Below are 47,210 nucleotides of genomic sequence, written 5' to 3'. Positions count from 1 at the left end.
GACCGCCAACATTCTTAGGGACCCCGCATGATCCAGGACCCGAGTATGAGGGCCGCTCAGCGGTCCGGTGAACTCGACTGGCTGCTGGACGACTTGGTGCTGCGCGTCGGCGAGGTACGGCACGCGGTCGTGCTGTCCAACGACGGCCTCGCCATCGGCGCCTCCACCGACCTCGACCGCGAGGACGCGGAACACCTCGCCGCGGTGGCCTCCGGATTCAACAGCCTCGCCAAGGGCGCCGGGAGGCACTTCGGCGCCGGCGGAGTGCGGCAGACCATGGTGGAGATGGACGACGGCTTCCTGTTCGTGGCAGCGGCCGGGGACGGCTCCTGCCTCGCGGTCCTCACCGCTGTGACCGCTGACATAGGCCTGGTGGCGTACGAGATGGCACGGCTGGTCAAGCGCGTCGGCGAGCACCTGTACACGCCGCCGCGCGTCGGTGCGCGGCCACCCGCCGCCGGATGAGGCGAGAAGGCGGTCCGTTCCGATGACCGAAGACATGACCGGTGTCCCGCACGAGCCGGGCAGCCAGTGGTACGACCAGGAGGCCGGGCCTCTCGTCCGCCCCTACGCCATGACGGGCGGACGTACCAAACCAGGCCCTACGGGAGTGAAGTTCGACCTCATCGCGCTGGTCACGCTGGACGCGGGCGCGCCCGGTTTCGACGACACCGGGCTCGGACCGGAACACCGGGCCCTCATCGACCTGTGCCGCGTGGAGACGCAGTCCGTCGCCGAACTGGCCGCCGGAGCCGACCTCCCCCTGGGGGTGGTCAGGGTGCTCCTGGGCGACCTCCTGGAGCTCGGCTGTGTCACCGTCAGCCGTCCGGTGCCGCCCGCGCAGCTTCCTGACGAACGGATTCTGCGCGAGGTGATCGAGGGACTCCGGGCACTGTGACGAAACTTCAGCACCACTCGAACGCGTACGACGACGACTTGTGCAGCCATCCGGACACCGAACAGGTGCGAGACGGTCACATCGGGCAAATAGCGGTCCAATCGCCCAGTGCGAGGCCGTACTTGTCAGGATGCACTCCTACGGACGTCGACCGTTGCCGGTACTCCCGAGAGAAGTGATCGATGGTCTCCGAGCACTCCGATGCCGAAGGCGGCGAGACGACCGCCCTGGCGTTGAAGATCCTGGTCGCCGGCGGATTCGGCGTGGGCAAGACCACCATGGTGGGCGCGGTCAGTGAGATCAGGCCGCTGCGCACCGAGGAACTGCTCAGCGAGGCCGGTCAGTTGGTGGACGACACCGACGGCGTGGACCAGAAGGTCACGACGACCGTCGCCATGGACTTCGGTCGCATCACCATCAGGTCCGGCCTCTCCCTCTACCTGTTCGGCACACCGGGCCAGGACCGCTTCTGGTTCCTGTGGGACGAACTGTCGCAGGGGGCGCTGGGAGCCGTGGTCCTCGCGGACACCCGGCGCCTTGAGGACTGCTTCCCCGCGGTCGACTACTTCGAGCACCGGCACATCCCGTTCGTGGTGGCCGTCAACTGCTTCACGGGCGCCCGCAGTTACGGCGCCCACGACGTCTCCCGCGCCCTCGATCTCGACCGGGGAACACCGGTGGTCCTGTGCGACGCCCGGGACCGAGACTCGGGGAAGGAGGTGCTGATCCGGCTCGTCGAGTACGCCGGACGGATGCACACCGCCCGGATGCTCGACTCGGTGGGCTGACCACCGGGGCTCTCATTCCGAAATCCCCTTCAGGGCCACCACCTTCTCGACCGTGACGCGGACGAGGAGTTCGCCCGGCACCCCATTGCGGGCGCCGAACTCCTCGGCACGCTCCTCGCCCATGTACCGGGCCCCGATCCGGGCGGCCCAGTACCGGAGTTCGCCCGGTTCCTCCGACAACGCGGCGCGCCCCTGCAGCACCACGAAGTCGAACGGCGGCCGATCGTCGTCCACGCAGAGGGCGACTCGCCCATCACGGGCCAGATTGCGCCCTTTTACCGTTCCTTTCGCGGTGTTGAACACCACGTCGTCCCCGTCGAGCAGGAACCAGATCGGCGCCACATGTGGGCTCCCATCGGCGCGAACGGTCGACAGCTTGCCCGTGCGCGTGCCGTGCGAGACGAACGCCCGCCATTCCTCGTCGGTCATGTTCTGTGCCATGCCCCTATCCTCCTTGCCCGGGCGACGGGCGTGGTGAAGGCTGACGGGAGATCCTCCGGCAGGGGGAGACGCGACACGGGGAGGCCGGAACATGGCGCAGAACCAGGGACTGAGCTGGCTGCTGGACGATCTGACCGAGCGCGTCGAGCACGTACGCCACGCTCTGGTCCTGTCCAACGACGGACTGGTGACCGGCGCCAGCACGGGACTTCGCCGCGAGGACGCCGAACACCTCGCCGCCGTCTCTTCCGGACTGCACAGCCTGGCCAAGGGCTCGGGACGCCACTTCGGCGCCGGCGGGGTACGGCAGACGATGATCGAGTTCGACGACGCCGTCCTGTTCGTCACCGCCGCGGGCAGCGGCAGCTGTCTGTGCGTCCTCAGCGGCGCGGACGCGGACATCGGCCAGATCGCCTACGAGATGACACTGCTCGTCAACCGCGTCGGCGAACACCTCGGCGTGGACGCCCGACAGCCCGAGCGAACTCCCGTCACAGACCTCTGACCTGCGAGTTCGCCAGCTCCCGCCAAGTTATCCACAGGCTCGCCACGAGATTCTTCGATCCGGCTACGGTTTGTCCATCGCGAACGCACACAGCGTGAGCAACGGACTCCGCGGGGGAGATCGACCATGGCAGGCAACACCATCACCACACCGCCGGAACTCTCGTGCGTGCCGAGTCGCGCGGCACGGGAACTCGGCCTCAAACGCGGCGAGTTCGACCTCGCCGTCCATCTCGGACGCATCCGCACCCTGCCCGACGAAGGGGGCGGCGGCCGACGCGTCGCCCGCACCGAGATCGACCGACTCCGCTCGGCCGAGGGGTTCCCGGAATCGCTCGCGGAGAGCGTCAGGACCGTGGGCACCACGGACGGTGCGGCCCTCATGGAAGTCACCTGCGCCCGGTTCACCCGCCTCGCCCGGCTGGGACTGGTGGTGCCGGTGAGGTTCTATCTGAACCGCTACCGGGCCGTGGTCTGGCTCTATCTCGCCGAAGAACTACGGCAGTTCGCCACCGACAAGAACCACACCTCACTGCTGAACGGCCGTACGCCCGAAGGTCTGCGCGACCAACTCCGAGAGGGTTTGGATCTACGGCCCCGCAACTGGCGTGGACGCCATCTGGGATTCCTGCTGCGGGAGACGGACGGCCCGTGGGAACGCGCGGGCGCCCTGTCCGCCCTGCTCGACCCCGTGCAGGTGGCGGAGATCGTCAAGGACCCCTACGAGCGTGTCCACTTGAACCGGTTCCGGCCCGACCTGCCCGCCCACGGCGCTCCGGGTTCGCCCTCCGCTCACCTCGCCGAGCGGATCATGACGGCGACAGACCCGGACGAGATCAGCTGGCTGCGGGCGGACCTGGCCCAGGTGCTGGACGAGGCACGCCGCCGGCGCCCCGCACCGCGACCTACCTCCGAATCGGCCGGAGCCCCGTTGTCCCTGAGCGAGCACTCGCCCGAGCCGGTGCCGGAACCCGAGCGATCACGCGGCATGTTGAGCTGGCTGCGCCGCAGAAACGCGTGAGCCGCAGAAACGGGTGAGTCGCAGCGCACGCACACCCACCGGTTACAGCGCTCTGAACAGCCCTTCCTGGACGACCGAGACGAGCAGGCGTCCCTCCAGGTCGTAGATGCGCCCGCGGGCCAGACCGCGTCCGCCCGTCGCGATCGGGGACTCCTGGTCGTACAGGAACCACTCGTCCGCGCGGAACGGCCGATGGAACCACATCGCGTGGTCCAGCGACGCCATGTCGAAGTTCCGCGGCCCCCACAGGGGTTCGACGGGGATCCGGACGGCGTCCAGGAGCGTCATGTCGCTGGCGTACGTCAACGCGCAGGTGTGCACCAGCGGATCGTCGCCGAGCGGCCCCACCGCGCGCATCCATACGGCGCTGCGCGGCTCGGCGTCCTTGATCTCCTCGGGGCTCCAGCGCAGCCCGTTCGCGTACCGGATGTCGAAGGGCTGACGGCGTGCCATCCGCTCCAACTGCTCGGGCAGCACGCCCAGATGTGCCCGGACCTCCTCCGACACCGTCGGCAGGGACTCCGGGTCCGGGACCTCGCGGGCCGGCAGCTGGTGCTCGAAAGGACCTTGCTCAGGCTTGTGGAAGGAGGCGGTGAGATTGAAGATCGTGCGGCCCTGCTGCACGGCGGTGACCCGACGGGTGGTGAACGACCGCCCGTCCCGCACCCGCTCGACCTGGTACACGATCGGCACGCCCGGCCGGCCCGGGCGCAGGAAGTACGCGTGCAGCGAGTGCACGGGGCGGTCGCCCTCCGTGGTGCGCCCCGCGGCGACCAACGCCTGGCCGGCGACCTGGCCGCCGAAGACCCGCTGGAGGGACTCGTGCGGACTGCGGCCACGGAAGATGTTGACCTCGATCTGCTCCAGGTCGAGCAGGTCGACGAGCCGCTCTGCCGGGTTCGTCATGGGTGGGATTCTCCTGTGCTCACAGCTGGCCGACGTCGGTGACACGGACGACCGCACGGCCCTCCGCGTCGGAGGCCGCGAGATCGATCTCCGCGCTGATGCCCCAGTCATGATCGCCGTTCGGGTCGGCGAAAATCTGCCGAACGCGCCACAGGTTGTGCTGCGGCTCCTCCTCGATGAGCAGCAGCTTGGGCCCGCGGGCGTCGGGACCGGTGCCGAGGTCCTCGTACTCGTCCCAGTACTTGTCCATCGCCTCACCCCACGCGTCCGCGTCCCAGCCGGACTCGGCGTCCATCTCGCCCAGTTCCGCGACATGGTCGAGGGCGGCCAGCTCGACCCGGCGGAACATCGCGTTGCGGACGAGGACCCGGAAGGCACGCGAGTTCGCGGTGACCGGCTTGACCTGGTCGGCCTTCTCCTGGGCCTCCTCGGCGGTCATCTCCTCCGGGTTGGCCAGCTGCTCCCACTCGTCCAGCAGGCTGGAGTCGACCTGGCGCACCATCTCGCCGAGCCAGGCGATGAGATCCTCCAGATCCTCGGACTTGAGGTCGTCCGGGACGGTGTGGTCGAGGGCCTTGAAGGCACCGGCGAGGTAGCGCAGCACGATGCCCTCGGTGCGCGCCAGCTCGTAGTACGAGGTCAACTCCGTGAAGGACATGGCCCGTTCGTACATGTCACGGATCACGGACTTGGGCGACAGCGGGTGGTCGCCGACCCACGGGTGGCTCTTGCGGTACGTGTTGTACGCGTGGAAGAGCAACTCCTCCAGCGGCTTGGGGTAGCTGACGTCCTGGAGGCGCTCCATGCGGTCCTCGTACTCGACGCCGTCCGCCTTCATGGCCGCCACGGCCTCGCCGCGCGCCTTGTTCTGCTGGGCCGCCAGGATCTGCCGCGGGTCGTCCAGTGTGGACTCGACGACGGACACCATGTCCAGCGCGTACGACGGCGATTCGGGGTCGAGCAGCTCGAACGCGGCGAGCGCGAAGGTCGACAGCGGCTGGTTGAGCGCGAAGTCCTGCTGCAGGTCGACCGTGAGGCGCACGATGCGGCCCTCGGCGTCCGGGGTGTCGAGCTTCTCGACGATGCCGCCGTCCAGGAGCGAGCGGTAGATCGCGATCGCGCGCCGGATGTGCCGCAACTGCTGCTTGCGCGGCTCGTGGTTGTCCTCCAGGAGATGCCGCATCGCCTCGAAGGCGTTGCCCGGACGGGCGATGACCGACAGCAGCATCGTGTGCGTGACCCGGAACCGGGACGTGAGCGGCTCGGGCTCGGAGGTGATGAGCTTCTCGAAGGTGCCTTCCGTCCACCCGACGAAACCCTCGGGCGCCTTCTTGCGGACGACCTTCCGGCGCTTCTTCGGATCGTCGCCCGCCTTGGCCAGTGCCTTCTCGTTCTCGACGACATGTTCCGGGGCCTGGGCGACCACGAGCCCCGCCGTGTCGAAACCGGCGCGGCCCGCGCGGCCCGCGATCTGGTGGAACTCACGGGCGCGCAGCGTGCGCACCCGAACGCCGTCGTACTTGGCCAGCGCCGTGAACAGCACTGTGCGGATGGGCACGTTGACGCCCACCCCGAGTGTGTCCGTACCGCAGATGACCTTCAACAGGCCTGCCTGCGCGAGCTTTTCCACCAGACGCCGGTACTTCGGCAGCATGCCGGCGTGGTGCACGCCGATGCCGTGCCGTACGTAACGGGAGAGATTGCGGCCGAACTTGGTGGTGAAGCGGAAGTTGCCGATCAGCTCGGCGATCTGGTCCTTCTCCTCGCGCGAGGACATGTTGATGCTCATCAGCGCCTGCGCCCGCTCCACGGCCTGCGCCTGCGTGAAGTGCACGATGTAGACCGGCGCCTGCCGGGTCTCCAGCAGCTCGGTCAGCGTCTCGGTGAGCGGGGTCAGCTTGTACTCGTAGGACAGCGGCACCGGACGGACCGCCGAGCGGACCACCGAAGTGGGGCGCCCGGTGCGGCGGGTGAGGTCCTTCTCGAACATCGCGACGTCGCCGAGCGTGGCCGACATCAGGATGAACTGCGCCTGCGGAAGCTCCAGGATCGGGATCTGCCAGGCCCAGCCGCGGTCCGCCTCCGCGTAGAAGTGGAACTCGTCCATGACGACCTGGCCGACGTCGGCGTGCTTGCCGTCGCGCAGCGCGATCGAGGCGAGGACTTCCGCGGTGCAGCAGATGATGGGCGCGTCCGAGTTCACGGACGCGTCGCCGGTCAGCATGCCGACGTTCTCGGTGCCGAACATCTTGCACAGCTCGAAGAACTTCTCCGAGACCAGCGCCTTGATCGGGGCGGTGTAGAAGGTGACCTCGTCCCGGGCCAGCGCGGCGAAGTGCGCACCGGCGGCGATCATGCTCTTGCCGGAGCCGGTGGGCGTCGACACGATCACGTTCGCACCGGAGACCACCTCGATCAGCGCCTCCTCCTGATGGGGGTAGAGCGTGAGACCGCGCTCCTTGGCCCACGACTCGAAGGCTTCGTAGAGGGCGTCGGGATCTGCGGTCGGCGGCAACTGGTCGATGAGGGTCACGACCCCATCTTGCCTGGCGTCCCGGTCGATGGGGGAATCGGCTGCGGAGATGAAGATCGCTACCGCTACGCTGTGTCGCCGACAGAGTGTCAGGGCGCCCGAGCAACTGACCGGCGGCGTAAGAGGAATGGGGCGGGGAACGGCCATGATGGGACCAGCACACTCACTGTCGGGAGCGGCGGCCTGGCTCGGCGTCGGAGCGGCGACGGCCGCGGCCGGTCATCCGATGCCGTGGCCGGTGATCCTGGTCGGCGCCCTGATCTGCGCCGGCGCCGCGCTCGCCCCGGACCTCGACCACAAGGCGGCGACCATCTCCCGGGCCTTCGGACCCGTCTCGCGGACCGTGTGCGAGGTTGTCGACAAGCTCTCGTACGCCGTCTACAAGGGGACCAGGAAGCAGGGCGACCCGCGCCGCAACGGCGGACACCGCACGCTCACCCACACGTGGCTGTGGGCGGTCCTGATCGGGGCGGGCAGCGCAGGCGTGGCGATCCTGGGCGGTCGCTGGGGAGTGCTGGCGATCCTCTTCGTGCACATGGTGCTGGCCATCGAGGGCCTGCTGTGGCGGGCGGCCCGCGGCTCCAGCAGCGACATCCTGGTGTGGCTGCTGGCGGCGACCAGCGCGTGGATCCTGGCCGGAGTACTGGACAAGCCGGGCAACGGTTCGGACTGGCTGTTCACGGACCAGCACCAGTACCTCTGGCTGGGCCTGCCGGTCGTGCTGGGCGCGCTGGTGCACGACATCGGGGACGCGCTGACCGTCTCCGGCTGCCCGATCCTGTGGCCGATCCCGCTGGGCCGCAAGCGCTGGTACCCGATCGGGCCGCCGAAGGTGATGCGGTTCCGCGCGGGCAGCTGGATCGAACTCAAGGTGCTGATGCCGGTGTTCATACTGCTCGGGGGAGTGGGCTGCGCGGCGGCGCTCAACGTGATCTGAGGCCAGGCCCCGACCCCGGTTCCGGCGTCGACGCGAGCAGCGGCTCACGCCCCGCCGGAACCCTGGCCCGCTTCGCCGGAGCCCTGGCCCGCGCCGCCGCCGTAGCGCCGCTCGAACTGGGCGATACGGCCCTCCGAGTCCACCGTCCGGGCCTTGCCGGTGTAGAAGGGGTGGCTCTCCGAGGAGATCTCCACGTCCACGACCGGGTAGGTCTCGCCGTCGTCCCAGTCGATGGTCCGGTCGCTGGTCGCGGTGGACCGGGTCAGGAACGCGTATCCGGCGGAGCGGTCGCGGAAGACCACGGGGTGGTAGTCGGGCTGCTTGTCCTGCTGCATGGCTGCTCCTCCTGCGGCGGGGGTGTGCGTGAGGGCCAGGGGACGGCGAGGTCAGCCGTAGAGCGAGTCCTCGTCCTCGTCGACGATGTGCATCGCGGCCTCCTCGGCGGAGGCCGCCGCGCCGTCGATGCCCACGTCGGTGGCGATCAGACCGCTCTCCTCGTCCTCGTGCGCCCCTTCATCGGGTGCCACGAGCCGGCCGGAGCGAAGGTCACCGACCTCGGTGTCCCGGAGTTCGCCGTCGGTGTCCTCGGAGTCGCCGAGACCGTCGCCGTCGGGCACCACGAGATCCGGGACCTCCTCGGCGAGGCGCTGGTCGAGCGTCTCACCGTGCTGACGCTCGGCGGCCGTGACATCGGCGCGCTCCACCGCCCAGGGGCGGTCCGGTGGGGACCAGCCGCGGTCGAGCGGGTCCTCTACACCGTCGGCCAGGAGCGTGTCCTCCGCGTCGAGCAGACCCGCGTCGTCCTGAACCTCGGATCCGTCGGGCTGGTAGACGTCGTCTCCCCATCCGTCGACGCTGTTCACGGGAACCTCCAGGTGGTGGGGACCGGCCCGTACTCACCGCGCTCGGCGGCGGGCCGCCGCTGTGCGGGGCACAGGCGGAGCCCGGCACGAACCACATGGTTCCCGGGCACTCCCCGAACCGGTGCCGCTCCCCAGACTTCCACCCCTTTTCCCCCGCGCGCAACGGCACGGGGCCGGACCGGGGGCGACGGCGCGCCGGGACCGTGCCCCGTCAGGGGCGCGGGGAGCTGCGCGACCGGCCCTCACCGGCCCGCAGGTAAACCACCGACCCGCAGACCAGTCACCGCCCCACCAGCGGAGCTACCCGTGCCACGACTGCCAGAGCGCCGCGTAAGCCCCCTCCGCCGCCACCAACTCGTCATGGCTGCCCAACTCGCTGATGCGGCCGTTCTCGACCACCGCGATGACGTCCGCGTCGTGGGCGGTGTGCAACCGGTGGGCGATCGCGACGACCGTACGGCCGTCGAGGACCCTGGCCAGGGAACGCTCCAGATGGCGGGCCGCACGCGGGTCGAGGAGCGAGGTCGCCTCGTCCAGGACCAGCGTGTGCGGATCGGCCAGCACCAGCCGGGCCAGCGCGATCTGCTGGGCCTGAGCCGGGGTGAGCGCCAGCCCGCCCGAACCCACCTCGGTGTCGAGGCCTTCGGCCAGCGCCCGCGCCCATCCGTCCGCGTCGACCGCGCCCAGCGCCGCCCACAGCTCCGCGTCCGGCGCGTCCGTCCGGGCGAGCAGGAGGTTGTCGCGCAGGGAGCCCACGAAGACGTGGTGCTCCTGGTTGACGAGGGCCACATGGGAGCGGACGTGTTCGGCGGTCATCCGGGAGAGTTCGGCGCCGCCGAGGGTGATCCGGCCGTCCCGGGGCGCGTAGATACCGGCGAGGAGCCTGCCCAGGGTGGACTTGCCCGCGCCCGAAGGGCCGACCAGGGCCAGCCGGGTGCCGGGCGCGACCTCCAGGGAGACCTTGCGCAGCACGTCGACGCCCTCGCGGTAGCCGAAGTGCACCCGGTCCGCGTGCACGTCCCGGCCCTCCGGGGACAGCGCGGTGTCCCCGGCATCGGGCTCGATGTCCCGGACGCCGACCAGCCGGGCCAGCGAGACCTGGGCGACCTGGAGCTCGTCGTACCAGCGCAGGATCAGGTTCACCGGGTCGACGAGCATCTGCGCGAGCAGGGCGCCCGTGGTCAGCTCGCCCACCCCGATCCAGCCGTGCAGGACGTACACCCCGCCGAGCATCAGGACCGAACAGAGCACCGTGACATGAGTGATGTTGATGACCGGGAACAGCACCGACCGCAGCCAGAGCGTGTAGTTCTCCCAGGCCGTCCACTCCTTGACGCGGCGCTCCGAGAGGGCGATGCGCCGGTCGCCGAGGCGGTGTGCCTCGACGGTGCGTCCCGCGTCCACGGTCTCGGCGAGGGCCGCTGCCACGGCGGCGTACCCGGCGGCCTCGGAGCGGTAGCCGGCGGGTGCGCGCCTGTAGTACCAGCGGCAGCCGACGACCAGCAGCGGCACCGCGATCAGTACGGCGGGCGCCAGCGCCGGCACGGTCACGACAAGGCCGCCGAGCAGCAGCAGCGCCCACACGACACCGATCGCCAGCTGCGGTACGGCCTCGCGCATCGCGTTGGCGAGCCGGTCGATGTCGGTGGTGATGCGGGACAGGAGGTCGCCGGTGCCCGCCCGTTCCAGGACACCCGGAGGGAGTCCGACCGACCGTACGAGGAAGTCCTCGCGCAGATCGGCCAGCATCCGTTCGCCGAGCATCGCGCCGCGCAGCCGTACCTGCCGGACGAAGAAGGCCTGGACGGCGAGCGCGATCCCGAACAGCCCGATGGCCAGGCCCAGATGAAGCTCACGCGCTCCGTCCGACACCCGCTCGACCAGGTCGCCGAGCAGATAGGGGCCCACCATCGACGCGACCACCGCGACCGTGTTCACCGTGACGAGGAGAAGGAAGGCTCGGCGATGGCGACGGAACAGTTCGGACACGTAGGCGCGTACGGTCGCGGGGGCGCCGACCGGCAGGGTGTTGGCCGTGGTCGGGGCCGCCGGGTCGTACGCCGGGGGCGCCACGCCGATCATGCGGTCTCCTCGATTTCTTCCAGTGCGCCACGCAGCGCGACATCGTGGTCGTCCAGGGTGCTCCGCAGAGCGGCCTCGTCGGCGACGGCGTTCCTCAGTGCCGTCTCGTCCTCCGTCTCGCGGGTCACCACGGCCCGGTACCGGGGCTCGCTGCGGAGCAGTTCGCGGTGGGTGCCGACCGCCACGACCTCGTCCTCGTGCACGAGGACCACCCGGTCCGCGTGGTCCAGGAGCAGGGGCGAGGAGGTGAACACCGCCGTGGTCCGGCCGGCCCGCAACTTCCGTACGCCGTCCGCGATCCGGGCCTCGGTGTGGGAGTCGACGGCGGAGGTCGGCTCGTCCAGGACGAGCACCTCGGGATCGGTGATCAGCGACCGGGCCAGGGCGAGCCGCTGGCGCTGGCCGCCGGAGAGGGAGCGCCCGCGTTCGGTGATGCGGGCGTCCATCGGGTCGTCGGTGTCGAGCGAACCCTGCGCCAGCGCCACCAGCACGTCACCGCACTGCGCGGCGGCCAGGGCCTCCTCCGGGCCGACCGCACCCGAGGAGGGCACATCGAGCAGTTCGCGCAGCGAGCCGGACAGCAGTACCGGGTCCTTGTCCTGGACGAGGACGGCGGTGCGTGCCGAGGCGAGGGGGAGTTCGTCGAGCGCCACGCCGTTCAGGAGCACCGAGGTGCTCGCCTCGGCGGGGTGTCCGCCGAGGCGTTCCGCCAGCCGCCCGGCCGCGTCGGGGTCACCGCACACCACGGCGGTGAACCGGCCGGACGGCACGAGCAGACCGGTGGCCGGGTCGTACAGATCCCCGGCCGGCACCTCGGCCGCGCGCGATCCCACGGTGTCGGTGACCCGCTCCAGGGACAGTACGCGCGCGGCGCGTTTGGCCGAGGGACGGGAGAAGGAGTACGCCATGGCGATCTCCTCGAAGTGCCGCAGCGGGTAGGACAGGACCATCACCGAGCTGTACACGGTGACCAGTTCGCCCACCGTGATCCGGCCCGCGCGGGCCAGGTGCACACCGTGCCAGACGACGACGATCAGCAGCAGACCCGGCAGCAGCACCTGGATCGCGGAGATCAGCGACCACATCCGGGCGCTGCGCACGGCCGCATGGCGCACCTCCTGGGAGGCACGGCGGTAGCGGTCGAGGAACAGTTCCTCACCGCCGATGCCACGCAGCACCCTGAGGCCGGCGACCGTGTCGGAGGCCAGCTCGGTGGCGCGTCCCGCCTTCTCGCGCTGCACGTCCGCGCGCCGGGTGGCACGGGGCAGCAGCGGCAGCACGGAGACCGCCAGCAGGGGCATGCCCACGGCGACGACGACACCGAGTGCAGGTTGGTACACGAAGAGGCCGACACACACGACGACTACGGTCAGCGCGGCGGCCAGGAAGCGGGAGAGCGCCTCCACGAACCAGCCGATCTTCTCGACGTCGCCCGTGGACACGGCCACGACCTCACCGGCCGCGACCCGCCGGGTCAGGGCCGAGCCGAGATGGGCGGCCTGACGGCCGAGCAACTGCTGGACGCGGGCGGCGGCCGTGATCCAGTTGGTGACGGCGGCCCGGTGCAGGAAGGTGTCGCCCACGGCGATGCCCGCTCCGCACAGCGCCATCAGCCCACCGGTCAGGGCGAGCCGGCTGCCGGAGCGGTCGACCACGGCCTGGACGGCGAGTCCCACGCAGAACGGCAGCGTGCAGACGGACACGAAGTGCAGCAGTCCCCAGGCGAGTGACTTGAACTGTCCGCCGAGCTGGTTACGGCCGAGCCACCACAGGAATCGGGGTCCCGAGCGGGCGTCCGGGACACCCGGGTCGGGATACGGAAGGTCTTGAATCTGCATGACGTCCCAGTGGCTCTGGTCGGGGCGGCGGAAGGAACCGCGGAGTGCGGCAACAAACCGTGAAAGGTTCGCCTCGCAGCGTGGTCGGAAGCAAGCGGTTTTCCCCGCCGGGGGCCAGAACCGGCGTTCACCCATCCGTGGTGAGATGTCCGTGACCTCACACAATGTCACCGAACGCGATGTGACCATGGGCCGATGCAGAGTGGCGGCACACGACGTGCGATGGTCGCGATGGCGGCTCTCGGTTCCCTCCTGACGATGACGACCCTGTCCGCGTGCGGAAGTACGGACACACGACGCACCAGCGGCTGGGAGGGGAGACCGGGACCGCAGGCGACCCACCCGAGAAAAGCGGTCGCCGCCCCGGCCCCGACCCGCATCCCGGACGTCGGCGACCGGCTCCACCGCGACATCCCGGCCGGCACGCGCCAAGTTCTGGCGGTCTACGGCGACGGCAAGGACTCCCCGACCTCCACCGCCGTCCTGTTCACGAAGCACGGCTCCACCTGGAACCGGACCCGCAGCTGGCCCGCGCACAACGGCAAGAAGGGCTGGACCCTCGACCACCGCCTCGGGGACGAACGCAGTCCCGTCGGCGTGTTCACCCTGACCGCCGCGGCCGGTGTGCTCGACGACCCGGGCACGGCACTGCCGTACACGCAGGACGAGGGATACGCGGCGCCCCGGGACTGGGACGAGTCGCACTGGCACGACTTCGACTACGTCATCGCCATCGACTACAACCGCGTCCCGGGCACCCCGCCCGACGACGCCGAACAGCCCGAGGGCGAGGACAAGGGCGGCGGGATCTGGCTGCATCTGGACCACGGCAGCGGCACGTCGGCCTGCGTCAGCCTGCCCAAGGAGGCGATGGAGTACCTGCTGCGCACGCTCGACCCGGAGCGGCATCCCGTGGTGCTGATGGGGGACAGGATGGACCTCAAGGGGTAGAACACCGCCCATGAGAAGCCGGATAGTCATGTCCATGCTCGCCGGGGCGACCCTCCTGGCGAGCACCCTTCTAGGCGTGAGCCCCGCCCAGGCAGCCGATACCAAGACCCAGACGGTCGATACCAAGGCGTCATCGGCCGACATCAAAGCCCAATCGGCCGATGTCCCCGCCGAGTTCGGCACCGACTGGCACGACCCCCTGACCGCCGCCCCACCCATCGCCAGGCCCGCCGGAAAGTCCTGCCAAGTCACCCTCGCCGAGGCCCAGTTCCGCGACTTCACCCCGTACCAGGGGACGTACACACCGCCCAAGGCCTGCGGCGACCACTGGAGCAAGGTCGTGCTCCGCCTCGACGGCACGGTCAAGGGCCGCCAGTACGACCGCCTCGGCTACCTGCATGTCGGCGGTGTCGAGATCCTGCGCACCTCGACACCGGAGCCCTCGCCCGACGGCATCGCATGGTCCGTCGAGAAGGACGTCACCCGCTACAGCGCCACCTTCCGCAGCGCACAGAACGTCGAGATGCTCATCGGCAACGTCGTCGACGACACCTACACCGGAGTCATCGACGTCAAGGCCACGCTGACGTTCTACGAGGGGAGACCGGCCGCGGCACAGACCCCCGACCGCGTCCTCACCCTGGGTACCGACTCGACCGTCACCACCCCGCGCAACAGCGAACGCATCGTCGCCGAGGTGTACGCCACCGGATCCGGCGGCGGCTGCGAGGAGTTCTGGTATCTCGCGGTGCCTGACTCGGCGCCGTACTCCTGCCAGGCCGACAAGGGCCCCTACCGCGAGGTGCAGATCAAGGTCGACGGCCAACTCGCCGGAATCGCCGCCCCGTTCCCGAACGTATGGACCGGTGGCTGGTCCGACCCCTTCCTCTGGTACGTCATTCCGGGCCCGCGCGCCTTCGACGTCAAGCCGATCGAATACGACCTCACCCCCTTCGCCGGACTGCTCAACGACGGTCGCCCGCACCACGTCGACGTCTCCGTCGTGGGCGTGCCCGAGGGGCAGAGCGGTTGGAGCGCGCCGGTGAACGTGCTCGTCTGGCAGGACGCGCATCGCGCCCACGTCACCGGAAAGCTCACCCTCGACCGGGCGGGCGAGCTCGCCAACTCCTCGACGTACACGCCCGGTTCGGAGGAACGCGTGGACACGAACGCGGGCCATCGGCTCACCGTCGCCGGTTACGTCGACACCTCGCACGGGCGGTTGGCGACCACCGTCGACCGGAAGCTCACGAACACCTCCGTGCACCGCTGGATCGACGGCGAGAACATGGACGGGCTGGACGCGACCTGGACGGACGACGAGTCGGTGACCGTCGACGGACGGGGGCCGGCCCGGACGACCGCCACGCATCGGACGTACACGATGAACGGTGCGACGACGATCGGGACGGACGACCGGCTGCGTACCGTTCTCACGCTGGGCGACCGGGCGGCGGTCGTCGACACGCGGGACGGACGGCGGACCGGGTGGTCGCGGCTCGACGACACCTACAGCGGGGACGCGACGTACACCCTCAATGTGCCCCGTGATCAGCGGCACGCGGTGGGGACGTCGAGCGAGCGCTACCGGCTCTACGGCTCGGGCGGCTGCTACGACCGTTCGCTGGCGACCGCACAGGGGGTGCTGACCGAGGACCGCAGCGGCTGTTGAGCCGTCGTGCGTGCGACGCGTCACTCGGGTATGTGATTTACACGGCTGTCACACGGAGGTTTTCCGGGGGATCAACAACGGCTCCAAAGTGTCCACTTGGAAGCCGCTTTCCGTATCGCAGAAGTCACCCCACTCGACTTCCGCGAACGACCGTCCCCCCAAGGAGTGCCCGTGCCGCCGTCCGTCCCGTCCCTGCCGCGACGCGTCGCACGCATATTGCGTACCTCTCTCTTCGCGCAGGTCGCCTGCGCGCTCGTCCTCGGAATCCTCGTCGGGAAGCTGTGGCCCGACGTGGCCACCGACCTTCAGCCTCTCGGCGACGGATTCACCCGGCTCATCAAGACGATCATCTCGCCGCTCGTGTTCTGTGTGGTCGTCGTGGGCATCGCCAAGGCCGGTGACCTCAAGGCCTTCGGCCGGATCGGCCTCAAGGCGCTGATCTGGTTCGAGGTCGCGAGCACCGCGGCGCTGATCATCGGCCTGGTCCTCGCCAACGTTGTCCAGCCCGGCTCCGGGATGCATGTCGACCCGTCCAGCCTCAACACCTCGGCGGTGGACGCGAAGACGGGCGGTGCTGCGCTGCCCTCGACGACCGAGTTCATCGTCAACGCGCTGCCCACCAGTTTCATCGGCGCCTTCGCCGAGAACTCCCTGCTCCAAGTCCTCATCCTGGCCTGCCTGGTGGGTGCCGCGCTGCTCCACCTCGGCAACACCAAGGTCCCGCAGGTGCTGCCCGCCATCGAGCAGGCCCAGGAGATCATCTTCGCGGTCGTCGGCTTCGTCATGCGCCTCGCCCCGCTCGCCGTGTTCGGCGCGATGGCGGTCCTCGTCGGCCAGTACGGGCTCGGCGTGATCAAGACCTACGCCAAGCTGATCATCCTCTGCTACGTCGCCGCCGCGCTCTTCGTCGCACTGCTCGCCGTCGCGCTACGGCTGGTCACCGGGCTCAGCCTCTGGAAGTTCCTCCGCTACATCCGTGAGGAGATGCTGCTCGCGCTCGGCACCGCCTCCACCGAATCCGTCATGCCGCGTGTGATGCAGAAGCTGCGCAAGGCCGGCGCCCGTGACGACGCGGTCGGCCTGGTGCTGCCCACCGGCTACTCCTTCAACCTCGACGGCGCCTCCCTCTACCTGTCCATCGGCACTCTGTTCATCGCCCAGGCCGTCGGTGTCGACCTCAGCCTCGGCCAGCAGATCACCGTGATCCTGGTGCTCATGCTCACCAGCAAGGGCATGGCCGGCATCCCCGGTTCTGCCTTCCTCGCCCTGTCCGCGACCGCGTCCTCGCTGGGCGCGATCCCGGCCGGCGCGGTCGCCCTCCTCCTCGGCGTGGACCGCATCATGGACTCGATGCGCGTCGTCACCAACCTCCTCGGCAACTGCGTCGCCGTCTTCGCGGTCTCCCGCTGGGAGGGCGCGCTGGACATCGAGCGCGCGAAGAAGGTTCTCGACGGCGAGATCACGGCCGTAGAAGACGACGTCGTGGAGAACGATGTTGCCAAGGACGACGCGGAGGCGGACGCGGAGCTTCCCGCGCGGCTAGTCAAGGAGTCGGCTACCGAGGCCGGTTGAGCCCTGTCATGACGGGTCGCGGCTCCTGATCCACCTGGACGGTGGGGAGTCGCGGCCCGTTCCTCTATGCGTGGTCGACGAGGTCTGCCGGGTAGGGCTGGTCGAAGTCCGCCGACTGGCTCACCCGCTCCCATGCCTCCGCCTGCGCGATCTGGTCGCGCGAGTAGTTCTGCGCGAGCTCCACGGCGTAGGCGCCCAGGAGGAGGTGGGAGGGCAGCGTCGGCTGCTTGACGACCCGGACCAGGATCTCTCCGGCACGCTTCGGGTCGCCCGCGGCAACCGCCGGGCCGTCGAAGTGGCGGATCAGCGCGCCGACGGTCTCGTCGTACTCCGGCGGTACCTCCGGGATCTGCATCGACGAACCGGCCCAGTCGGTCGCGAAGCCGCCCGGCTCCACGACGAGATACCTGATGCCGAACGGCGTGGTCTCGGCCGCGAGCACGCGGGTGAAGCCGTCGACCGCGAACTTCGCGGCCTGGTACGACCCGAGGCCGGGCGTGCCGCCGACCCGGCCGCCGATGGACGAGAACTGCACGATCGTGCCCGCGCCCTGTGCCTTGAGGATCGGGAGCGCCGCCGTCGAGACGTTGTAGACCCCCCAGAAGTTGGTGTCGAACTGGCGGCGGAAGTCGTCCTCGGGGGTCGTCTCGACCGGGGAGAGGTTGGCGTACCCGGCGTTGTTCACGACCACGTCGATCCCTCCGAAGCGGTCGACTCCCGCCCGCAGAGCTGCCGTTGCCGCCGCTCGGTCGGTTACGTCGAGTGCGACGGGCAGGGCGCGGTCGCCGTACTCCTTCACGAGATCGTCCAACTGCTCCGGCTTGCGTGCCGTGGCGACGACCTGGTCGCCGGCCTCCAGGGCGGCGACGGTGAGGTTGCGGCCGAAGCCGCGGGATGAACCGGTGATGAACCATGTCTGCGTCATGGCTCTAGCAAAACACTGTTTCGTTATTAGTGCAACAGGGTTGCGCTATGCTCTGCGTCATGAGTACGCCCAGCCCGCAACGCGCCCGCAGCGCCGCGGCCAAGCAGCAGCGCGAACGGGCGATTCTCGACGCCGCCCGGTCCCTCGGCGCCGAACGCAGCGTGCGCGAGGTCACGCTCACCGACATCGCCGCGGCCGTGGGCATGCACAAGTCCGCCATGCTGAGGTACTTCGAGACGCGGGAGCAGATCTTCCTGGCGCTCACCGCCGAGGGCTGGGAGGACTGGTCGGGAGCGCTCCGCGCGCGGCTGCGCGAGTTCACCGAAGCGGATCCCCGCGCGGTCGCCGCCGTCCTCGCGCAGTCACTTGTCGCGCGGCCGTTCTTCTGCGACCTGTTGGCTCAGGCGCCGTTGAACCTGGAACGCAATGTCTCCATGGAGGCCGTCTACGAGTTCAAGACGGTCGTACTCGGTGAAGTCGCCGCGCTGGCGACCGAGTTGTGCCGGATATTCGCGATCACCGAACGTGCCGCCGTCGATGTGATCTCCACGGCCACGAGCATGGCCGGGGCGCTGTGGCAGATGGCGGCCCCCGGCACCGGCCTCCGCGCGCTCTACGAGGCCCGCCCCGAGTTGGCGCACGCCGTGGTCGACGTCGAACCCCAACTCGCCCGCATCCTGGGCGCGTTGCTGGAAGGGCTGCGGTCTACCACGGCGTGAGACAAGGGGCTCACAGTGCGGGCGTGCGACCGCGTGTGCTCGCGAAACGGCTGCGGTAGTGCGTCGGCGTGGTGTCCAGATGGCGGGCGAAGGCGCGGCGGAGTGTCTCGTCGGTGCCGAGCCCGCTGTGGTGTGCCGCCGAGGTGACGCTGTGGCCTTCGAGGAGGAGGTGTTGGGCGCGGTCGAGACGGACCCGTTCGACCCAACGAGCCGGTGTGGTCCCGAGTTCGGTGCGGAAGAGCCGTGTCAGGTGCCGGGTGCTGACGGCCGCGGTCGCCGCCATGGTGGGCAGGCTGTGGTCGGCGGCGGGGTCGGCCAGCACGGACGCGATCAGTGAGCGTAGGGGATCGGTGCGCGGTGGCGGGGTGGTGGTCGCCGCGGAGAACTGCGACTGGCCGCCCGGGCGTTGCATGAAGACGATCAGCTCGCGGGCGACGTCCCGGGCCACGGCCGCTCCGTGGTCGTCCTCGACGAGGGCGAGCGCCAGGTCGATCCCGGCAGTGATTCCCGCCGAGGTGATGAAGCGGCCGTCGCGGACATGGATGGCGTCCGGCTCGACGCGCACCAGGGGGTAGCGGCGGGCCAGTGTCCCGGCCTGCCGCCAGTGGGTCGTGGCCGAACGGCCGTCGAGCAGGCCGAGTTCGGCGAGGACGAAGGCGCCCGTGCAGACGGACGTGACCCGTGCCGCACGGTCGGTGAGGGCGCGGGTCGTACTCAACAGCCCTTCCTCGGCGGGGTGTTGGGCCAGCAGATCGCCCCCTGCGACCACCACCGTGTCGACCGGCCCGGCGTCGGCCGCGGTCACCGTGCCGGTCAGGACCAGTCCGTTGGCGGTGGTGACCGGGCCGCCGTGCGGAGAGACCAGTACCAGCTCGTAAGGATGGCCGAGTTTGCCCGACTGGTGCAGCACCTCGGCCGGGCCGCTGACGTCGAGCATGGTCACACCGTCGAAGACGATGAAGCCGACCCGAGGGGGCGAGGCCGTCGTCATGTCCGAATCCGTGGTTTTCGTGGCTCTGAGGACATGGTCCCAGCGTACGCCGCCGAAGATCCTGGAGACACAGGACATCGAGGCAGGTCATCGAGAAGAGGGCAGAACGATGAGTGAAGTGATCGCAGGCGTGGAGATCCCGGACTCCGCTCTGGCGCGGGAGGCGACCGAGCTGGTGCGCGAGGCCGCGTCGCCGCTGCTGTTCGACCACTCGCGGCGGGTGTTCCTGTGGGGCGCCCTGCGCGGCCGGGAGCAGGGGGTCCGTTACGACCCCGAACTGCTCTATGTCGCCGCGATGTTCCACGACCTCGGGCTCACCGAGAAGTTCCGCCGGACCGATCAGCGCTTCGAGATCGACGGCGCCGACGAGGCCCGCCGGTTCCTGCGCGCGCACGGCATCACCGGTGAGCCGGCCGACCGGGTCTGGACGAGCATCGCCCTGCACACCACCCAGGAGATCCCGCTGCACATGTCGGCCGAGATCGCCCTGGTGAACCGGGGTGTGTCGCTGGACGTCGTCGGCATCGGCTACGACGCCGTCTCCGACGAGCAGCGCGCGGCCGTCGTGGCGGCGCACCCCCGCCCGGACTTCAAGAACGGGATCCTCGCCGCCTTCACGGAGGGCATCAAGGACCGCCCCGAGACCACCTTCGGCAACATCAAGGCGGACGTACTGGCCCACTTCGTACCGGGCTTCGTGCGCGGCGACTTCGTCGAGAAGATCAAGGACTCGGACTGGCCGGAGTGACGCCGTAGTGACCGTCGGCCGTAGTGACCGTCGGCCGTGGCGACCGTCGGCCGTGGCGACCGTCGATGGTCAGCAGGACCGCCCGTGCTCCTCATGGGTGCCGGGCGCTCCGTCCACCAGCGTGTCCAGCAAGGTCCGCAACACCTCGCGCTCCACGTCCGTGAGCGGCGCGAGGATCTCGTCCGCGGCGCCCCGCCGGGCGCCGCGCAGCTCGCTGAGCGCCTTGCGGCCGTCGTCCGTGATCTCGATCCGGATGACCCGCCGATTGGACGGGTCGGGCACCCGCCGCACCTTGCCGCTCGCCTCCAGGCCGTCGACCAGTGTCGTCACGGCACGCGGCACCACCTCGAGGCGCTCGGCGAGGTCGGCCATGCGCGGCGGCGAGCCGAAGTGCGCGAGGGTGCGCAGCAGCCGGGACTGGGCCGGGGTGATGCCGAGGTCGCGCTGCTCCAGATGGCGCTTCTGGATGCGGTGCACCCGGCGGGTGAGCCGCAGCAGCTGCTCCGCGAGGAGGCCGTCGGAATCGGGGGTGGTCATGCGGGAACAATATCAGGACGTGGTTCATTGTGAGTATAGGTAACAATGAGCTATGCTCCACGAGTTCTCATCGCTCCACGAGCCCTGAGCGCCCGACCAGTCCTGATCGCCTCACCATCCCGTAGGAGACCATGCCCCGCGACGAAATCAACTGGACACCGTCCCCAGGCACCTCGACCGACCAGCCCCGGCAGGTGCGCCGCATCCTCAAGCTCTTCAAGCCCTACCGCGCCCGGCTCGCGGTCGTCGGCCTCTTGGTCGGTGCCGCGTCCCTGGTGACCGTGGCGACCCCGTTCCTGCTGAAGGAGACGCTGGACGTCGCCATCCCGCAGGGCCGCACCGGACTGCTGAGCCTGCTCGCGCTCGGCATGATCCTGAGCGCCGTCCTGACCAGCATCTTCGGCGTACTGCAGACCCTCATCTCCACGACGGTCGGCCAGCGCGTCATGCACGACCTGCGCACGGCCGTCTACGGCCGGCTGCAGCGCATGTCGCTCGCCTTCTTCACCCGGACCCGCACCGGCGAGGTCCAGTCCCGTATAGCCAACGACATCGGCGGCATGCAGGCCACCGTCACCTCCACGGCCACCTCCCTGGTGTCGAACCTGACCAGTGTGGTCGCCACGATCATCGCGATGATCGCCCTGGACTGGCGGCTCACCGTCGTCTCGCTGCTGCTGCTCCCGGTCTTCGTCTGGATCAGCCGGCGGGTCGGCAACGAACGCAAGAAGATCGCCACCCGGCGCCAGAAGCAGATGGCCGTGATGGCCGCCACGGTCACCGAGTCGCTGTCCGTCAGCGGCATCCTGCTCGGCCGCACCATGGGTCGCTCCGACTCCCTCACCCAGTCCTTCTCGGAGGAGTCCGAGGGCCTGGTCGACCTGGAGATCAGGTCGAACATGGCCGGGCGCTGGCGCATGGCCGTCATCTCGATCGTCATGGCCGCGATGCCCGCCGTCATCTACTGGACCGCCGGAATCGCCCTCCAGATGGGCGGCCCGGACGTCTCGATCGGCACCATCGTCGCCTTCGTCTCGCTCCAGCAGGGCCTGTTCCGCCCGGCCGTCAGCCTGCTGTCGACCGGCGTCCAGATCCAGACCTCGCTGGCGCTTTTCGCGCGCATCTTCGAGTACCTCGACCTCCCGATCGACATCACCGAACGCGAGAACCCGGTCCACCTGGACAGCATCAAGGGCGAAGTCGCCTTCGAGGGCGTCGAGTTCCACTACGACGACAAGAGCGGCGCGATCCTCGACGGCATCGACATCACCGTCCCGGCGGGCAACAGCCTCGCGATCGTCGGCCCGACCGGCGCCGGAAAGTCGACCCTCGGCTATCTCGCGCCCCGGCTCTACGACGTGACGGGCGGCCGTGTCACCCTCGACGGGGTCGACGTCCGCGACCTGGACTTCGACACGCTCGCGCGTGCCGTCGGCGTCGTCTCCCAGGAGACGTACCTCTTCCATGCCACGGTCGCCGACAACCTCCGCTTCGCGAAGCCGGACGCCACCGACGAGGAGCTGTACGCGGCGGCACGCGCGGCGCAGATCCACGACCACATCGCGGGCCTGCCCGACGGGTACGACACGGTCGTCGGCGAGCGCGGCCACCGGTTCTCCGGCGGTGAGAAGCAGCGGCTTGCCATCGCGCGCACGATCCTGCGCGACCCGCCGGTCCTCATCCTCGACGAGGCGACCAGCGCGCTCGACAACCGCACCGAAGCGGCCGTCCAGGACGCCATCGACGCCCTGTCGGCCAACCGCACCACGCTCACCATCGCCCACCGCCTGTCCACCATCCGCAGCGCCGACCAGATCGTGGTCCTCGACTCCGGGCACGTGGCGGAACGGGGCACGCACGAGGAACTGCTCGAACTGGACGGGCGGTACGCGGCTCTCGTACGCCGGGACGCCCAACTGGAACCGACAAGCTGAACCGAAACCGACAAGCTGAAGATATGCCGGGATTGTGACGATATGCGGGTTACCGTGCCCGCATGCAGATGAACACTCCGCCACGGAGCACGATTCGACTGACCCGCCGGGGCCGGGTCGCCCTCATCGCGACCGGGGCTGTCGTGGCCGGTACCGCCGTGGCGGTGCCGCTGCTCAGCCTGGCAGGCGAGGGGGACGCACGCCCCACCTCGCTGGTCATCCCGGAGGGCTGGCGCTCGGGCCAGATCTACGACGCCGTCGACAAGGCCCTCGCGCTCCCGGCCGGCACCACCAAGAAGGCCATCCCGAAAGCCGGCCTCAAGCTGCCGAACGACGCGGAGGGCAACCCCGAGGGCTATCTCTTCCCGGCGACCTATCCGCTGAAGGAGAAGGCCACGCCGGAGTCGCTGCTGTCGTTCATGGTCAACATCGCGAACCGGAAGTTCAACGGCGCCCCGGTCGCGGCCGGCGCCCAGCGCAACGCGATGAACGTCTACCAGGCGGTCACCATCGCGAGCATCGTCCAGGCCGAGGCGGCCTCCAAGGCCGACATGGGGAAGGTGGCCCGGGTCATCTTCAACCGCCTCGAACGCGGGATGCCCCTCCAGATGGACTCCACCATCAACTACGCCCTCAACCGCAGCACGTTGAGGACGACCACGAACGACACCCGGGTCGACAGCCCCTACAACTCCTACCAGCGCATGGGCCTGCCGCCCACCCCGATCGACAACCCGGGCGAGGACGCGATGCGCGCCGCGATCAACCCGCCCCCGGGCGACTGGCTCTACTTCGTCACGGTCAAGCCCGGCGACACCCGCTTCGCGGCCACCTACGAGGAGCACCAGCGCAATGTCGCGGAGTTCAACGCGGCTCAGAAGAGCGGCAGTTCGCAGCCCGCGAAGTGACCTGCCCGGGAAGACGTCGGGCGGCGGCCGGCTCCCCGGCCGACGTCCGCCCGAGGTCCGGTGGGGGCGAAGTGCCCCCGGAGGGCGGCCTCAGACCGTGAGCGCCCCTCAGGCCGACGGCCGCCTGAAGTCCCGTAGGACGGACGCGCCCCCAGGGAGGCGACTTCAGACCGCGACCGGCTCACCGGCCAACAGCCGTCTGATGTCCCGTACGGCCGCACGCCCCGCGCGGTTGGCGCCGATGGTGCTCGCGGACGGCCCGTAGCCGACCAGATGGATGCGGGGATCGGCGGTCACCCGGGTGCCGTCGAGCCGGATGCCGCCGCCCGGGCCGCGCAGCTTCAGCGGTGCCAGGTGGTCGATCGCCGCCCGGAAGCCGGTCGCCCACAGGATGACATCGGCGTCCACATGGCGGCCGTCGTCCCAGGCCACGCCCTCGGGCGTGATCCGGTCGAACATCGGCTGCCGGTCCAGGACCCCGTCCGCGATGGCCTGCCGGATCGCGTCGTTCAGCGGCAGCCCCGTCACGGAGACGACACTCCTCGGTGGCAGTCCCTGTCGCACCCGCTCCTCCACCAGCGCGACGGCCGCCCGCCCCACGTCCTCGGTGAAGGGCCCTTCGCGGAAGACCGGTGGACGCCGGGTCACCCACGTCGTCGTCGCCGCGTACGGCGCCAACTCCATCAGATGCTGCGTACCGGACGCGCCCCCGCCCACCACGACCACCCGCAGCCCGGCGAACTCCTCGGGCCCCGGGTACTGAGCGGTGTGCAACTGCCGCCCCCGGAAAGTCTCCTGGCCCGGATAGCGCGGCCAGAACGGCCGGTCCCAGGTGCCGGTCGCGTTGATCAGCGCCCGCGTCGACCACGTACCGTCCGATGTCTCCACGAGCAGCCGCCCGCCCTCGCCCTCCCGTACCGCCTGCACATCCACCGGCCGCCGCACCCTCAGGTCGAAGGCACGCTCGTAGGCGGCGAAGTACTCGGCGATGACCTCGGCGGACGGCCGGTCGGGATCCCCATCGGTCAGTTCCATGCCCGGCAGCGCGTGCATCCCGTGGACCTTGCCGTACGTGAGCGACGGCCACCGGAACTGCCAGGCACCGCCCGGCGCGGGCGCGTGGTCCAGCACCACGAAGTCGCGCTCCGGCTCGAAACCGGTGCGCCGCAGGTGATAGGCGCCGGCGAGTCCTGCCTGCCCGGCGCCTATGACGACCACGTCGACCTCACGGGTGTTGTTCACGCTTCTACGAACAGCACCGAGGCCGTGGATCTTCCCGAACCCCCTCCCGCGCGCTCAGCGCCCGCTGCCCACGAGGAACGGCACCCCCGCCCGCGCCGGCCCCTCGACCAGCCCGCGCGCAGCCAGCTCGGGAATCACGCCCTCGCCGAACCAGTACGCCTCCTCCAGGTGCGGATACCCGGACAGCACGAAGTGCTCGACGCCCAGCGAGTGGTACTCCTCGATCAGATCGGCGACCTCGGCATGGCTGCCCACGAGCGCGGTGCCCGCGCCGCCCCGGACGAGACCGACCCCCGCCCACAGGTTCGGATGGATCTCCAGATCGGCACGCGAACCGCCGTGCAGCGCCAGCATCCGCTGCTGCCCCACCGACTCACTGCGCCCGAGCGCCGTCTGCGCCGCCGCGATCGTGTCCGCGTCGAGGTCGTCGAGCAGCCGGTTCGCGGTCGCCCACGCCTCGGCCGACGAGTCCCGCGAGATGGTGTGCAGCCGTACCCCGAACCGCACGTCCCGCCCCTCGCGCTCGGCGAGCCCGCGAATCCAGTTGATCTTCTCCTTGACCTGCGCGGGCGGTTCTCCCCAGGTGAGATACACGTCCGCATGCCGGGCGGCCACGGGCCCGGCCGCCGCCGACGAACCACCGAAGAACACCTGCGGCACCGGATCGGGCGGCAGTGCCGTCAGCCCGCCCTCGACCTGGTAGTGCACCCCGTCGAAGTCGTACGGCTTGCCGCGCCACACCCCTCGTACGACCGACAGGAACTCGTCGGTACGGGCGTATCGCCGGTCGTGGTCGAGATGGTCGCCGAAGCGTCGCTGCTCGGCCGAGTCGCCGCCGGTGACGACGTTGAGCAACAGCCGCCCGCGCGTGAGGCGTTGATAGGTCGCCGCCATCTGCGCGGCGAGCGTCGGCGAGATCACCCCCGGCCGGAACGCCACCAGGAACTTCAGCCGCTCGGTGTGCTGCGCGAGCGCCACGGTGGTCAGCCAGGCGTCCTCGCACCACGTTCCGGTCGGCGTGAGTACCGCCTCGAAGCCCAACTGCTCGGCCGCCTTGGCGATTTGGGCGAGGTACTCGATGTCCGGCGGCCGCACCCCGCGGACCGCTCCCGCGCGGTTGGGGCCGTAGGCGTGCCGGTCGACGAGCGTACGGCCGTCGCCGCCGGTCGGCAGGAACCAGTGCAGACGCACACCCATGTCACGAACCTCCCGTGGTGCGCGGGGCGGAGGTGGAGGCCGGCAGGCTGCCGTTGTAGCGCGTGTCCACGAACTCGGCGAAGTCCACCTTCCGTGGAATCAGCTTGAGTTGGGTGAAGGTGTCGGCGATCTGCTGCTCCGAGGCGATGAGCGGCTTGTCGACGGCGACCGAGACCCGGGTGGAGTTGGTGCGCTTCACCGAGGCCAGCGCCACTTCGTACGGCAGCCCGGTGTCCTTCGACCACACCTTGGCCCACGCCTCCTGGTGGGAGAACACCCAGGTCTGGGCCCGCCGCAGCCGGTCCAGGTAGTCCTTGATGGCGGCGGCCTTCTTCTTGTCCGCCAGTGCGCCGGGCGCCGCCACCTGGAAGGTGAGCCCGTTGGTCACGCCCTGACCGGTGGTGAGGACGCGGCCCTGCTTGGCCTGGAGGATCTGCGAGGTGTACGGGTCCCACACCGCCCACGCGTCGATCTTGCCGGAGGTGAACGCGGCCAGCGCGTCGGCCGGTTGGAGGTACTTGACCTTGACGTCGCTCAGTGCGAGCCCGGCCGCCTTGAGGGAGGCGACCAGCTGGAAGTGCGCGGACGAACCCTGCGCCACGGCGATGGACTTGCCCTTGAGCTGCTGCGGCGAGGTGAGTTTCGAGTCCTTCGGCACGAGGACGGCGTCGCCCTCGGACGTGCCGTGCCAGGCGGCCACCACCTTGATCTTCGAGCCGGCGCCCGCCGCGAACACCGGCGGGGTGTTGCCGACTCCGCCGATGTCGACGGCCTTGGCGTTGACGGCCTCCAGGAGCGGCGGGCCGGAGGTGAACGTGGACCACTTGATCTTGTAGTCCAGGTTCTTGAGTTCACCGGCGGCCCGCAGAACCGCCTCCGAACCGCCTTTCTGGTCACCGACGTTGAGGGTGAGCGATCCCTTGCCGTCGGTGCCGGTCGAGGTCTCGGCGGCCGAGTTCCCGCCGCAGGCGGAGAGCAGGAGGGCGAGCGGGAGCAACAGGGCGGCGGGGACGAGGCTTCGTCGCATGAGGGGGGAGTCCGTTCTCGGTAACTGGTCTGGACGACTGGGTTGAACAAGGTTGAACTGGGTTGAGGCGTGGGGGAGTTCAGGCGGCTTCGGCGGCGGTGTCGACACCGAGGCGTTCCAGGAGTCCGGCGCGCAGTTCGGCGAACCGGGGGTCGGTGATGTCGCGCGGCCGGTCGAGGTCGATGTGCTGCTCGTGCGCGATGACGCCGTCGTCCATCACCAGGACACGGTCGGCGAGCAGCACGGCCTCCTCGACGTCGTGGGTCACCAACAGGACGGCGCAGCCCCGCCGTTGCCACAGCTCGCCCACCAGCCGCTGGGCCTTGATGCGGGTGAGGGCGTCGAGCGCGCCGAACGGCTCGTCGAGCAGCAGCAGATCGGGCTCGCGCACCAGGGCACGGGCCAGCGAGGCGCGCTGCGCCTCGCCGCCGGACAGCGTCTTGGGCCAGGCGTCGGCGTGGTCCCCGAGCCCGACCTCCGCCAACGCCCGCTCCGCCACGGTCCGTTCGGGCTTGCCGGGCAGTCCGAGCAGGACGTTGCGCCACACCTTCTTCCACGGCATCAGCCGGGGTGCCTGGAACGCGACGGCCTTGCGGCGCGGTACGAGGACGGTGCCCTCGATGTCCCGGTCGAGCCCGGCGAGGATGCGCAGCAACGTGGACTTGCCGCAGCCGCTGCGGCCGAGCAGCGCCACGAACTCGCCCTGCCGTACGTCGAGTTGGAGCCTGTCGATGACGGGGCGGCCGTCGAAGGAGCGGGTCAGCCCCTCGACGCGCACCGCCTGCGAGGTGACCGGCTGTGCGGTCACCGGCCCGTGAACGTCGGTCGCCATTGCAGCAACAGCCTTTCGAGGGTTCGGACGACGAAGTCGGCCAGCAGGCCGAGGAAGGCGTAGACGATCAGGCAGACCACGATCACGTCGGTCTGCAGGAAGTCCCGCGCCTGCACCATGAGGAAGCCGATCCCGGCGTCCGCGTTGATCTGCTCGGCGAAGACGAGCGCCAGCCAGGCGATACCGAGGGAGTAGCGCAGCCCGGTCATCGCGTTGGGCAGTGCGCCCGGCAGGACCACATGCCGTACGAGCCCCCAGCGGGTCAGCCCGAGCGACTCCCCGGCCTCGATCAACTGGCTGTCCACGCCCCGGATTCCGGCGTAGACGTTGAGATAGAGCGGGAAGGTCACACCGAGCGTGATGATGGCGACCTTCGGAGCCTCGCCGATGCCAAACCAGATGATGAACAGCGGGATCAGCCCCACGAAGGGCACGGTTCGGAGCATCTGCACGGGCGCGTCGACCAGGTCCTCGCCGATCCTGAACAGGCCGGAGACCAGGGCGAGTCCGGTGCCGATGACGGTGCCGAGCAGCAGCCCGATCGCGACGCGCTGGAGCGAGGTGGTCATGGCGGAGGGCAGCGAGCCGTTGTCGATCAGATCCCAGCCGACGTGCGCGATCCGCCCGGGCGAGGCGAGCACGTCGGAGGTCAACACGCCTGTGCTGCTGAGGAGTTGCCACAGCGCGAGCAGTACGAGCGGGCCGGTGGTGCGGCGCAGCCAGCGAGGGACGCGGGTGCGGCGGGAGGAGGTGGGGACGAGGGGGAGGAGTTCGAGGGGCGCGGGCTCGTCCGAGCGGGCGTCCGGATCGGCCTTCGAGGCGGATATACGGGAAATGTCGGGCCCGGGAGAGCCGGGTGGGGCATGGCTGATGCTCATGGGTGCTCCACGGAGTGGGGGAGAGCGTCCGGTGAGGAAGGGGGTACGCCTCAACGCCGCCGCGTCACGACGGTGTGCGCGGGCGCGACGGAGTGCGGGAAGGGAGGGGGTGAGGCGGAAGAAGGCGTCAGCAGCCGCGACAACACGCGGCGGAGGCCACCCGCAGCAGGTCGATGTGACCGCGCGTGGTGAGCAGAACTGAACGCAACATGCGGCCGAAACTAGGTCAGATGGCGTGCCACGGTCAACGGTGTCTCGCGGACTGGACCCCTCGTATCACGGGCCGGTCGGCCGACCGGGTGGGCAACCCGACGCATGGGTCAGGATGGGAACATGCCAGCTGCCTTCACCACCCGAGTTCTGCACGTCGCCACCGGCTCCAGGGAGCGGGTCATGGACCTGACCCGCGACTGCGAGGCCTTCCTGCGGGAGGTGGCGGCCGGCCGCGACGGCCTCCTCAACGTCTTCGTCCCGCATGCCACCGCGGGCGTCGCGATCCTCGAAACCGGCGCGGGCAGCGACGACGACCTCCTCGCCGCCCTGCACACCCTTCTCCCCGCCGACGACCGCTGGCAGCACCGCCACGGCAGCCCCGGCCACGGCCGCGACCACGTCCTCCCGGCCTTCGTACCGCCGCACGCGACGCTGCCGGTGCTGGGCGGGCGGCTGGAGTTGGGGACGTGGCAGTCGGTGTGTCTGGTCGACACCAACATTGACAATGCCGACCGTCAGGTGCGGTTGAGCTTCCTCGGGTGAGGTGGATCCGGGGTCTCCTTGGTTTCCATGCGGGCGCGGACATCGGACGGACATTGTCGAACCGGTTCGATAGTGCTGGGCCGGGAAGCTAGCACCGCGGAAATCCGGCGGCAATACCTCTGACGCAGACAGTCGTGTCAGCTCACCCTGGATTCCAGGGGCGTTACGAGAAGCGCGGCGCGAGGTGTTGACAGCCGCCGGGGTTGTTCCTACCTTCACTTCACGCGAACCGGTTCGATGACCGGCTGTCGCCGCTACGCAACATCGAACCGGTTCGATCCAGCTCGACCCAGCCAAGGAGTGCCCGTGAACATCGGTGAGATCGCCCGGCGGGCCGGTGTCTCGCGGAGCACCGTGTCCTATGCGCTGAGCGGCAAGCGTGCCGTGTCGGAGGACACCCGCCGGAAGATCCAGCGCGTCATCGACGAACTGGGCTACCGGCCCAATGCCAGTGCGCGCGCCCTGGCCAACGGCCGGACCGACACGATCGGCCTGGTCTTCCCGCCGGCCGGCAACCACTACACCGGTATGCAACTCGACTTCATCGGCAGCGTGGTGGAGGCCGCCGCGGCCCACGACTACGACGTGCTGCTGTCACCCAGCGGCGTCGACAGCGACCGCTCGTTCCAGCGGATGCTGGGGGAGCGGAGGGTCGACGGCGCGATCCTGATGGAGATCAGACTGGAGGACGACCGGGTCGATCACCTGGCCGCCCTCGGCTTCCCCTCCGTCGCCATCGGCCGCACCGCGCATCCCGAGGGCACCTGGTGGGTCGGCCTTGACCACACCGCGCTGGCGGCGGCGTGCGTGCATCACCTCGCGGACCTCGGCCACCGCAGGGTCGCCTTCGTCAACCGTCCCGAGCAGTTGCTGCGGGCCGGATACGAGTCCGCCCACCACGGACTGGACGGCTTCACCAAGGCCGCGGCCGAGCGCGGGCTGACCGTGCGGACGTACTGCTGCGGGGACGACGCCGCGTCAGGCCAGGCGTGCCTGGAACAGATCCTGCACGAGGACCCGGCCACCACGGCCCTGGTCACCCTCAACGAGGCCGCGCTCGGCGGCCTGTACCGGGGCCTGGCCCAGGCCGGCCGTCATGTACCGCGCGACTTCTCCGTCACCGGGGTCGTGGCCGGCCGGTGGGCGGAGACGGTGACCCCGCAGCTCACCGCGGCGGACGTACCGGCGGAGGAGATGGGCCGGCACGCCGTCGACCTCCTCGTCGAACGGATCGACCGGCCCGACGCACCGCCCCGGCACCACCTGCTCGTACCGCCGATCTCGCTCCGCGCCAGTACGGGGCCCGGTACCGGTACGGCCTCCACCGAGGCGCGCTGACCTCGACCCCCGACACCACTCTCTGATCACGGTTCACGGGCGTACTCCCCCCTCGCCGTGGCTGTTCGGCATGCCCGCTTCCCCCCTCGTCACCCTCCCTCGGCACACCCGTGCCAAAAACGAAGGAACGCGCAATGCACAGCTCCGTCAGACGACTCCGCCTCACCGCCGCGACCGTGACGGTCCTCGCCGTCGCCGGCACCGCGACCGCCTGTTCCTCCGGTTCGGGCAGCACCGGCACCAAGGCCGCCGACACCGGCACGTACACGATCTGGGACCCCTACCCGCAGTTCGACAAGACCTCCGCGTGGACGAAGCTGCTCGACACCTGCGGCACGAAGGCCGGGGTGAAGATCAAGCGGACCGCGTTCGACACCGGCGACCTGGCGAACAAGGCGCTGCTGGCCGCCCAGCAGGACAACTCCGCCGACGTGCTCATCGTCGACAACCCGGTGGTGTCGACCCTGGCCGAGGCCGGCGTCCTCACCACGACCGCCGACAACAAGCTGGACACCTCGAAGGTGAACCCCAACCTCCTGGCCGCCGGACAGTCAGGCGGCAAGACCTACGGCATGCCGATCGGCGCCAACACCCTCGCCCTCTACTACAACAAGGCGGTGCTGAAGCAGGCCGGCGTCGACATCGCCTCGGTCAAGGACTGGAAGTCGCTCACCGCCGCGCTCGCGAAGGTCAAGAAGGCGGGCAAGAAGGGCATCACGTTCTCCGCGATCGGCACGGAGGAGGGCACCTTCCAGTTCCTGCCCTGGTTCTGGGGCTCGGGCGCCGAACTGACCGCGCTCGACTCCGGCAAGGCGGTCTCCGCGCTCACGCTGTGGCAGGGCTGGCTGAAGAACGGCTACGCCCCGAACTCGGTCCTCAACAACACCCAGACGACCAGCTGGCAGGAGTTCGCGACCGGCGACTACGCGTTCAGCGAGAACGGCACCTGGCAGCTCGCCAACGCCAAGAAGGCCGGCTTCGAGTACGGGGTCGTCCCGGTTCCCGCCGCCGACGGCGGTAGCGCGGCAGCCCCGACCGGCGGAGAGTTCGTCACTGTCCCGGTCCAGGGGAAGACCGCCCGCTACGCGACATCACAGAAGATCGTGACCTGCCTGACCAGTACCGAGAACCTCCTCGACACCGACACCACGCTGTCGTACGTGGCGCCCACCACCGAGGTCCAGGACAAACAGGTGGCCGCGAACGCCGAGTTGAAGCCCTGGGTCGACGCGGTCAAGGCGGCCAAGGGACGCACCAGCGACGACCTGGGCACCAAGTACCCGAAGATCTCGGAGCAGTTGTGGAAGGCGGTCCAGTCCGCGCTCAGCGGCTCGAAGTCGCCGAAGGACGCGCTGTCCGCCGCCCAGTCGGCCGTCAAGTAACCAGAGACCAGGGCCAGTTGATGAGCCACATGACCCAAGTGCCACAACGGCGGCCCGTGCGCCACCACGGCGGAACGGCCCCCACCGCACCGCCCCGGGCACGGCGTCGCCCCACCTCCCAGCAGTGGGCCGCCTGGGGCTTCCTCACCCCGGTGACCCTCTACCTCGTCCTCTTCTACGCCTATCCCCTCTACCGCAACATCGACCTGAGCCTGCGCAACTACACGGTCCGGTCCTTCGTCCAGGGCGACGCACCCTTCACGGGCCTCGCCAACTACCGCACGGTCCTGGACGATCCGACCTTCGCCCCGGCCCTGCTCCACACCGTGGTCTTCACCACCGTGTGCCTGGTCTTCCAGTACGCCATCGGCCTGGCCCTCGCGGTCTTCTTCAACCAGCGCTTCCGGCTCTCCGCGACCTTGCGAGCCCTCTTCCTCGTGCCCTGGCTGCTCCCGCTGATCGTGTCGGCGTCCACCTGGTCGTGGATGCTCAACAGCGACTCCGGTGTCGTCAACGCCGTCCTGCACGCTGTCGGCATCGGAGCGGTCAACTGGCTTACCGCACCGGGCTGGTCGCTGGCCTCGGTCATCATCGCGAACATCTGGATCGGCGTCCCGTTCAACCTGGTGGTCCTCCACAGCGGCCTCCAGTCCATCCCCGCGAGCCTCCACGAGGCCGCCGCCCTCGACGGCGCGAACGCCTGGCAGCGGTTCTGGCGGATCACCTTCCCCCTGCTCCGCCCGGTGTCCGCGATCACCCTCCTCCTCGGCCTCGTCTACACCCTCAAGGTCTTCGACATCATCTGGATCATGACCAAGGGCGGCCCGGCCGACTCCTCGACCACCTTCGCCACCTGGTCCTACCAGCTCGGCTTCGGCAACCTCCTGCCGGCCTTCGGCCCGGGAGCGGCCGTAGGAAACCTGCTGGTGGTCGCCGCGTTGGTGTTCGGCCTGGTCTACGTCCGGGTCCAGCGGAAGCAGGCACTGTCATGAGCGGCACCGTCATCGACCGACGTACCGACCGCACGTGGTGGCAGACGGCCATCGGCGTCCTGTTCACCGCGGTGATGCTCTTCCCGGTCTACTGGATGCTCAACGTGTCCTTCACCCGCGACCAGGACATGCGCAAGAGCCCGCCCGATCTGATCCCTTTGCACGGCACGCTGGAGGGCTACCGAGCCGTCCTGGACCAGCAGTTGCCCTACCTCGGCACCAGCCTCGTCATCGGTCTGGGCACGGTCGTCGTCACCGTGGCACTGGCGGCGCCCGCGGGCTACGCACTCGCCAAACTCCGCCCACGCGGCGGCGGTGTCCTCAGCTTCCTCTTCCTGGTCGCCCAGATGATCCCCGGCATCATCATGGCGATGGGCTTCTACGCCATCTACCTCAGCCTCGGCCTGCTCCAGTCGGTGCCGGGCCTGATCGTCGCGGACTCCACACTGGCCGTCCCGTTCGCCGTGCTGATCTTCACCGCGTTCATGTCCGGCATCCCCGGCGAACTCCTCCAGGCCGCGAAGACGGACGGCGCCGGACCCGTGCGCACCTTCTGGTCGATCGTGCTGCCCATGAGCCGCAACGCCGTCGTCACGGTGTCGCTGTTCGCGTTCCTGTGGTCCTGGTCCGACTTCGTCTTCGCCAGCACCCTCGCCAACGGCGGCTCCCACGAACCGATCACCCTCGGCATCTACCACTACATCGGCAACAACAACCAGGAGTGGAACGCCATCATGGCGACCGCCGTCGTGGCCTCGCTGCCCGCCGCGGTGATCCTCGTCCTCGCCCAGCGCTACGTCGCCGCGGGCGTGACGGCCGGCGCCGTCAAGGACTGACGGAACGTCATTTTTCCGCTGTAGAAACCCTGTTGAGAAACGAGTCACGCCTCCATGACCGTCGCCTGCTCCGGCCCGGCCTTCTCCGTCCACGACATCCCGTTCAGCACGTACGGATCCTGGTTCGGTATCTCTCCCGTGCTCGCGGAGAGGACCCGCGCCGAGGACCTCCATCTCGTCTCGCACCAGAACGGCATGCACGCCGTCCTGAGCATCGTCCCCCTCGACCCGGTGACAGGGGAGAGGGCCAGGGTTCACCCGCAGGCGACACCGGCCCTGCTCAGCTGGACCGGTGACGGCGGGCGCGTCGACCTCGCCTACGAGTCGCCGGACACCGTGCGGCTGCGGGGTACTGGTCTCGGGCTGCAAGTCGGCGCGGCGGCAGGGGAGTTGACTCCGTTCAGCGGCACGTACTTCTTCCACGACCCCGTGGCCGACGCGCACGTCTTCACCTCCTATGAGACCGGACGGCGCTACCGGATCACGGTCCTGTCCGGCGGCGTGACCGACAGCGCCGGTGCTCAGACGCTGGGCCGTGCCGGTCGTGGTGTCACGATCGGCGCGGGTGCCGACGGTGTCTGGGAGGCCGCCGTGGAAGAACTCGACACGGCGCGACCCCCGTACGCCTCCCTGGCGACGTTCGACGAGGTGGTCACCGCCGTCCGGCGCTCCTTCGAGGCCTTCGCCGACACGGTGGCGCCCTGGCGCTCGCCGGACACCCCGGCCGCCGAACTCGCCGCGTACGTGCTGTGGTCCGCGACCGTGCGCCCGGCCGGACTTGTCACCCGGCCCGCCGTGCTGATGTCGAAGCACTGGATGGACAAGGTGTGGAGCTGGGACCACTGCTTCAACGCCCTTGCCCTGGCGCCCGGTTCACGCGGGCTCGCCCTGGACCAGTTCTCGCTGCCCTTCGACCACCAGGACGAGACCGGCGCGCTGCCCGACTCGGTGACCCACTCCGAGATCCTCTACAACTTCGTCAAGCCCCCCATCCACGGCTGGGCACTGGGCCGCCTGCGCCGACGACTGCAAGAGCCGCTCGCCGAGGCAGAGTTGACCGAGGTCTACGACCGACTCGCCCGCTGGACGGACTTCTGGCTCACCATGCGACGCGCACCGGGGTCCGCCCTCCCGCACTACCAGCACGGCAACGACAGCGGCTGGGACAACGCCACCACCTTCGACCCCGAGCGCGTGATCGTCAGCGCCGACCTGGCCGCCTTCCTCATCCTCCAGCTGCGCGAACTCGCCGTACTGGCCGACGAGTTGGGACTCCCGGACGACAGGCGCAAGTGGACGCGGACGGCGGACGCGACGCAGGCGGCGCTGTTCGACGAGCTGTGGACCGGAGACCGGTTCGTCGCCCGGTCGGCACACGGCGGGGTCACCTGGACCAGCTCCAGCCTGCTCGACCTGATGCCCGTCGTGCTCGGCGAGCACCTGCCCGAGCACATCGGCGACGCGCTGGCCGAACGCATCGAGGCCCACCTCACCGCGCACGGCCTCGCCACCGAACTGCCCACCTCACCGCACTACTTGGCCGACGGCTACTGGCGCGGCCCGATCTGGGCCCCGTCCACCGTCCTGATCGAGGACGGCCTGCGCCGCGCAGGACACGACCGTCTCGCCGACGAGATCAGCGACCGATTCCGGGCGCTGTGCGAGACCTCAGGTTTCGCCGAGAACTTCGACGCCCTCACCGGCGCGGGCCTGCGCGACCGCGCCTACACCTGGACCGCCAGCAGTTATCTGCTCCTCGCCGAGGCCCACGAGCTGAGGCGCGCCGAGGCCACGGAGGCCGTCGGCTGACAGACCCCCTGGGCGAGCCGCGCCCAGGAAGTTCCCCCTTCGGGAGACCCGCACATGCGCATATCTCGCTTCCTTTCCCCAGCCGGACGCACCGGCAGACCACCCGTCCCGAGAGGCCGCAGGACCGCCGTGGCCGCGGCGATCCTCGCCTCGTTCGCCGCCCTCACGCTCCCCGCGACCACGGCCCACGCCGCCGACACCTCCGTCACCGTCGACTTCGCCACCGCCGGGGGCGCCCCCACGTACCACGCCTCCGGGATGATCTACGGGATGACCCCGGACGGCTCGCTGCCGCAGGACCACTTCTTCACCGACATCAAGTGGCACTTCATGCGGGCCGGCGGCGCCCAGCTCAACAGCGGCGGCTACGCCACCAGCCTCGCCGACTACCAGACCCGATGGGCCTCGACTCTCGCCCAGTACAAGCGAACCGCAGCCCTCGGCGGCACCTTCGTCCTGCTCCCGCACGACCTGTGGGGCGCCGACGGCACCACCAGTCAGGGCTGGCCCGGCGACAACGGCGACTGGACGCAGTTCGACGCCTTCGTCACCCAGCTCATCAGTGACGTCAAGACCAACAACATGACGGTCCAGTGGGACCTGTGGAACGAGCCCGACGGCAGCGGCTTCTGGGGCGCCTCGCAGAGCCAGTACCTCGCGATGTGGTCGCGCTTCTACGCCAAGGTGCGCGCCGCCTTCCCCGCCCAGCTCATCGTCGGCCCGAGCATCGCGGGCCAGCCCAACTCCTCCAACAGCTGGTGGACGACGTACCTGACCTACGTCAAGGCGAACAACGTCGCCCCCGACATCTACAGCTGGCACGACGAACCCGGCGACCCCGCCACCGACGTCGGCCGCGCCAACTCCACCCTCGCGGCAGCCGGGTTGACCAACACCCGCGCCTACCAGATCAACGAGTACGCCACCCTGTCCATGCAGTCACCGGGCGGCGGCGCCTGGTTCATCGGCCGCCTGGAACGTGCCGGCGCCGACGGCCTGCGCGGCAACTGGGCCTCCGGCACCGCACTGCACGACAACGAGGCCAACCTCCTCACCAAGAACAGCGCGGGCCAATACCTGCCGCTGGGCGAGTGGTTCATGTACCGCTACTACGGCTCGCAGACCGGCAACATCGTCAAGCTCACCGCCGGCACGGGTGCTGACGGTCTGGCCACCAAGGACAACTCGGCAGGAAACGCAAAGGTGTTGCTCGGCAGCAGCGGCAACACCGGGACCGTCACCGTCAATCTGACCGGGCTCAACACCACGTCCGTCGTGGCGAACAGCCAGGTCCGCGCCGTCGTTCAGCGCATCCCGTACAACAGCGGGGCCGCCGTCACCGGCCCGGAGACCATCGCCGACACCACCCTCACGGTCAGCGGCAACTCCGCCTCGGTGAGCCTCCCTTGGACGAACGCCAAGGACGGCTACACCGTCACCCTGCTGCCCCCGTCCAACACCACCGTCTCCACGGTCGCCGTCAGCCAGAACAGTGGCCAGTGCCTGGACGACACAGGGGTCAGTACCGCCAACGGCACGCAGTACCAGCAGTACTACTGCGAGGGCGGCTACCAGCAGATGCTCGACCTCAAGCCGGTCGCCGGTACGGCCAACACCTACACGGTCGTCAACGAGTTGAGCGGCAAGTGCCTCGACGTCTCGGGCGCGTCGACCGCCGACGGCGCCGCCGTCATCCAGTACACCTGCAACGGCGCCACCAACCAGCAGTTCACCCTCAACCCCGTCACCGCGCTCGGCAACAGCCACGACTACCAGCTGGTCGCCGTCCACAGCGGCAAGTGCGTCGACGTCACCGGCGTCTCGACCACCGCCGGTGCGCTGGTCCACCAGTGGACCTGCGACGCGGCGAGCGTACTGAGCACCAAGAAGAACCAGATCTGGCGACTGCTCGGCAAGAGCTGACCGCTGTCACGTACGACGATGTGGAGGGGCAGCTCACATGCCCCTCCACATCGCTCGCCCGGAACGGATCGTGCTGCGCATCGGGACGCCGACGGCTATACATCGAGCGTATACGTCATGTGTATAGTACGCGGGCATGGCTACCACAACCGCGTCCCGACGCGACGCCCCTGCCACCGTCCTCGCTGCGACCGTGGGCTTCGGGCTGCTGCTCGGCTGGGCCACGTACGACCTGCACGGGTCGTCACCCCTGCTGGAGCGGGCGACCAACTCGGTGTCCACCTGGATCATCTGGACCGCGGTGGCCGGTGCGCTGATCCGCGCCCGGCAACTCGCCGTCTGGGGCGGTGCGTTGATGATGCTCGCCACCTGCGGCGGCTACTACGGGGCGTCCGCGCTCGGGGACACCTTCGGAGCCGGAGGGCTCGGAACCGCCGCGGTGTGGTCGGTGGCCGGCGTGGCCGGAGGACCGCTCCTGGCATGGGCCGGCTGGACGGTGCGCCGTGGACAGGGGGATGTACGGGCCGTGGCCGGGGCGGCCATACCGATGGTGGTTCTGGGGGAGCGCTCTGGCTGGGGCTGGCGCTCCACTACTGGGGAGAGGCGGCCGTCTTTCTGACCGTCGGAGCGCTGATCACCGTTGTCCTGACCGTCTGTCTGGCGCGCTCCGGGGTGCGCCGCCACTGGCTGTGCGCCGTGCTCGCTCCCGTCGGTGGTCTCGCCTTCTACCTCGCCGAGGACGGCATCCTCAACGGCCTGCTCGGCTCAGTGTGAATCCGGCGGACGGAGACGTCGGCGCGCGACTCCAGCCCGGCGTTGTCCGCACCGCCCACCGACTTCGGTCGCGTCGACGCGCGCCCAAAGTCGGTGGAGGGCTTGTGGCCTGCTCTGTTACGGTCCTGGGGCCGGCCGCGGGACTCCGGCGCGACTTCCGGAACCTGCCTATGAAGCAATGATTCGCAGCTCGTGCCCCCATTCCCCGGCCGGCGTCCACACCCATGGGGGACGACGGGGGAAGAGTCGGATGGATTCGTACAGGGACCTCATCGCGGCCGACGACGTCCTGCTCTTCGTCAACGCGGCGATCACCTCCACCGGCCAGCGCGAGTTCCACAGCGACGCGGGCGAGCAGCGACTGTCCCTGGACTTCCTCCACGCGTACATGCTGGGGAACTACCGGGACCTGTACGCCGGGGTTCTCGCACTCGACATCAACGACCACAACGCTGTCCTGGTCATCCGGCACCTGCTGGAGACGGCCGGTGAGGCCACCGCCGACCAGCGGCGCAGCGAGGGCCGGCTGATCGCGGGCCGGCTGACGACCCTGCCGCCGCAGCGCGTGTACGGACTGTTCGACGCCCTGCGCCGGGCCCGGGTCAACAACCGTCGCAGTCGCGCCATCATGCGCGACTGGCTGGCCGCGCGCCCGGATGCGGCGTTCGACGCCGTGAAGTACCGCGGCGGCCTCAAGCGAGCCCTCCGCCACGCCCATCTCGCCCCCGCCACCGAGGAGTTGGGGGCGTTCGTCTTCGCGCCGCACACCCGCAAGCACTACGAGACACCGCTCCTGGAGGCCTGGCGCCGTGCCCACTACGAGCAGGGAGCGCTGTACGAGCTGCCCTACACCGCCGCCGAGGGCTTCGCCGCACGGCACGACATCCCCCGGAAGGTGTTCCTGGAGCGCATAGCCCCGCGGATGACCCGCCTGGAGACCCTGCGGCTGCGGGACTCCGCGCAGCGGATCGGCGCCACCGGGACACCGGTCGACCTCGCCAGGATGCCGCTGACCCGGTTGGCGACCTATGTGCTCTCGCTGCCGGTCGAGGAACGTGTGCGCCGGCGCGCCGAGTTGACCCATGCCCTGGAATCGGCGGCCGGGCGCGTCGCCGGACCGCACCGGGGGAGCTGGGGCAAGGTCACCGCCGTACTGGACGACAGCTTCTCCACCTTCGGCTCGGTCCACAAGCGACGTCGGCCACTGGCCGTCGCCCTGGCCTGCCACCACCTGCTCGCGGCCCTCGCCGACGACTACACCCCACTCTGGACATCCGGGCGGACCGACGCGCTGCTGGCCCGTCCGTACGGGCCGACGCCCCTGGGCCGCCGGATCCTGGACGCGCTCGACACCGCGCCGTCCCGACTGGTGATCGTCTCCGACGGCTGGGACAACGCGCCTCCCGGCCTGGCCGGTGAGGTGCTGCGCGTCTTCAGGACCCGGCTCGACCCCGAGCGCCGCACCAGCATCGTGCACCTCAACCCGGTCTACGACGCGGCCGACTTCGACGTACGCCGACTGTCCCCGACCGTGCCCACCGCCGGTGTCCGCGACGCCGAGGACCTTCCCGCACTCGTGGAACTCGCCCAGTTCGCCGAAGGCCGCACCGGGTTGGCCGAACTCATCACCTACCTCGACACCCGGGCCACCCGCATGCTCGACGCCACCCACCAGGAGCCGGCGCGATGACCACACTCGACCTCACCGGCCTGACCACCCGCCCCTCCCAGATCTGGGGCGGCGTCCGCCTCGTACCGCTCGTCCGCGACGAGCCCGTAGTGGACCTCCGTCTGCACGCACGGCTCTACAGCGACGCGGTCGGCCTCGTCGAGGTCGGCCCGCGACAGGCCTACATCTCCTACGTCCCGCACGGCTTCGTCGCCACCTGGACCGGAGACGGCACACCGGCAGCCGCCTACGGCACCCAGCTCTCCGCCGACGGCGACTCGGTGCCCACCGCCACGATGGGCCTGCGCATCCATCGCCGAATGGCCCGCCGCCAGGCCAAGGACCGGCTGCGGTTCCTCCCCATGCACCTCGCCCTGGAGGGCTACCTGGCACTGCACTTCGGCGGCCCCTCGATCGCCTGGGAGGAATGGTCCCAGCGCGCGATCCGCCAAGGACTGTCCCCGCGCGTCGAGGAGGCCTACGCGGGCGCCGAAGTGCGCGGCCTCGCCGACGCGTTGCGCGTCTTCGAGATCCACCCCGGCCAGTGCGGCGTGCTGGTCTATGTCTCGGACGCGTTGGCGGCCGCGTTCGTGGTCCCGCATCCCGACGACTACCGGGCGCTGCACGCCTCGCTCCTCCAGGACCTGTACGGCGAACTGATCCACCACTACGCGCTGTTGATGCCGCCGGTCCAGGACTTCCGAGCCCGCGTCCCCGACACGGAGATCCGCTCCCTGGCCCAACTGCGCACCGCTGTCGCCGAACAGGAGGACTCCTGGGCGCAGTTCCACGACACCACCATGGCGACGGAACTGCTGAAGCAGGAGCTCACCTGGCAGTCGGTCCACCGGATGGGGCGTTTCACCCTCGCGCGCTTCCTGCCGCAGTTCCGCCCCAAGCAGGGCAACCACATCGGCGAGGCCATCACCGACGACAGCGGCCGGATCGCCTACCTCAAGACGTTTCGGCTGTCGGAGAGCCAGGTCCGCCGCGGACACCTCCTCAGCAGGCTCGCCGCCCATGACTGGCACCTGGCGGACACCGCGGCCGAACTCGGCCTCAGCGACGACCAGTTGGGGCTGCGGCTGGACTCCGCAGGCTTCGGCTTCCTGCTCCGCCAGGACGTCCTGGACGGATACCGCAAACAGCGACGAACCTGATGGGGAGGGCCATGCCTACCGGTGCGCCGTATAGACGGTCGCCGTCATCGGCGCGGTCACACGGCCGGTGCCGAGCCGGTCCGTCATCTTCCGCGTGACGGCGGCCTGAAGGGCCTGCGCGTCCTCGCGGGCCTCCACGGCGGCGCTCACCGGTGTGCCGGTGAGGAAGCCGGTGGCGACGGAGGCCGCGGACTCCGCCACGCCTTCCAGCGTGACCTCCTCGGCGGCGGCCAGGGTGAGTCCGGCGGCCGTGAGGTCCGCGGTGACGACGGCCGGGTCGGCGTAGCCGTGGGGCACGTCCTTCAGGAACGGGGGCGCCCCGTCGGGCATGGACTGCTCCAGGGCGGTCTGGAAGGCGGCCCCGAATCCGTGCGAGGCCAGCGGGCCCCAGCTGTTGAACAGGAACCGTCCCCGCGGGGCCAGGACCCGGCGCACCTCGGCGTAGGCGGCGGGCCGGTCGGGGAAGAACATCACCCCGAACTGGCACACCACGAGGTCGAAACTGCCGTCCAGGAAGGGCAGATCCTGGGCGTCCGCCTTGCGCCAGTGCGCGCGCGGTTCCCGTGCCGAGCCCGCGATGACCATCGCTTCGTTGAGGTCGGTCGCCACCACCGAGGCCGTGGGCACCGCGGTGAGCAGGGCCGAGGTCAGTGCCCCGGTTCCGGCGGCGAGTTCCAGGACCGTACGGGGCCGCAGCGCTGCCGCCCTGGCGGCCAGGTCGAGGGCGAAGGGCCGGAAGAAGACCGGCACCAGGTGACGTTCGTAGGCATCGGGCATGGACCGTGTCCACCGCCGGTTCGCATCGTCTGTGCTCACCCGACAGACACTAGCCCCGAGGGAACGCCGACGGCGGACAGCCACGGGCACGGGCTCGTGACCTCTTCGAGTGACAGCTCGCCGTTCGCCACCGCACCCCCTGCGCGGTACGCGACTCTCGACCCGTGTGCGATCGACGTGCGCGCCGTGCGCGAACGACCGTGGCCCGGCCCCGCACCTGGGGTGCCGGGCCGGGCCGCCGTTCAGAGGCTCCAGCTCTGGCTCTTCGCTCCGTTGCAGCTCCACATCACCAGGAGCTGGCCGTTGCCGGAGCGGCCCGCCAGGATGTCGAGGCACTTTCCGTTCATCCGGCTGCGGAGCTCGCTGCCGCTCCAGTACCACTTCTGGTTGCTGCCGCCGTTGCAGTCCCAGAGGTCCACCGACGCCTGGTCACCGGGATTGGAACCGTAGATCTCCAAACACTTGCCGTTCATGCTCGAACGGATCTGCTCGCCGTCCCAGCGCCACTGCTGGTTGGTGTTGCCGGTGCAGTCCCACGTCACGGTGGAGGCGCCGTTCTCGTTGTGGAACATGAAGATGTCGGCGCACCGCTCGTCCAGGTGGGACGTGAGCATGGGTGCCGCGGCGTGGGCCGGCGGGGCCGTCAAGGCACCGCCGATCGCGAGCCCGATCGCTGCCAGGAGCGGTACCAGTCGTTTCGTGGCCTTCATGTTGTTCCTCCGCGAGGTCGGTGCGCGGTTGCGCTGAACCATGGCTATCCGTCGCGCGTTGTCCGGCGCCGGGCCGTCGACGCCGGACATCAACGGCCGGACAACCGGGGCCCGTCGGCGCCCCGGAAGGCCTCGGGAGGGGAACGGCATGCCACGCGCCGAACGGCCGCTTGACCTGGACGGCGGTCCACTGACGTGCTTCGCGGCCGACCTGCGGAGACTGCGTGAGAAGGCGGGCGGACCGCCGTACCGGACGATGGCCAAGCAGGCGCACTACTCGTCCACGACGCGGCCGGCGGACGCACGTTCCCGAGCCTGGGCGTGACGCTCGCCTATGTCGAGGCGTGCCAGGGCGAGCGCCGTGCGTGGGAGTCCCGCTGGCATGCCGTCGCCGCCGAGCTCGCCGCGAGCGCGAAGGGCGGCGAGCCCCGCGAGGACCGCGGACCGAGCACGCCGTACGCCGGGCTGTCCGCGTTCCAACCGGAGGACGCCGACCGGTTCTTCGGGCGCGAGCGGCTGACCGAAGAAGTCCTCGCGCGTGTACGAGACCGCCGGTTCCTCACGGTCTTCGGGCCCTCCGGATCGGGGAAGTCCTCGCTGCTGCGGGCGGGACTCGTCGCTCGCGCGCGGGCCTCGGGCCGGCCGGTGCTGCTCCTCACGCCGGGCCCCCACCCCCTGGAGGAGTGCGCCGTCCGCCTGGCCGCGCTGACGGGCGAGGCACCCGGCACGCTCCTCACCGAACTGCGCGACGACCCCGAGGCGCTGCACCTGCGCATCCGGCAGGCCACCGTCGACCGCGCACCGGACATCGACACCCTGATCGTGGCCGACCAGTTCGAGGAGGTCTTCACCCTCTGCCGGGACCGGGCCGAACGCGACGCGTTCATCGCCCTGTTGACCACCGCCACCACCGCGCCGACCAGCCGGACCCGGGTGGTGCTCGGCGTGCGCGCCGACTTCTACGGCCACTGCGTCCAGGATCCCCGGCTGGTCGAGGCCATGCGCGACGCGCAACTCGCCGTCGGCCCGATGAGCAGCCAGGAGCTGCGCGAGGCCATCACCCGGCCCGCCAGGCTCGCCGGCTGCACGGTGACCGGCCCGCTGCTCGCGGCTGTCGTCGCGGACGCGACCGGTCAGCCGGGCGCGCTGCCCCTGGTCTCGCACGCGATGGTGGAGACCTGGCGCCGCCGCAGCGGCAGCCGCCTCACCCTCGACGGATACCTCGCGGCCGGCGGCATCCAGCACGCGCTCGCGCAGACCGCCGAGACCGCCTACCGGGCGCTGTCGCCGCTGCGGCAGGATCTCGCCCGATCCCTGTTCCTGCGGCTGACCGCGCTGGGCGACGGCACCGAGGACACCCGGCGCCGTATCACCCCGGACGAACTGGACCCGGGCCCCGACACCGCCTTCGTGCTCGAATCCCTCGCCGGGCAGCGGCTGGTGACCCTGGACGAGCGGTATGTCGAGATCACCCACGAGGCGATCATCCGGTGCTGGCCGAGGCTGCGCGGCTGGCTGACCGAGGACCGGGAGCGGCTGCTCCTGCACCGCCAACTCACCGAGGCGACCGCCGGCTGGGAGGCGCACGGCCGCGATCCGCACGCCCTGTGGCGAGGGGCCCGCCTGTCCGCCGCGCTGGACCTGGTCGCCGCGGACGCCGGCCGACTGACGTGCAGGGAACGGAGTTTCCTCGACGCGAGCAGCGACGCGCAGGCCGGCGAGTTGGCGGCGGTCCGACGGCGGACGGTCCGCCTGCGTCAACTGGTCACGCTGCTCACCGTGTTGGTGCTCACCGCGGTCACCACCGGTGTGCTGGCGGTCGGTTCACGCAACTCGGCCGTACGACAGCGCAATGTGGCCGTCGCCCGTAAGGTCGCCACGGACGCGGCCGAGCTGCGGCAGCAGAACCCGGCGCTGGCCGCGCAGTTGAACCTGGCCGCGTACCGGCTGGCCCCCACGGCCGACGTCCGCGATCAGTTCATGAACACCTTCTCCACGCCGTACACGAGCCGCCTCACCGGCCACACCTCCGACGTGGTCTCGACCGCCTTCGCGCCCCGGAACTCGCTGCTGGCCACCGCGAGTTGGGACCGCACGGTCCGCCTGTGGGACGTGCGTGACGCCCACCGGCCGGTCCGACTGGCGGTCCTGCGGCAGCCCTGGCGGATGCTGTCGGTCGCGTTCGGGCAGGGCGGTCGCGTCCTGGCGACGGCGGGCGAGGGGTCGGTGCGGCTGTGGGACGTGACGGACCGGCGGGCGCCCGCCGCGCTGAGCACCCTGCCTGATCAGCCGGGCGCGCCGATGTGGGTGGCGTTCCGTGCGGCCGGCGATGTCGTCGCCACCGGCCACACCGACGGCGTGACCCGGCTCTGGAACGTACGGGATCCCCGCCGTCCCCGACGGCTGGCCACCCTCACCGGCCACACCGGCCCGGTCACCTCGGCGGCGTTCAGCCCGGACGGGCACACGCTGGTGACCACCGGCGACACCACCGCCAGGCTGTGGGACGTCACCGATCCGGCCGCTCCGCGTCCACTCGACGTGCTGCGCGGCCACACCGACACCGTGACCTCGGCGGCGTTCAGCCCGGACGGCCGGACCGTGGCGACCGGCAGCTGGGACCACACCGCACGGCTCTGGCCCCTCGGCGACGGCGGTTCCCGGACGCGGCGGCCACCGACCGTCCTGCTCGGCCATACCGCGATCGTCTGGTCGGTGGCGTTCGGCCCCGACGGACGCACCCTCGTCTCGGTCGGCGGATCCACCCTGTTCTGGGACCTCACCGAACCGGCCCGTCCCCGGCGCGTCAGCGCGCTTCCCGGTGGGGCCTACCAGGCCGCGTTCAGTCCGGACGGCCGCGTGCTCGCCGACGCCGACCGACTGCTCGACCTGCGGGACCTGTCGCTCGCGACCCACGACGACGTCGTCACCTCCCTCGCGTTCGCTCCCGGCGGCCATGTGCTCGCCAGCGCGAGCTGGGACGGCACCGCACGGCTGTGGCGGGTCAACGGCGGCCGGGCCCTGTGGCCGCTGGCGGTCCTGCGCGGACACACCAAGTTCGTCCGGTCCGTGGCCTTCAGCCCGGACGGGCGCACGCTCGTCACCGCGAGCGAGGACACCACCGTCCGCGTCTGGGACGTGACCGACCCGCGCAGACCCCGGCTCAGATCGGTCGTCCCCTGCGGCGCCGGCGAGGTCGCGGGGGCGGCCTTCGCCCCCGGCGGCCACTTGCTGGCCGTCTGGGCGCAGCACGGGGCCGGCCTGTGGGACCTGACCGACCCCGGCCGTCCCCGGCAACTGAGCCGCCTCGCCGAAGGCGGACCGGATGTCACCATGGCGTCCGTCCGCCCGGACGGCCGCACACTGGTGACGAGCACGGGCACCATCGGCTCCCTGCGGTTCTGGGACATCGGTGAGCCGCGCCACCCCCGCGAACTCCCGTCCCCACTGCGGTCCGAGCCGCTCACCGGCGGCATGTTCAGCCCCGACAACCGGAGCCTGGCCGCGATCCACCGGCCCGACCGAACGGTCTGGCTGATCGACATCGGCGACCTCGGCCACCCGCCGAAGGTGAAGCGGCTACGGGCGTACGGCTCCTGGCTCTACGCGCTGGCCTTCTCCCCGGACGGCCGCCGACTGGTCGCCGGCGCCGCCGACGCCAAGGCCCTGCTGTGGCACGTGGACGGTACGACCGCTCCCGTCGTCCTCGGCGGCCATACGAACCCGGTGCCGGCCGTGGCGTTCGGCCCGCACGCCGACACCCTGGCCACCGGCGGCAACGACTTCACGATCCGGCTGTGGAACACCGACCCGGACAGCGTCGCCGCCCGCGTCTGCGACACCGCGTACCCACGGATCACCAGAGCCGAATGGGCGAGGTACTTCACGGCGACGGACTTCGAACCACCCTGTTCCACCACATGACTTCACCTCTAAGGTCCATACCAGACGCGTCAAGTACTGGAAGAAAGAGCCGAGTCGAGGTGTGTCGTACGGTCGGATCCTGAACGGAATACCGCGGCGATGCCTGGAGTCAACCCGAACTGCCGTGAGTTTGGCTTCAGTTGTTGACGTCGGGCAGCGGCGCGGTTACAACCCGGGGAGAGCGCTCCCAACCCTGAGGAGACTTCCCAATGACGT

At 70.1% G+C, this 47,210-nt stretch carries 43 protein-coding genes; 25 read left to right on the top strand and 18 right to left on the bottom strand.

Going from position 1 to position 47,210, the window contains the following annotated elements:
- The first annotated feature begins 27 nt into the window (after positions 1–27).
- The 3 genes from JHN45_RS21460 to JHN45_RS21450 all read left to right on the top strand — a co-directional run bounded on the left by JHN45_RS21460 (position 28) and on the right by JHN45_RS21450 (position 1,686).
- Complete coding sequence (locus JHN45_RS21460; RefSeq protein WP_200708984.1) at positions 28–465, top strand: roadblock/LC7 domain-containing protein; 438 nt, start codon at positions 28–30, stop codon at positions 463–465.
- A 22-nt stretch (positions 466–487) separates the two neighbouring features.
- Complete coding sequence (locus JHN45_RS21455) at positions 488–898, top strand: DUF742 domain-containing protein (protein WP_201050083.1); 411 nt, start codon at positions 488–490, stop codon at positions 896–898.
- Between the two features lie 182 nt (positions 899–1,080).
- Positions 1,081–1,686 (top strand): ATP/GTP-binding protein, encoded by a 606-nt coding sequence (locus JHN45_RS21450; protein WP_019069338.1) that lies wholly within the window; start codon positions 1,081–1,083, stop codon positions 1,684–1,686.
- Positions 1,687–1,698: 12 nt separating this feature from the next.
- Here the strand turns inward: JHN45_RS21450 and JHN45_RS21445 are convergent, their stop codons facing one another.
- The gene (locus JHN45_RS21445; RefSeq protein WP_200708986.1) at positions 1,699–2,127 is read right to left on the bottom strand and encodes a PPOX class F420-dependent oxidoreductase; all 429 of its coding nucleotides are present in this window, start codon (positions 2,125–2,127) and stop codon (positions 1,699–1,701) included.
- Positions 2,128–2,218: 91 nt separating this feature from the next.
- Between JHN45_RS21445 and JHN45_RS21440 the strand changes: the two genes are divergently transcribed.
- Positions 2,219–2,632, top strand: a complete 414-nt coding sequence (locus JHN45_RS21440; RefSeq protein WP_019062680.1) for a roadblock/LC7 domain-containing protein — start codon at positions 2,219–2,221, stop codon at positions 2,630–2,632.
- Positions 2,633–2,758: 126 nt separating this feature from the next.
- A complete protein-coding gene (locus tag JHN45_RS21435) occupies positions 2,759–3,652 on the top strand; it encodes a DUF6397 family protein (RefSeq protein ID WP_201050082.1) in 894 nt (297 codons plus the stop codon).
- Between the two features lie 42 nt (positions 3,653–3,694).
- Here the strand turns inward: JHN45_RS21435 and JHN45_RS21430 are convergent, their stop codons facing one another.
- Positions 3,695–4,558, bottom strand: a complete 864-nt coding sequence (locus tag JHN45_RS21430) for an acyl-CoA thioesterase II (protein ID WP_200708989.1) — start codon at positions 4,556–4,558, stop codon at positions 3,695–3,697.
- Between the two features lie 19 nt (positions 4,559–4,577).
- Positions 4,578–7,091 carry a DEAD/DEAH box helicase gene (locus JHN45_RS21425; protein ID WP_200708990.1) on the bottom strand — a complete coding sequence of 838 codons (2,514 nt, stop codon included), beginning with the start codon at positions 7,089–7,091 and terminating at the stop codon, positions 4,578–4,580.
- A gap of 145 nt (positions 7,092–7,236) precedes the next feature.
- Here JHN45_RS21425 and JHN45_RS21420 point away from each other — a divergent pair, with 145 nt between their 5' ends.
- Positions 7,237–8,028, top strand: coding sequence for a metal-dependent hydrolase (locus JHN45_RS21420; protein WP_200682452.1), 792 nt, complete (start codon positions 7,237–7,239; stop codon positions 8,026–8,028).
- A gap of 44 nt (positions 8,029–8,072) precedes the next feature.
- Here the strand turns inward: JHN45_RS21420 and JHN45_RS21415 are convergent, their stop codons facing one another.
- From JHN45_RS21415 to JHN45_RS21400, 4 genes are all read right to left on the bottom strand, one after another.
- Positions 8,073–8,363 (bottom strand): type B 50S ribosomal protein L31, encoded by a 291-nt coding sequence (locus tag JHN45_RS21415; protein WP_200708991.1) that lies wholly within the window; start codon positions 8,361–8,363, stop codon positions 8,073–8,075.
- Between the two features lie 51 nt (positions 8,364–8,414).
- Complete coding sequence (locus JHN45_RS21410; protein ID WP_200708992.1) at positions 8,415–8,891, bottom strand: DUF5709 domain-containing protein; 477 nt, start codon at positions 8,889–8,891, stop codon at positions 8,415–8,417.
- Positions 8,892–9,191: 300 nt separating this feature from the next.
- The gene (locus JHN45_RS21405; RefSeq protein ID WP_201050081.1) at positions 9,192–10,973 is read right to left on the bottom strand and encodes an ABC transporter ATP-binding protein; all 1,782 of its coding nucleotides are present in this window, start codon (positions 10,971–10,973) and stop codon (positions 9,192–9,194) included.
- Positions 10,970–12,811, bottom strand: coding sequence for an ABC transporter ATP-binding protein (locus JHN45_RS21400; RefSeq protein ID WP_201050080.1), 1,842 nt, complete (start codon positions 12,809–12,811; stop codon positions 10,970–10,972). The genes JHN45_RS21405 and JHN45_RS21400 overlap by 4 nt, the downstream gene beginning before the upstream one ends.
- Before the next feature lie 195 nt (positions 12,812–13,006).
- Here JHN45_RS21400 and JHN45_RS21395 point away from each other — a divergent pair, with 195 nt between their 5' ends.
- From JHN45_RS21395 to JHN45_RS21385, 3 genes are all read left to right on the top strand, one after another.
- A complete protein-coding gene (locus JHN45_RS21395) occupies positions 13,007–13,762 on the top strand; it encodes a L,D-transpeptidase family protein (RefSeq protein WP_201050079.1) in 756 nt (251 codons plus the stop codon).
- Positions 13,763–13,772: 10 nt separating this feature from the next.
- Positions 13,773–15,434, top strand: a complete 1,662-nt coding sequence (locus JHN45_RS21390; RefSeq protein WP_307783155.1) for a peptide-N4-asparagine amidase — start codon at positions 13,773–13,775, stop codon at positions 15,432–15,434.
- Positions 15,435–15,605: 171 nt separating this feature from the next.
- Complete coding sequence (locus JHN45_RS21385) at positions 15,606–17,006, top strand: cation:dicarboxylate symporter family transporter (RefSeq protein WP_201050078.1); 1,401 nt, start codon at positions 15,606–15,608, stop codon at positions 17,004–17,006.
- A 64-nt stretch (positions 17,007–17,070) separates the two neighbouring features.
- On the opposite strand, the gene JHN45_RS21380 is transcribed toward JHN45_RS21385, so the two are convergent.
- On the bottom strand, positions 17,071–17,931 hold the full coding sequence (locus JHN45_RS21380; RefSeq protein WP_201050077.1) for an SDR family NAD(P)-dependent oxidoreductase: 861 nt from the start codon (positions 17,929–17,931) through the stop codon (positions 17,071–17,073).
- 59 nt (positions 17,932–17,990) lie between these two features.
- On the opposite strand from JHN45_RS21380, the gene JHN45_RS21375 reads away from it, so the two are divergent.
- Positions 17,991–18,650 (top strand): TetR/AcrR family transcriptional regulator, encoded by a 660-nt coding sequence (locus tag JHN45_RS21375; RefSeq protein WP_200708998.1) that lies wholly within the window; start codon positions 17,991–17,993, stop codon positions 18,648–18,650.
- A gap of 10 nt (positions 18,651–18,660) precedes the next feature.
- Here the strand turns inward: JHN45_RS21375 and JHN45_RS21370 are convergent, their stop codons facing one another.
- Complete coding sequence (locus JHN45_RS21370) at positions 18,661–19,641, bottom strand: GlxA family transcriptional regulator (RefSeq protein ID WP_201050076.1); 981 nt, start codon at positions 19,639–19,641, stop codon at positions 18,661–18,663.
- 109 nt (positions 19,642–19,750) lie between these two features.
- Here JHN45_RS21370 and JHN45_RS21365 point away from each other — a divergent pair, with 109 nt between their 5' ends.
- Positions 19,751–20,389, top strand: coding sequence for an HD domain-containing protein (locus tag JHN45_RS21365; RefSeq protein WP_201050075.1), 639 nt, complete (start codon positions 19,751–19,753; stop codon positions 20,387–20,389).
- A gap of 69 nt (positions 20,390–20,458) precedes the next feature.
- Here the strand turns inward: JHN45_RS21365 and JHN45_RS21360 are convergent, their stop codons facing one another.
- Positions 20,459–20,926 carry a MarR family winged helix-turn-helix transcriptional regulator gene (locus JHN45_RS21360; protein WP_201050074.1) on the bottom strand — a complete coding sequence of 156 codons (468 nt, stop codon included), beginning with the start codon at positions 20,924–20,926 and terminating at the stop codon, positions 20,459–20,461.
- A 131-nt stretch (positions 20,927–21,057) separates the two neighbouring features.
- On the opposite strand from JHN45_RS21360, the gene JHN45_RS21355 reads away from it, so the two are divergent.
- Both JHN45_RS21355 and mltG read left to right on the top strand, forming a co-directional pair.
- A complete protein-coding gene (locus JHN45_RS21355; protein WP_201050073.1) occupies positions 21,058–22,860 on the top strand; it encodes an ABC transporter ATP-binding protein in 1,803 nt (600 codons plus the stop codon).
- 62 nt (positions 22,861–22,922) lie between these two features.
- Entirely contained in the window at positions 22,923–23,768 is an 846-nt protein-coding gene (gene mltG, locus JHN45_RS21350) for an endolytic transglycosylase MltG (RefSeq protein WP_201050072.1), read from the top strand.
- Between the two features lie 165 nt (positions 23,769–23,933).
- Here mltG and JHN45_RS21345 read toward each other — a convergent pair whose 3' ends face one another.
- The 6 genes from JHN45_RS21345 to JHN45_RS54725 form a co-directional block, all read right to left on the bottom strand.
- Positions 23,934–25,010 (bottom strand): NAD(P)-binding domain-containing protein, encoded by a 1,077-nt coding sequence (locus JHN45_RS21345; RefSeq protein WP_201050071.1) that lies wholly within the window; start codon positions 25,008–25,010, stop codon positions 23,934–23,936.
- A 54-nt stretch (positions 25,011–25,064) separates the two neighbouring features.
- On the bottom strand, positions 25,065–26,207 hold the full coding sequence (locus JHN45_RS21340; RefSeq protein WP_201050070.1) for an LLM class flavin-dependent oxidoreductase: 1,143 nt from the start codon (positions 26,205–26,207) through the stop codon (positions 25,065–25,067).
- Between the two features lies 1 nt (position 26,208).
- Positions 26,209–27,234: an ABC transporter substrate-binding protein gene (locus JHN45_RS21335; protein WP_201050069.1), complete on the bottom strand. Its 1,026-nt coding sequence runs from the start codon at positions 27,232–27,234 to the stop codon at positions 26,209–26,211.
- 79 nt (positions 27,235–27,313) lie between these two features.
- Entirely contained in the window at positions 27,314–28,066 is a 753-nt protein-coding gene (locus JHN45_RS21330) for an ABC transporter ATP-binding protein (RefSeq protein ID WP_201050068.1), read from the bottom strand.
- A complete protein-coding gene (locus JHN45_RS21325; protein ID WP_201050067.1) occupies positions 28,039–28,944 on the bottom strand; it encodes an ABC transporter permease in 906 nt (301 codons plus the stop codon). The genes JHN45_RS21330 and JHN45_RS21325 overlap by 28 nt, the downstream gene beginning before the upstream one ends.
- Before the next feature lie 127 nt (positions 28,945–29,071).
- The gene (locus tag JHN45_RS54725) at positions 29,072–29,155 is read right to left on the bottom strand and encodes a putative leader peptide (RefSeq protein ID WP_315986669.1); all 84 of its coding nucleotides are present in this window, start codon (positions 29,153–29,155) and stop codon (positions 29,072–29,074) included.
- Between the two features lie 122 nt (positions 29,156–29,277).
- Here JHN45_RS54725 and JHN45_RS21320 point away from each other — a divergent pair, with 122 nt between their 5' ends.
- The 10 genes from JHN45_RS21320 (at position 29,278) to JHN45_RS21275 (ending at position 41,583) form a co-directional block, all read left to right on the top strand.
- On the top strand, positions 29,278–29,700 hold the full coding sequence (locus JHN45_RS21320; protein WP_201050066.1) for a secondary thiamine-phosphate synthase enzyme YjbQ: 423 nt from the start codon (positions 29,278–29,280) through the stop codon (positions 29,698–29,700).
- Positions 29,701–30,006: 306 nt separating this feature from the next.
- A complete protein-coding gene (locus JHN45_RS21315) occupies positions 30,007–31,038 on the top strand; it encodes a LacI family DNA-binding transcriptional regulator (RefSeq protein ID WP_200712257.1) in 1,032 nt (343 codons plus the stop codon).
- 134 nt (positions 31,039–31,172) lie between these two features.
- Positions 31,173–32,420, top strand: a complete 1,248-nt coding sequence (locus JHN45_RS21310; RefSeq protein WP_201050065.1) for an extracellular solute-binding protein — start codon at positions 31,173–31,175, stop codon at positions 32,418–32,420.
- A 20-nt stretch (positions 32,421–32,440) separates the two neighbouring features.
- A complete protein-coding gene (locus tag JHN45_RS21305; RefSeq protein ID WP_201050064.1) occupies positions 32,441–33,412 on the top strand; it encodes a carbohydrate ABC transporter permease in 972 nt (323 codons plus the stop codon).
- Entirely contained in the window at positions 33,409–34,248 is an 840-nt protein-coding gene (locus JHN45_RS21300; RefSeq protein WP_236583905.1) for a carbohydrate ABC transporter permease, read from the top strand. Before JHN45_RS21305 ends, JHN45_RS21300 begins: the two co-directional genes overlap by 4 nt.
- Before the next feature lie 54 nt (positions 34,249–34,302).
- Complete coding sequence (locus JHN45_RS21295; protein ID WP_201050063.1) at positions 34,303–36,057, top strand: amylo-alpha-1,6-glucosidase; 1,755 nt, start codon at positions 34,303–34,305, stop codon at positions 36,055–36,057.
- 129 nt (positions 36,058–36,186) lie between these two features.
- The gene (locus JHN45_RS21290) at positions 36,187–37,980 is read left to right on the top strand and encodes an RICIN domain-containing protein (protein WP_201050062.1); all 1,794 of its coding nucleotides are present in this window, start codon (positions 36,187–36,189) and stop codon (positions 37,978–37,980) included.
- A gap of 136 nt (positions 37,981–38,116) precedes the next feature.
- A complete protein-coding gene (locus tag JHN45_RS21285; protein ID WP_236583903.1) occupies positions 38,117–38,599 on the top strand; it encodes a DUF6518 family protein in 483 nt (160 codons plus the stop codon).
- A gap of 405 nt (positions 38,600–39,004) precedes the next feature.
- Positions 39,005–40,444, top strand: a complete 1,440-nt coding sequence (locus JHN45_RS21280) for a hypothetical protein (protein WP_201050061.1) — start codon at positions 39,005–39,007, stop codon at positions 40,442–40,444.
- Positions 40,441–41,583 carry a hypothetical protein gene (locus JHN45_RS21275; protein ID WP_201050060.1) on the top strand — a complete coding sequence of 381 codons (1,143 nt, stop codon included), beginning with the start codon at positions 40,441–40,443 and terminating at the stop codon, positions 41,581–41,583. The genes JHN45_RS21280 and JHN45_RS21275 overlap by 4 nt, the downstream gene beginning before the upstream one ends.
- Positions 41,584–41,598: 15 nt before the next feature.
- On the opposite strand, the gene JHN45_RS21270 is transcribed toward JHN45_RS21275, so the two are convergent.
- Positions 41,599–42,360, bottom strand: a complete 762-nt coding sequence (locus tag JHN45_RS21270; protein ID WP_200712265.1) for a class I SAM-dependent methyltransferase — start codon at positions 42,358–42,360, stop codon at positions 41,599–41,601.
- Between the two features lie 242 nt (positions 42,361–42,602).
- Positions 42,603–43,070 (bottom strand): RICIN domain-containing protein, encoded by a 468-nt coding sequence (locus JHN45_RS21265; protein ID WP_201050059.1) that lies wholly within the window; start codon positions 43,068–43,070, stop codon positions 42,603–42,605.
- Between the two features lie 148 nt (positions 43,071–43,218).
- Between JHN45_RS21265 and JHN45_RS53070 the strand changes: the two genes are divergently transcribed.
- Entirely contained in the window at positions 43,219–43,395 is a 177-nt protein-coding gene (locus JHN45_RS53070) for a hypothetical protein (protein WP_236583902.1), read from the top strand.
- Positions 43,392–46,994 carry a hypothetical protein gene (locus JHN45_RS54405; protein WP_307783154.1) on the top strand — a complete coding sequence of 1,201 codons (3,603 nt, stop codon included), beginning with the start codon at positions 43,392–43,394 and terminating at the stop codon, positions 46,992–46,994. Before JHN45_RS53070 ends, JHN45_RS54405 begins: the two co-directional genes overlap by 4 nt.
- Positions 46,995–47,210: the final 216 nt, after the last annotated feature.

It is taken from the genome of Streptomyces sp. MBT53, from assembly GCF_016654115.1.
Lineage (GTDB): Bacteria > Actinomycetota > Actinomycetes > Streptomycetales > Streptomycetaceae > Streptomyces.
Note: the sequence above shows the minus strand (reverse complement) of the source record. Positions and strands in the feature narration are given on the sequence as shown.

What these genes read in the sequence shown, in the direction of transcription:
- JHN45_RS21460 (WP_200708984.1), top strand. Translation starts at nt 28, where the DNA reads ATGATCCAGGACCCGAGTATGAGGGCCGCTCAGCGGTCCGGTGAACTC.
- JHN45_RS21455 (WP_201050083.1), top strand. Translation starts at nt 488, where the DNA reads ATGACCGAAGACATGACCGGTGTCCCGCACGAGCCGGGCAGCCAGTGG.
- JHN45_RS21450 (WP_019069338.1), top strand. Translation starts at nt 1,081, where the DNA reads ATGGTCTCCGAGCACTCCGATGCCGAAGGCGGCGAGACGACCGCCCTG.
- JHN45_RS21445 (WP_200708986.1), bottom strand. Translation starts at nt 2,127, where the DNA reads ATGGCACAGAACATGACCGACGAGGAATGGCGGGCGTTCGTCTCGCAC.
- JHN45_RS21440 (WP_019062680.1), top strand. Translation starts at nt 2,219, where the DNA reads ATGGCGCAGAACCAGGGACTGAGCTGGCTGCTGGACGATCTGACCGAG.
- JHN45_RS21435 (WP_201050082.1), top strand. Translation starts at nt 2,759, where the DNA reads ATGGCAGGCAACACCATCACCACACCGCCGGAACTCTCGTGCGTGCCG.
- JHN45_RS21430 (WP_200708989.1), bottom strand. Translation starts at nt 4,558, where the DNA reads ATGACGAACCCGGCAGAGCGGCTCGTCGACCTGCTCGACCTGGAGCAG.
- JHN45_RS21420 (WP_200682452.1), top strand. Translation starts at nt 7,237, where the DNA reads ATGATGGGACCAGCACACTCACTGTCGGGAGCGGCGGCCTGGCTCGGC.
- JHN45_RS21415 (WP_200708991.1), bottom strand. Translation starts at nt 8,363, where the DNA reads ATGCAGCAGGACAAGCAGCCCGACTACCACCCCGTGGTCTTCCGCGAC.
- JHN45_RS21405 (WP_201050081.1), bottom strand. Translation starts at nt 10,973, where the DNA reads ATGATCGGCGTGGCGCCCCCGGCGTACGACCCGGCGGCCCCGACCACG.
- JHN45_RS21400 (WP_201050080.1), bottom strand. Translation starts at nt 12,811, where the DNA reads ATGCAGATTCAAGACCTTCCGTATCCCGACCCGGGTGTCCCGGACGCC.
- JHN45_RS21395 (WP_201050079.1), top strand. Translation starts at nt 13,007, where the DNA reads ATGCAGAGTGGCGGCACACGACGTGCGATGGTCGCGATGGCGGCTCTC.
- JHN45_RS21390 (WP_307783155.1), top strand. Translation starts at nt 13,773, where the DNA reads ATGAGAAGCCGGATAGTCATGTCCATGCTCGCCGGGGCGACCCTCCTG.
- JHN45_RS21380 (WP_201050077.1), bottom strand. Translation starts at nt 17,931, where the DNA reads ATGACGCAGACATGGTTCATCACCGGTTCATCCCGCGGCTTCGGCCGC.
- JHN45_RS21375 (WP_200708998.1), top strand. Translation starts at nt 17,991, where the DNA reads ATGAGTACGCCCAGCCCGCAACGCGCCCGCAGCGCCGCGGCCAAGCAG.
- JHN45_RS21370 (WP_201050076.1), bottom strand. Translation starts at nt 19,641, where the DNA reads ATGACGACGGCCTCGCCCCCTCGGGTCGGCTTCATCGTCTTCGACGGT.
- JHN45_RS21365 (WP_201050075.1), top strand. Translation starts at nt 19,751, where the DNA reads ATGAGTGAAGTGATCGCAGGCGTGGAGATCCCGGACTCCGCTCTGGCG.
- JHN45_RS21360 (WP_201050074.1), bottom strand. Translation starts at nt 20,926, where the DNA reads ATGACCACCCCCGATTCCGACGGCCTCCTCGCGGAGCAGCTGCTGCGG.
- JHN45_RS21355 (WP_201050073.1), top strand. Translation starts at nt 21,058, where the DNA reads ATGCCCCGCGACGAAATCAACTGGACACCGTCCCCAGGCACCTCGACC.
- mltG (WP_201050072.1), top strand. Translation starts at nt 22,923, where the DNA reads ATGCAGATGAACACTCCGCCACGGAGCACGATTCGACTGACCCGCCGG.
- JHN45_RS21340 (WP_201050070.1), bottom strand. Translation starts at nt 26,207, where the DNA reads ATGGGTGTGCGTCTGCACTGGTTCCTGCCGACCGGCGGCGACGGCCGT.
- JHN45_RS21335 (WP_201050069.1), bottom strand. Translation starts at nt 27,234, where the DNA reads ATGCGACGAAGCCTCGTCCCCGCCGCCCTGTTGCTCCCGCTCGCCCTC.
- JHN45_RS21330 (WP_201050068.1), bottom strand. Translation starts at nt 28,066, where the DNA reads ATGGCGACCGACGTTCACGGGCCGGTGACCGCACAGCCGGTCACCTCG.
- JHN45_RS21325 (WP_201050067.1), bottom strand. Translation starts at nt 28,944, where the DNA reads ATGAGCATCAGCCATGCCCCACCCGGCTCTCCCGGGCCCGACATTTCC.
- JHN45_RS54725 (WP_315986669.1), bottom strand. Translation starts at nt 29,155, where the DNA reads ATGTTGCGTTCAGTTCTGCTCACCACGCGCGGTCACATCGACCTGCTG.
- JHN45_RS21320 (WP_201050066.1), top strand. Translation starts at nt 29,278, where the DNA reads ATGCCAGCTGCCTTCACCACCCGAGTTCTGCACGTCGCCACCGGCTCC.
- JHN45_RS21310 (WP_201050065.1), top strand. Translation starts at nt 31,173, where the DNA reads ATGCACAGCTCCGTCAGACGACTCCGCCTCACCGCCGCGACCGTGACG.
- JHN45_RS21305 (WP_201050064.1), top strand. Translation starts at nt 32,441, where the DNA reads ATGAGCCACATGACCCAAGTGCCACAACGGCGGCCCGTGCGCCACCAC.
- JHN45_RS21300 (WP_236583905.1), top strand. Translation starts at nt 33,409, where the DNA reads ATGAGCGGCACCGTCATCGACCGACGTACCGACCGCACGTGGTGGCAG.
- JHN45_RS21295 (WP_201050063.1), top strand. Translation starts at nt 34,303, where the DNA reads ATGACCGTCGCCTGCTCCGGCCCGGCCTTCTCCGTCCACGACATCCCG.
- JHN45_RS21285 (WP_236583903.1), top strand. Translation starts at nt 38,117, where the DNA reads ATGGCTACCACAACCGCGTCCCGACGCGACGCCCCTGCCACCGTCCTC.
- JHN45_RS21280 (WP_201050061.1), top strand. Translation starts at nt 39,005, where the DNA reads ATGGATTCGTACAGGGACCTCATCGCGGCCGACGACGTCCTGCTCTTC.
- JHN45_RS21275 (WP_201050060.1), top strand. Translation starts at nt 40,441, where the DNA reads ATGACCACACTCGACCTCACCGGCCTGACCACCCGCCCCTCCCAGATC.
- JHN45_RS21270 (WP_200712265.1), bottom strand. Translation starts at nt 42,360, where the DNA reads ATGCCCGATGCCTACGAACGTCACCTGGTGCCGGTCTTCTTCCGGCCC.
- JHN45_RS21265 (WP_201050059.1), bottom strand. Translation starts at nt 43,070, where the DNA reads ATGAAGGCCACGAAACGACTGGTACCGCTCCTGGCAGCGATCGGGCTC.
- JHN45_RS53070 (WP_236583902.1), top strand. Translation starts at nt 43,219, where the DNA reads ATGCCACGCGCCGAACGGCCGCTTGACCTGGACGGCGGTCCACTGACG.